We start from the raw sequence: 41,897 nt of genomic DNA on the forward strand, positions 1-41,897 counted from the left end.
ACCGCGACCGAGCTCCGCCGACTCCAGCCGCTCGCCGGTCCAGCGCAGGTTCGGGCTCCCGGGGCCCCGGCGGCACGTTTCTGCGACGACCCGGCAGGTCAGCTCGCGTCCTCGTGGGCGACCGCGCGGCGCGCGTCCGCGTCGAGCACGCCCCAGCTGATCAGCTGCTCGGTGAGGACCGAGGGGGACTGGTCGTAGATCACGGCGAGGGTGCGCAGGTCGTCCTGGCGGATCGACAGCACCTTGCCGTTGTAGTCACCGCGCTGCGACTGGATCGTCGCCGCGTAGCGCTGCAGCGGGCCGGCCTTCTCCGCGGGCACGTGGGCCAGCCGCTCCAGGTCCAGGACCAGCTTCGGCGGCGGCTCGGCGGCCCCGCCCGGCGTGGTGCCCGGCAGCAGCTCCTGCACCGGCACCCCGTAGAAGTCAGCGAGCTCGGCAAGCCGCTGCACGGTCACGGCGCGGTCGCCGCGCTCGTAGGACCCCACCACGACCGCCTTCCAGCGGCCCTGGGACTTCTCCTCCACGCCGTGGAGGGAAAGGCCCTGCTGGGTGCGGATCGCACGGAGTTTGGCCCCGAGCTGCTTTGCGTATTCGCTTGACATAACGCTCCCGCTCGCTGTGACGAAGTGCGGCTGCGCCGCGCGGCTGGTAACTCACTGTGAGGTTACGCAGCGTGACACTCTCCCGTCAAGCCGAATGGTCCATACCGCCCCCTCCCGAGGGACGGCGCCCGGAGTGGCGCACGGGTGGTGAACAGGCACGCCGTCCGCCCCTGGTAAGGTGGACGGCGCAATTCCGACGTCCTTTAAGGTCCGTCCCGTGAGGCGGAGAAGGAGGTCCGTTTTCACATGGACGCTCAAGCGCAGTACACCGATACGGCGAGGCCCGTTCTCGAGGCCCCCGACATCGCGCGGGTTCTGACCCGCATCGCCCACGAGATCGTCGAGCGCGCCAAGGGCGCCGACGACGTGGTCCTCCTCGGCATCCCGACCCGCGGTGTGTTCCTCGCCCGCCGGCTCGCCGAGAAGCTCGAATCGATCACCGGCACCGCCATCCCTGTCGGCTCCCTCGACATCACGATGTACCGGGACGACCTGCGGCTGAAGCCGGCCCGCGCCATCGGGCGCACGGAGATCCCCGGCGACGGCATCGACGGCCGTCTCGTCGTCCTCGTCGACGACGTCCTCTTCTCCGGCCGCACCATCCGCGCCGCGCTCGACGCCCTCGGCGACATCGGCCGCCCGCGCGCCGTCCAGCTCGCGGTCCTCGTCGACCGCGGCCACCGCGAACTTCCGATCCGCGCCGACTACGTCGGCAAGAACCTCCCCACGTCGCTGCGGGAGACGGTCAAGGTCCAGCTCGCCGAGGAGGACGGTCGCGACACCGTGCTGCTCGGCAGCAAGCCCGCCTCCTGACACCTTCACCGGCCCCTGACGGGAGCCGGGGCACACCCCTGCGCACCCGTCTGCCCTCATCCTCCCCACCACGGAGAAAAACCCCGATGATGCGTCACCTCATCTCGGCCGCCGACCTCACCCGCGACGACGCCGTCCTGATCCTCGACACCGCCGAGGAGATGGCACGGGTGGCCGACCGGCCCATCAAGAAGCTTCCGACCCTGCGCGGCCGGACCATCTGCAACCTCTTCTTCGAGGACTCCACCCGCACCCGGATCTCCTTCGAGGCGGCCGAGAAGCGCCTCTCCGCCGACGTGATCAACTTCGCGGCCAAGGGCTCCAGCGTCTCCAAGGGCGAGTCGCTCAAGGACACCGCGCAGACCCTGGAGGCGATGGGCGTCGACGCCGTCGTCATCCGGCACAGCGCCTCCGGCGCCCCGTACCGCCTGGCCACCTCCGGCTGGATCGACGCCCCCGTCATCAACGCCGGTGACGGCACCCACCAGCACCCCACCCAGGCCCTGCTCGACGCCTTCACCATGCGCCGCCGCCTGGTCGGCCGCGACGCCGGTCTCGGCAAGGACCTGGCCGGCAAGCGCATCACGCTCGTCGGCGACGTCCTGCACAGCCGGGTCGCCCGCTCCAACGTCGACCTGCTGCACACCCTCGGCGCCGAGGTCACCCTGGTGGCCCCGCCCACCCTGGTCCCGGTCGGCGTGGAGAGCTGGCCCTGCGAGGTCTCGTACGACCTCGACAGCGTGCTGCCGAAGTCCGACGCGGTGATGATGCTGCGTGTGCAGCGCGAGCGGATGAACGCCGCCTTCTTCCCGACCGAGCGCGAGTACTCGCGCCGCTACGGGCTCGACGGCGACCGGATGGCGAAGATGCCCGAGCACGCCATCGTCATGCACCCCGGCCCCATGGTCCGCGGCATGGAGATCACCGCCGAGGTCGCCGACTCCGACCGCTGCACGGTCGTCGAGCAGGTCGCCAACGGCGTCTCCATCCGGATGGCCGTCCTCTACCTGCTGCTCGGCGGCTCCGAGCCCGCCGCCCCCGTCACCACCGCCTGACCACCGAGGAGAACCGAACCCCATGAGCAAGATCCTGATCCGTGGTGCGAAGGTGCTCGGCGGCGAGGCGCAGGACGTCCTGATCGACGGCGAGGTCATCGAAGCCGTCGGTACGGGCCTGTCGGCCGAGGGCGCCCAGGTGATCGAGGCCGAGGGCCAGATCCTCCTCCCCGGCCTCGTCGACCTGCACACCCATCTGCGCGAGCCGGGCCGAGAGGACTCCGAGACCGTCCTCACCGGCACCCGCGCCGCCGCGTCCGGCGGCTACACGGCCGTCTTCGCCATGGCCAACACCCACCCGGTCGCCGACACCGCCGGCGTCGTCGAGCAGGTCTACCGCCTCGGCAAGGAAGCCGGCTACTGCGACGTGCAGCCCATCGGCGCCGTCACCGTCGGCCTGGAGGGCAAGAAGCTCGCCGAGCTCGGGGCCATGCACGACTCCGCCGCCGGCGTCACCGTCTTCTCCGACGACGGCAAGTGCGTCGACGACGCCGTGATCATGCGCCGCGCCCTGGAGTACGTGAAGGCGTTCGGCGGCGTCGTCGCCCAGCACGCCCAGGAGCCCCGGCTCACCGAGGGCGCCCAGATGAACGAGGGCGTCGTCTCCGCCGAGCTGGGCCTCGGCGGCTGGCCGGCGGTCGCCGAGGAGTCGATCATCGCCCGCGACGTCCTCCTCGCCGAGCACGTCGGCTCCCGCGTGCACATCTGCCACCTCTCCACGGCCGGCTCCGTCGAGATCGTCCGCTGGGCCAAGTCCCGCGGCATCGACGTCACCGCCGAGGTCACCCCGCACCACCTCCTCCTCACGGACGAGCTGGTCCGCTCGTACAACCCGGTCTACAAGGTCAACCCGCCGCTGCGCACCGAGCGTGACGTGATGGCGCTGCGCGAGGCCCTCGCCGACGGCACCATCGACATCGTCGCCACCGACCACGCCCCGCACCCGCACGAGGACAAGGACTGCGAGTGGGCCGCCGCCGCCATGGGCATGGTCGGCCTGGAGACCGCGCTCTCCGTGGTCCAGCAGACGATGGTCGAGACCGGACTGCTCGACTGGGCCGGCGTCGCCGACCGGATGTCCGTCAAGCCCGCGCAGATCGGCCGGGCCACGGGGCACGGACGCCCCGTCTCGGCAGGTGAGCCCGCCAACCTGACCCTGGTCGATCCGGCATACCGTGGTGTCGTGGACCCCGCCGACTTCGCCTCCCGCAGCCGCAACACCCCCTACGAGGGCCGCGAGCTGCCGGGACGCGTCACCCACACCTTCCTGCGGGGCCGGGCAACGCTCGTCGACGGGAAGCTGGCGTGACACCACTCGTACCACTCGCAACCCTGGCGCACCTCGCGGCGGAGCAGAAGTCCGCCGAGGTCACCGACTGGGCCGGACGGCTCGGCTGGGTCGCCGGACTGCTGCTCTTCATCACCCTCGTCTACTGGCTGATGCGCCAGGGATGGAAGTGGCGCGGCAGCCTCCAGTCCGACCTCCCGGAACTCCCCGAGGTGCCGCAGGCCCCGGGTGAGGCCAAGCTGAGGCTCAGCGGCCGCTATCACGGCTCCACCACCGCCGGACAGTGGCTCGACCGGATCGTCGCCCACGGCCTCGGGCTGCGCAGCCGCGCCGAGCTCACCCTGACGGACGCCGGGATCAGCGTCGTACGCCCTGGGGCGAACGACTTCCTCATCCCGGCCGCGGCCCTGCGCGAGGCCCGCCTCGACAAGGGCATCGCCGGCAAGGTCCTCACCGAGGGCGGCCTCCTGGTCGTCACCTGGGAGCACGGCGGCAAGCTGCTCGACTCCGGCTTCCGCGCCGACCGGGCGGACGACCATGCCGCCTGGGTCGAGACCCTGAACAACCTGAACACCGCAAGCACGACGGAAGGCATCGCACGATGACAACCTCCACCAGGGGAGCCAGCAAGGTTCCCGCCGTACTCGTCCTGGAGGACGGCCGCATCTTCCGCGGCCGCGCCTACGGGGCCGTGGGGGAGACCTTCGGCGAGGCCGTGTTCTCCACCGGCATGACCGGCTACCAGGAGACCCTCACCGACCCGTCGTACCACCGCCAGGTCGTCGTCATGACCGCCCCGCACGTCGGCAACACCGGCGTCAACGACGAGGACCCCGAGTCCGCCCGCATCTGGGTGGCCGGCTACGTCGTCCGCGACCCCGCCCGGGTGCCCTCCAACTGGCGCGCGCAGCGCTCCCTCGACGAGGAGCTGCGCCACCAGGGCGTCGTCGGCATCCAGGGCATCGACACCCGCGCCCTCACCCGCCACCTGCGCGAGCGCGGCGCCATGCGCGTCGGCATCTTCTCCGGCAGCGCACTCCCCGACGAGGGCACCATGCTCGCCGAGGTCCGCCAGGCGCCCGAGATGAGCGGCGCCGACCTCTCCGCCGAGGTCGCCACCAAGGAGACGTACGTCGTCCCCGCGATCGGTGAGAAGAAGTTCACCGTCGCCGCCGTCGACCTCGGCATCAAGGGCATGACCCCGCACCGGATGGCCGAGCGCGGCATCGAGGTCCACGTGCTGCCCGCCACCGCCACCGCCGAGGACGTCTACGCCGTCGCCCCCGACGGTGTGTTCTTCTCCAACGGCCCGGGCGACCCGGCCACCGCCGACGGCCCCGTCGCCGTCATGCAGGAGGTCCTGCGCCGCAAGACCCCGCTCTTCGGCATCTGCTTCGGCAACCAGATCCTCGGCCGCGCGCTCGGCTTCGGCACCTACAAGCTGAAGTACGGCCACCGGGGCATCAACCAGCCGGTCCAGGACCGCACCACGGGCAAGGTCGAGGTCACCGCGCACAACCACGGCTTCGCCGTCGACGCGCCGCTCGACAAGGTCTCCGAGACCCCCTTCGGGCGCGCCGAGGTCTCCCACGTGTGCCTGAACGACAACGTCGTGGAGGGCCTGCAGCTGCTCGACCAGCCGGCCTTCTCCGTCCAGTACCACCCCGAGGCGGCCGCGGGCCCGCACGACGCCGCGTACCTCTTCGACCGCTTCGTGACCCTCATGGAGGCCGAGCGTGCCTAAGCGCACCGATATCCAGTCCGTCCTGGTCATCGGCTCCGGCCCGATCGTCATCGGCCAGGCCGCCGAGTTCGACTACTCCGGCACCCAGGCCTGCCGGGTCCTCAAGTCCGAGGGCCTGCGCGTCATCCTGGTCAACTCCAACCCGGCCACGATCATGACCGACCCGGAGATCGCCGACGCCACCTACGTCGAGCCGATCACCCCGGAGTTCGTCGAGAAGATCATCGCCAAGGAGCGCCCCGACGCCCTCCTGCCGACGCTGGGCGGCCAGACGGCCCTCAACACGGCGATCTCCATGCACGAGCAGGGCGTCCTCGAGAAGTACGGCGTCGAGCTCATCGGCGCCAACGTCGAGGCGATCCACAAGGGCGAGGACCGCGACCTCTTCAAGGGCGTCGTCGAGGCCGTCAACGCCAAGATCGGCCACGGCGAGTCCGCCCGCTCGGTCATCTGCCACTCGATGGACGACGTCCTCAAGGGCGTCGAGACGCTCGGCGGCTACCCCGTCGTCGTCCGCCCCTCCTTCACCATGGGCGGCGCCGGCTCCGGCTTCGCCCACGACGAGGAGGAGCTGCGCCGCATCGCCGGCCAGGGCCTCACGCTCTCCCCGACCACCGAGGTGCTCCTGGAGGAGTCCATCCTCGGCTGGAAGGAGTACGAGCTGGAGCTCATGCGCGACAAGCACGACAACGTCGTGGTCGTCTGCTCCATCGAGAACTTCGACCCCATGGGCGTGCACACCGGTGACTCGATCACCGTCGCCCCGGCGATGACGCTCACCGACCGCGAGTACCAGGTGCTGCGCGACATCGGCATCGCGATCATCCGCGAGGTCGGCGTCGACACCGGCGGCTGCAACATCCAGTTCGCGGTCAACCCGGAAGACGGCCGCATCATCGTCATCGAGATGAACCCGCGCGTCTCCCGCTCCTCCGCGCTCGCCTCCAAGGCCACCGGCTTCCCGATCGCCAAGATCGCCGCCCGGCTCGCCGTCGGCTACACGCTGGACGAGATCCCGAACGACATCACCGAGAAGACCCCGGCCTCCTTCGAGCCGACCCTCGACTACGTCGTCGTCAAGGCCCCGCGCTTCGCCTTCGAGAAGTTCCCGTCCGCCGACTCCACGCTGACCACGACCATGAAGTCGGTCGGCGAGGCCATGGCGATCGGCCGCAACTTCACCGAGGCCCTGCAGAAGGCCCTGCGCTCCCTGGAGAAGAAGGGCTCGCAGTTCGCCTTCACCGGCGAGCCGGGCGACAAGGCCGAGCTGCTGCGCGAGGCGGTCCGCCCGACCGACGGCCGGATCAACACGGTGATGCAGGCCATCCGCGCGGGCGCCACGCCCGAGGAGGTCTTCGAGTTCACGAAGATCGACCCGTGGTTCGTCGACCAGCTCTTCCTCCTCAAGGAGATCGCCGACGAGCTCGCCGCCGCCGAGAAGCTCGACCCCGAGCTGCTCGCCGAGGCCAAGCGGCACGGCTTCTCCGACGCCCAGATCGCCGACATCCGCGGCCTGCGCGAGGACGTCGTCCGCGAGGTACGGCACGCCCTCGGCGTCCGCCCGGTCTACAAGACGGTCGACACCTGCGCCGCCGAGTTCGCCGCCAAGACCCCGTACTTCTACTCCTCGTACGACGAGGAGAGCGAGGTCGCGCCGCGCACCAAGCCCGCCGTGATCATCCTGGGCTCCGGCCCGAACCGCATCGGCCAGGGCATCGAGTTCGACTACTCCTGCGTCCACGCCTCCTTCGCGCTCAGCGACGCGGGCTACGAGACCGTGATGGTCAACTGCAACCCGGAGACCGTCTCCACGGACTACGACACCTCCGACCGGCTCTACTTCGAGCCGCTCACCCTGGAGGACGTCCTGGAGATCGTGCACGCCGAGTCGCTCGCCGGTCCCATCGCCGGTGTCGTCGTCCAGCTCGGCGGCCAGACCCCGCTGGGTCTCGCCCAGGCGCTCAAGGACAACGGCGTGCCGGTCGTCGGCACCTCCCCGGAGGCCATCCACGCCGCCGAGGACCGCGGCGCCTTCGGCCAGGTGCTCGCCGACGCGGGCCTCCCGGCCCCGAAGCACGGCACCGCGACCACCTTCGCCGGCGCCAAGGCCATCGCCGACGAGATCGGCTACCCCGTGCTCGTGCGCCCGTCGTACGTGCTCGGCGGCCGCGGCATGGAGATCGTCTACGACGAGGCGCGCCTGGAGGCGTACATCGCCGAGTCCACCGAGATCTCCCCGACCCGCCCGGTCCTCGTCGACCGCTTCCTCGACGACGCCATCGAGATCGACGTCGACGCGCTCTACGACGGCGAGGAGCTGTACCTCGGCGGCGTCATGGAGCACATCGAGGAGGCCGGCATCCACTCCGGCGACTCGGCCTGCGCCCTGCCCCCGATCACCCTCGGCGGCTTCGACATCAAGCGCCTGCGCGCCTCCACCGAGGCCATCGCCAAGGGCGTCGGCGTGCGCGGCCTGATCAACATCCAGTTCGCGATGGCCGGCGACATCCTGTACGTCCTGGAGGCCAACCCGCGCGCCTCCCGCACCGTCCCCTTCACCTCGAAGGCGACCGCGGTGCCGCTCGCGAAGGCCGCCGCCCGCATCTCGCTCGGCGCCACCATCGCCGAGCTGCGCGCCGAGGGCCTGCTGCCGAAGACCGGCGACGGCGGCACCCTGCCGCTCGACGCGCCGATCTCCGTCAAGGAGGCCGTGATGCCGTGGTCGCGCTTCCGCGACGTGCACGGCCGCGGTGTCGACACCGTCCTCGGCCCGGAGATGCGCTCCACCGGCGAGGTCATGGGCATCGACGCGGTCTTCGGCACGGCGTACGCCAAGTCGCAGGCCGGCGCCTACGGCCCGCTGCCCACCAAGGGCCGCGCGTTCATCTCGGTCGCCAACCGGGACAAGCGCTCGATGATCTTCCCGGCCCGTGAGCTGGTCGCCCACGGCTTCGAACTGCTCGCCACCTCCGGCACGGCCGAGGTGCTCAAGCGCAACGGCATCAACGCCACGATCGTGCGCAAGCAGTCCGAGGGCGAGGGCCCGAACGGCGAGAAGACCATCGTCCAGCTCATCCACGACGGCCAGGTCGACCTGATCGTCAACACCCCGTACGGCACCGGCGGCCGCCTCGACGGCTACGAGATCCGTACGGCGGCGGTGGCCCGCTCCGTCCCGTGCCTGACCACGGTCCAGGCCCTCGCGGCGGCCGTCCAGGGCATCGAGGCCCTCGGACGCGGCGAGGTGGGCGTCCGCTCGCTCCAGGAGCACGCGGAGCACCTGACCGCGGCCCGCGACTAAGCAGCCCGAACGACGAGGGGGGCACCGGCACGACCTGCCGGTGTCCCCCTCGTCACGAGCAGACCTGGACATCTGAGGCATATGTACAAGTTCTTCTTCAACCTGGTCTTCAAGCGGATGGACCCCGAGAAGGCCCACTACCTGGCCTTCCGCTGGATCCGGCTCGCGGCCCGCACCCCGGTCCTGCGCACCTTCGTCGCGGCCGTCCTCGCCCCGCGCCACAAGGAGCTGCGCACCGAGGCTCTGGGCCTGCGCATGCACGGCCCCTTCGGCCTCGCCGCCGGCTTCGACAAGAACGCCGTCGCCATCGACGGCATGTCCATGCTGGGCTTCGACCACGTCGAGATCGGCACCGTGACGGGCGAGGCCCAGCCGGGCAACCCCAAGAAGCGGCTCTTCCGGCTGGTCCAGGACCGCGCCCTGATCAACCGCATGGGCTTCAACAACGAGGGCTCGGCCGCCGTCGCCGCCCGCCTGGCCGCCCGCAACCCGGTCTTCAGGACCGTTGTCGGCGTCAACATCGGCAAGACCAAGGTCGTGCCCGAGGCCGAGGCCGCCGCCGACTACGTGAAGTCCACCGAGCGGCTCGCCCGGCACGCCGACTACCTGGTCGTCAACGTCTCCTCGCCGAACACTCCGGGCCTGCGCAACCTCCAGGCCACCGAGTCGCTGCGCCCGCTGCTCACCGCCGTACGCGAGGCCGCCGACCGCTCCGTGACCGGCCGCCGCGTCCCGCTCCTGGTCAAGATCGCCCCCGACCTCGCCGACGAGGACGTGGACGCCGTCGCCGACCTGGCCCTGGAGCTCGGCCTCGACGGCATCATCGCCACCAACACCACCATCGCCCGCGAGGGCCTCGGCCTGAAGTCCGACCCGGCCCTCGTCAAGGAGACCGGCGGCCTGTCCGGCGCCCCCGTCAAGCAGCGCTCCCTGGAGGTGCTGCGCCGCCTCTACGCGCGCGTGGGCGACCGGATGGTGCTCGTCGGCGTCGGCGGCATCGAGAACGCCGAGGACGCCTGGCAGCGGATCCTGGCCGGCGCCACCCTGATCCAGGGCTACAGCGCCTTCATCTACGAGGGCCCGTTCTACGCCCGCGCCATCCACAAGGGCCTCGCCGCGCGCCTCGCGGCCTCCCCGTACGCCACCCTCGCCGAGGCCGTCGGCGCCGACACCCGAAAGGCCGCGAAGTGACCCTGGAGAACAACCCGGCCCCCGCCCTGGCCCCCTTCGGCACCCGCCTGCGCGCCGCCATGGACGAGCGCGGCCCGCTGTGCGTCGGCATCGACCCGCACGCGGCGCTGCTCGACTCCTGGGGCCTGGCCGACGACATCGCGGGCCTGGAGCGCTTCACGTACACCGTTGTCGAGGCGCTGGCCGGCACCGTCGCCGTCTTCAAGCCGCAGGCCGCCTTCTTCGAGCGCTTCGGTTCGCGCGGCGTCGCCGTCCTGGAGCGCGCGACCGCCGATCTGCGGCAGGCCGGCGGCCTGGTCGTGATGGACGCCAAGCGCGGCGACATCGGCTCCACCATGGGCGCCTACGCGGAGGCGTTCCTGCGCCCCGACTCGCCGCTCTTCTCGGACGCGCTGACGGTCTCCCCGTACCTCGGTTACGGCTCCCTGAAGCCGGCCGTCGACCTCGCCCGCGCGTCCGGCGCCGGGCTCTTCGTCCTCGCCCTGACCTCCAACCCGGAGGGCGCGGAGGTGCAGCGCGCGGTCCGCGAGGACGGCCGGACCATCGGCGCGACGATGCTGGCGCACCTGGCCGAGGAGAACGCGGGGGAGACCCCGATGGGCTCCTTCGGCGCGGTCGTCGGCGCCACGCTCGGCGATCTGTCCGCCTTCGACCTGGACATCAACGGCCCGCTGCTCGCGCCCGGCATCGGCGCCCAGGGTGCGACCCCGGCCGACCTGCCGAAGGTGTTCGGCGCGGCCGTCCGCAACGTGGTCCCGAACGTCAGCCGTGGGGTCCTGAAGGCGGGTCCGGACGCCGGTGCGCTGCGCGCCGCGGCGGAACGCTACGCGAACGAGATCCGGGAGTCCGTGGCCGGCTGAGGCACCCCGGAGGCCTTCCGGGGCGCTTTCTCGCCAATCCGCAGGTCGGAGCGGCGTGTCTGAGCCGTCTCACTCCTTGACAAAAGTTGACCCAAAATCGGGTCGAAATGCCCGAAAAGTCCTGGTCGGTCGATGCTGACCAGGACTTTTCCTCTGTTCTCGCTGACTGGAGCGCCCGTGGCCGCTAGTCTCCGGGACAGAGTCGGCGTTCGGCGTACTCCACGCGGTTCGCTGCTCCACTGGTGTGGGCGCTCCACTCGTGTGGCGTGCCCGGCTTCCCACCGGTCCGTATCCGACAGTTCGACATCCGAGGTGACGTAGGCGTGGCTCTTCCGCCCCTTACCCCTGAACAGCGCGCAGCCGCGCTCGAAAAGGCCGCCGCGGCTCGCCGGGAGCGGGCCGAGGTCAAGAATCGACTCAAGCACTCCGGCGCCTCGCTCCACGAGGTCATCAAGCAGGGCCAGGAGAACGACGTCATCGGCAAGATGAAGGTCTCCGCGCTGCTGGAGTCCCTGCCGGGCGTGGGCAAGGTCCGCGCCAAGCAGATCATGGAGCGCCTCGGCATCTCCGAGAGCCGTCGTGTGCGCGGTCTCGGTTCCAACCAGATCGCCTCCCTGGAGCGCGAGTTCGGCGGCGCCGGCGCCTGAGTGCGCCCCGGCGGCACCGGCGGCCCGGGACCGCGCGTCCCGGGCACCCCGGTGAAGCTGGAATAATCGCTGCATGGCAGCAGAGGTACGTCCGCGGCTGACCGTGCTCTCCGGCCCCTCCGGGGTGGGGAAGAGCACGGTCGTCGCTCATATGCGCAAGGTCCACCCCGAGGTCTGGCTCTCGGTGTCGGCCACGACACGGAAGCCGAGGCCCGGCGAGAAGCACGGCGTCCAGTACTTCTTCGTCACGGACGACGAGTTCGACAAGCTGGTCGCCAACGGCGAGCTGCTGGAGTGGGCCGAGTTCGCGGGCAACCGCTACGGCACCCCGCGCCGCGCGGTCCTCGACCGCCTGGAGGCCGGCGAGCCCGTACTCCTGGAGATCGACCTCCAGGGCGCGCGCCAGGTGAAGGACTCCATGGCCGAGGCCCAGCTGGTCTTCCTGGCCCCGCCGAGCTGGGAGGAGCTGGTCCGCCGGCTCACCGGCCGCGGCACCGAGTCGCCCGAGGTCATCGAGCGCCGGCTGGACGCCGCGAAGATCGAACTCGCGGCCGAGTCGGAGTTCGACACCACGCTCGTCAACACCTCGGTCGAGGACGTCGCGCGCGAGCTGCTAACGTTGATGAACGTTGTCTGATCTTTTATCCGTCATGATCCGTGATCGGATATCCATCTTCGGAAGGTAGAGCGTGTCCTCTTCCATCACCGCGCCCGAGGGCATCATCAACCCGCCGATCGACGAGCTGCTCGAGGCGACGGACTCCAAGTACAGCCTCGTGATCTACGCCGCCAAGCGCGCGCGCCAGATCAACGCGTACTACTCGCAGCTGGGCGAGGGCCTGCTCGAGTACGTCGGTCCGCTCGTCGACACCCACGTCCACGAGAAGCCGCTCTCGATCGCGCTGCGCGAGATCAACGCGGGCCTGCTGACCTCCGAGGCCATCGAGGGCCCGGTCCAGTAAGCACCGCACCCGGCAGTATCGACCACAGGCCCGGCGGAACATCCGCCGGGCCTGTGGTGTCTCATGGAGTCGTACGCATCCGAGTGCGGGGAGTGGCAATCGTGACCAAGCCGAAGGTCGTCCTGGGCGTGAGCGGCGGCATCGCCGCCTACAAGGCGTGCGAGCTGCTGCGCCGGCTCACCGAGTCCGGGCACGACGTCCGTGTCGTCCCCACCGACTCCGCCCTGCACTTCGTCGGCGCGGCCACCTGGTCCGCCCTCTCCGGCAATCCCGTCTCCACCGAGGTCTGGGAGAGCGTCCACGAGGTCCCGCACGTCCGCATCGGCCAGGCCGCCGACCTCGTCGTCGTCGCCCCCACCACCGCCGACATGCTGGCCAAGGCCGCCCACGGCCTCGCCGACGACCTGCTCACCAACACCCTGCTCACCGCCCGCTGTCCGGTGGTCTTCGCCCCGGCCATGCACACCGAGATGTGGGAGCACCCGGCCACCCAGGAGAACGTGGCCACGCTGCGCCGCCGCGGCGCCGTCGTCATCGAGCCCGCCGTCGGCCGCCTCACCGGCGTCGACACCGGCAAGGGCCGGCTGCCCGACCCCGGCGAGATCTTCGAGATCTGCCGTCGCGTCCTCGCTCGGGGGGTCGCGGTGCCCGACCTGGCCGGCCGCCATGTCGTGGTCAGCGCCGGCGGCACCCGCGAGCCCCTCGACCCGGTCCGCTACCTGGGCAACCGCTCCTCCGGCAAGCAGGGCTACGCCCTCGCCAAGGCCGCCGCGGCCCGCGGCGCCCGGGTCACCCTGATCGAGGCCAACACCGGGCTGCCCGACCCGGCGGGCGTCGACGTGGTGCGGGTCGGCACCGCCGTCCAGCTCCGCGAGGCCGTCCTGAAGGCCGCCGCGGACGCGGACGCGGTCGTGATGGCGGCGGCGGTGGCCGATTTCCGCCCCGCCTCCTACGCGACCGGAAAGATCAAGAAGACCGACGACGGCGGCGCGCCCACCATCGAGCTGGTCCGCAACCCCGACATCCTCGCCGAGATCTCCGCCGAGCGCGCGCTGCCCGGCCAGGTCGTCGTCGGCTTCGCCGCCGAGACGGACGACGTGCTCGCCAACGGACGCACCAAGCTCCGCCGAAAGGGCTGTGACCTGCTGGTCGTCAACGAGGTGGGGGAGCGCAAGACCTTCGGCTCGGAGGAGAACGAGGCGGTGGTCCTCGCCGCCGACGGCGCCGAGACCCCCGTACCGCACGGGCCGAAGGAGGCCCTCGCGGAGACGGTCTGGGACCTCGTGCTGCCGCGTCTGCGTACCGTGTCGGAGTGAATTCCGCGTCAACGCGGCACGGCGTGCGCACGGCGCCGGGCCGGCGACGGGAAACCCCGCACTTTCGGACAAAGGGCCAGGTCTGGGGCCTGATCATCGCGCGGTTCAAGGTCGGATACCGCACAGATCACGCTATCCACGGCCGGGGACCTGGCCATCTGCCCGATCGTGCCCGATAGACTGTTCTCGGAACGTCGCGGGGCGCAGCCCCCTGCCGGTCCGCAATCGATAGCCAGCAGCCGCTGCAACCCCAGGGAGCGTTGTGTCCCGTCGACTGTTCACCTCGGAGTCCGTGACCGAGGGTCACCCCGACAAGATCGCTGACCAGATCAGCGACACCATCCTCGACGCGCTGCTCAAGGAGGACCCCACCTCCCGCGTCGCCGTCGAGACGCTGATCACCACCGGCCTCGTGCACGTCGCAGGTGAAGTCACCACCAAGGCGTGGGCGGACATCCCCACCCTCGTTCGCGGCAAGATCCTCGAGATCGGGTACGACTCCTCGAAGAAGGGCTTCGACGGCGCCTCCTGCGGCGTCTCGGTCTCCATCGGGTCGCAGTCCCCGGACATCGCGCAGGGCGTCGACAGCGCCTACGAGGCCCGCGTCGAGGGCGACGAGGACGAGCTCGACAAGCAGGGCGCCGGCGACCAGGGCCTGATGTTCGGCTACGCGTCGGACGAGACCCCGGAGCTCATGCCGCTCCCGATCTACCTCGCGCACCGCCTCTCGCGCCGCCTGACCGAGGTCCGCAAGAACGGGACCATCCCGTACCTGCGCCCCGACGGCAAGACCCAGGTCACCATCGAGTACGACGGCGACAAGGCCGTCCGCCTCGACACGGTCGTCGTCTCCTCGCAGCACGCCTCGGACATCGACCTCGAGTCGCTCCTCGCGCCGGACATCCGCGAGTTCGTCGTCGAGCACGTCCTCAAGCAGCTCGTCGAGGACGGCATCAAGCTCGACACCGACGGCTACCGCCTCCTGGTCAACCCGACCGGCCGCTTCGAGATCGGCGGCCCGATGGGCGACGCCGGCCTCACCGGCCGCAAGATCATCATCGACACCTACGGCGGCATGGCCCGCCACGGTGGCGGCGCCTTCTCCGGCAAGGACCCGTCCAAGGTCGACCGCTCGGCCGCCTACGCCATGCGCTGGGTCGCCAAGAACGTGGTCGCCGCGGGCCTCGCCTCCCGCTGCGAGGTCCAGGTCGCGTACGCGATCGGCAAGGCCGAGCCCGTCGGCCTCTTCGTCGAGACCTTCGGCACCAACACGGTCGACACGGACAAGATCGAGCAGGCCATCGCCGAGGTCTTCGACCTCCGCCCGGCCGCGATCATCCGCGACCTCGACCTGCTCCGCCCGATCTACGCCCAGACCGCCGCCTACGGCCACTTCGGCCGTGAGCTGCCGGACTTCACCTGGGAGCGCACGGACCGCGTGGACGCGCTGAAGAAGGCCGCCGGCCTGTAAGCGGCACTGTGGTCGACGAAGGCCCGGCACCCTGGGGGTGCCGGGCCTTCGTCGTGTCATAGGGCGCGGAAGTCGTCGCCACCCCCGTCCTCGTGGTCGTCCGGCTTCGCCGCTTCCCCGACTTCCCCGTCTTCCTCGTCGGAGGCGCGGTAGGGGCATTCCGCTTCGTCCGCGAGCTGCTCCAGAGTCTCCGCCCCGGGCATCTGGGCCGCTCGGGTGGCCTCGGCCATCCGTCGCAGGAGAAGCGTCCGACGCGGATCCTCCGCGCCCAGCCCGGCGTCGTCCATCATCTGTACGAACGCGTCGGCGAGAGTGCCGGCCCTCCGCTCGCCCTCCTCCTCGGCAGCCTCCTCACCGGATGACCACTCCGCCTGCGGACCGTCCACGTAGCGCCGCAGCTGCTCCGGCACCGGCCGGCCGTTGGCCACCGACGTGAGCTGGGCGAGCAGGCCGATGTCCGCCACCGCCTTGTCCACCTGGTCGTCGTTCCTGGCCAGCCACCACACGACCGCGCTGCCTGTCGACGTCAGCACGTCCTCGCCCAGATACGCCCGCTTGCTCTGCTCCCACTTGCGCTCGTGCTCCCAGACGGCCTCGTCCTTGCGTACGGTCGCCAGCTTGTCGAGCCGCTCGCGGTCGGCGTCGGAGAGCGTCACCTGGATGTTCTCGGCCATGGCGAGCACCCGGCCGGTCGGATCGGGCTGCATCGTGGCCAGCTCGCCGCTGAGCTGGTGCTGCACCAAGCTGCTCAGCTGTGCCTTGCTCTAGTGGACCCGCACCGCGAGGCCGTCCAGCGTCATTCCGATCGCCAGCCGTCTCCGGCGCAGCTCTGGACCGAACTTCGACAACGCTTCCACCTTCGCTCCCCTCATGCCGCGAAACAGCCTGGGTCGGGTGGCGACGCGGCAACAAGGCGGTCCAGGCTGTTTCACGTTTCCACCTGCACCGGCGGGGCCGACAGAGCGCCGATTCGGCCAGTACGTGGCCGATCCCGTGCGGCGGGCATTGTCCGAGGCGTCTGGTAGGTATGACGCTGTGAGCAGCGAGAACGAGAAGTCGGGCGTGGGGGAGCCGGGGCCGGCCGGGCAGCCGGAGCCCGAGCAGCTCGCGCTCATCCGGGAGACCGTGCGGCAGGCGAAGGTGCCGCGGGCCAAGCCGCGGACGTGGCGGGGGGCCGCGCTGGCGAAGGAGCTGCCGGTGGCCCGTGTCGTGGTGAACAAGGGCGTGCTCCACCTCGACCAGTTCTTCGACTACGCCGTGCCGGAGGAGCTGGACGCGGCGGCACAGCCCGGAGTGCGGGTGCGGGTGCGGTTCGGGGCCGGGGCGCACAAGGTGCGCGGCGGGCGGCGCGAGGGCGGGCGGCTGATCGACGGGTTCCTGGTGGAGCGGCGCGCCGAGTCGGACTACTCGGGGCCGCTGGCCGCGCTCGCCGACGTCGTGTCACCGGAGCCGGTGCTCGGGCCGGAGCTGCTCGGGCTCGCCCGGGCGGTCGCCGACCGGTACGCGGGGAGTCTCGCCGACGTGCTCCAGCTCGCCGTGCCGCCGCGCAACGCGAGCGCCGAGCGCAAGCCCTCGCCCGAGCCGCTGCCGCCGCCCGCCGCGCCCGCGCCGGGGAGCTGGGTGCGCTACGAGCGGGGGGCCGCGTTCCTGGAGTCGCTGGCGCGCGGCGGCGCGCCGCGGGCTGTGTGGAACGCGCTGCCCGGTCCGCACTGGGCCGAGGAGATCGCCCGGGCCGTCGCCGCGACCCTCGCCTCCGGGCGCGGCGCGCTCGTCGTCGTCCCCGACGGCAGGGTCGCCGCCCGCGTCGACGCGGCCCTCACCGGGCTGCTCGGCGAGGGCCGGCACGCCCTGCTCACCGCCGAGGCCGGCCCCGAGAAGCGGTACGCGCAGTGGCTCGCCGTCCGGCGCGGCGCCGTGCGGGCCGTCGTCGGCACCCGGGCGGCCATGTTCGCACCCGTACGGGAGCTGGGGCTCGCCGTCATCTGGGACGACGGCGACTCCAGCCACAGCGAGCCGCACGCCCCGCAGCCGCACGCCCGGGACGTGCTGCTGCTGCGCGCCGCCCACGACCGCTGCGCCTTCCTGCTCGGCTCCACCAGCTGCACCGTCGAGGCCGCCCAGCTCGTCGAGTCCGGCTGGGCCCAGCCCCTGCTGCCGGCCCGCGAGCGGGTGCGTACGGCAGCGCCGCTCGTCCGCACCGTCGGCGACACCGACCTCGCCCGCGACGAGGCCGCCCGCGCCGCCCGGCTGCCGACGCTCGCCTGGCAGGTGGTGCGCGAGGGACTGAAGACGGGCCCGGTGCTCGTCCAGGTCCCGCGCCGGGGTTACGTACCGAGGCTGGCGTGCGAGCGGTGCCGGACGCCCGCCCGCTGCCGGCACTGTTCCGGGCCCCTGGAGGCCCCCGAGCAGCGGGAGCTGCACTGCGGCTGGTGCGGCCGGGGCGCGCCCGACTGGCACTGCGTGGCCTGCGGCTCCGACCGGCTGCGCGCCCAGGTCGTCGGCGCCCGGCGCACGGCCGAGGAGCTGGGCCGGGCGTTTCCGGCCGTGCCCGTACGGACCTCCGGTCGCGACCACGTCCTCGACCGGGTCCCCGGGCGCCCCGCCCTGGTGGTGAGCACCCCCGGCGCCGAACCCGTCGCCGACGGCGGCTACGCGGCCGCGCTGCTCCTCGACGGCTGGGCCATGCTCGGCCGCCCCGACCTGCGGGCCGGCGAGGAGGCGCTGCGGCGCTGGATCGACGCGGCCTCGCTGGTCCGTGGCCAGGGGGACGGCGGCACCGTCGTGGTCGTCGCCGAGCCGACCCTGCGGCCCGTGCAGGCCCTCGTCCGCTGGGACCCGGTCGGCCACGCCCAGCGCGAGCTCGCCGAGCGGGCCGAGCTGGGCTTCCCGCCGGTCTCCCGGATGGCGGCCGCCTCCGGCCCGCCGGAGGCCCTCGCCGCGTTCCTGGCCGCCGCCGAACTGCCCCCGGACGCCGAGATCCTGGGCCCCGTGCCACTCCCCGTCACCCGCCCCGGCGGCCCGCGCCGCCCCGGCGACACCCCGCCGGGCGAACAGTGGGAGCGGGCCCTGATCCGCGTCCCGCCGGGCAGCGGCGCGGCCCTGGCCACCGCCCTGAAGCAGGCCCAGGCGGCCCGCCTGGCACGGGGCGGCGGAGAACCGGTACGGGTCCGGGTGGACCCGCCGGACATCGGCTGACAGCCGTCCGACTGCCCGAGGCCGCGCGCGGCTGAGCGGAGGCCGCCCGCCCGCGTGAACGCCCGACAGCGTGAAGGCCGCTCGCGGGGGCGGGCGGCCTTCGGGGGGCGGCTGGGCGCCGGTCAGCCGTCGCGCGGGGCGGGGAACACCGACGAGCGGGTCGGCGGCCGGGCGGTGTTCGACCGCTGCGCGGGCCGGGGGCGCATCGGCTGCGCCGCTGCCGGTCAGCCGTTGCGCGGGGCCGGGAACGCCGGCGGGCGCGGCTCCTCGCGCAGGGTCCGGCTGCCGGAGGTCGGCTGCGGGGGCATGCTGCGGGCCGGCGGGACGACCGGCAGCGTGCGCGTCGCGCCCGCCTCCTGCGTACGGTCCTGCTCCAGGGGGCCGCCGCCCGGCTGCGGGGCGCGGCGGGAACCGTAACGGCGGTGCACCGCCTGCTTGGTGACTCCGAGCGCGGAGCCCACCGCGTCCCACGAGAACCCGAGCGAGCGGTCGAAGTCGACGGCCGCGGTCACCAGGGTCTCGACGCTGTCCCGCAGTTCCTGCGCGAGACGGACGGTCGGGGCGGGGGCGCGCCCGTAGACGACGAAGCCCGTCGAAGGGGCGGAGCGGCGAGGGCGGTAGACATTGCCCAGCTGGGCCGTCAGCGTGCGCAGTGCGTCCACCTGCCGCCGGACCCGCTCGATGTCCCGCACGAGCAGGTGCAGACTTGCCCGGGCCTGGGCGTCGTGGGTTGCGTGGTCGGCCATGGATGAGCCTCTCGAACCGGCGTGAAAAGGGGCGGGTCGCTGGGGGAGGGCGACCCGTTTCGGTCAATCTCTCTTGACCAACGCGCCACGGGGAGTTGGGTCACGCTGCGGGGGCGTATACGCATATGCGCGGGGCGCTCGTCCTCGCGTACGCCCCCGGGGGTGTCGCGGGCGGACGCGGCCTAGACTGGTGCGCTGCCCTTCCTACGCCCCGAGATACGAGGTTTTCGCGCGTGAAGCTCGTCTTCGCCGGCACCCCCGAGGTCGCCGTACCCGCCCTGGACGCCCTGCTCGCCTCCGGGCGGCACGAGGTGGCCGCCGTCGTCACCCGGCCCGACGCCCCCGCGGGGCGCGGGCGGCGGCTCGTCGCGAGCCCCGTCGCCGAGCGGGCGGCGGAGGCCGGGATCGAGGTCCTGAAGCCGGAGCGGCCGCGCGACGAGGCGTTCCTGGCCCGGCTGCGGGAGATCGCGCCGGACTGCTGCCCGGTCGTCGCGTACGGCGCGCTGCTGCCCCGCGTCGCCCTCGACATCCCCACCCACGGCTGGGTCAACCTGCACTTCTCGCTGCTGCCCGCGTGGCGCGGCGCCGCGCCCGTGCAGCACTCGATCATGGCCGGTGACGAGGTGACCGGCGCGTCCACCTTCCAGATCGAGGAGGGCCTGGACTCCGGGCCGGTGTACGGCGTCGTCACCGAGGACGTCCGCCCCACCGACACCAGCGGCGACCTGCTCACCCGGCTCGCCTTCGCGGGCGCCGGGCTGCTCGCGGCGACCATGGACGGCATCGAGGACGGCACCCTGAAGGCGGTCCCGCAGCCCGCCGACGGCATCAGCCTCGCCCCGAAGATCCAGGTCGAGGACGCCCACGTCGACTTCACCGCCCCGGCCCTCCGCGTCGACCGCGTCGTTCGCGGCTGCACCCCGGCCCCCGGCGCCTGGACCCTCTTCCGCGGCGAACGCCTCAAGCTCATCCAGGTCGCCCTCCTCCCGGACCGCACCGACCTCGCCCCCGGCGAACTCGCCGTCGGCAAGAACAACGTGTACGTCGGCACCGGCTCCCACGCCGTCGAACTGCTCTGGGTCCAGCCCCAGGGCAAGAAGCCGATGAAGGCGGCGGACTGGGCCCGCGGCGTACGGATCGCGGCGGGCGAGCGCGTCGGGGCCTGACCGGGCCCCGCGGGCCCGTTTTCCCCGGTCGTGGCGCGCGGACGTAGGCTGAGGGGGTTCGACCCCTCATTTCGTCACGCGGAGCACCTTTGAGCGAGCAGGCACGTCGTCGTGCGCCCCAGCCCACCTCGGGCAAGGCCCCCAGGCCCCACCGCCGGCCCAAGAAGGATCCCGTCCGGATCCTCGCGTTCGAGGTGCTGCGGGCCGTCGACGAGCGGGACGCGTACGCCAACCTCGTGCTGCCGCCGCTGCTGAAGAAGGCGCGGGAGAAGAACGAGGGGTTCGACGGGCGGGACGCGGCGCTGGCGACCGAGCTGGTGTACGGGACGCTGCGGCGGCAGGGGACGTACGACGCGATCATCGCGGCGTGCGTGGACCGGCCGCTGCGGGAGGTCGACCCGCCGGTGCTCGACGTGCTGTCGCTCGGCGCCCACCAGTTGCTCGGGACGCGGATCCCGAGCCACGCCGCCGTGTCCGCGACCGTGGAGCTGGCGCGGGTGGTGCTCGGGGACGGGCGGGCCAAGTTCGTGAACGCCGTCCTCCGCAAGATCGCGCAGGACGACTTCGAGACCTGGGTGGCGCGGGTCGCGCCGCCGTACGACGAGGACGCCGAGGACTACCTCGCGGTCGTCCACTCGCACCCCCGCTGGGTGGTGTCCGCGCTCTGGGACGCGCTCGGCGGCGGCCGGGCCGGCATCGAGGCGCTGCTCGCGGCCGACAACGAGCGGCCCGAGGTCACTCTGGTCGCCCGCCCCGGCCGCGCCACCGTCGCGGAGCTGGCCGAGGCCACCGAGACCGAGCCCGGCCGCTGGTCCCCGTACGCGCTCCGCATGGCGGAGGGCGGCGATCCCGGCACCATCGAGGCCGTACGGGAGAGCCGGGCGGGCGTCCAGGACGAGGGCAGCCAGCTCGTGGCGATCGCGCTCGCCAACGCGCCGCTCGACGGCCCCGACGCCCGCTGGCTCGACGGCTGTGCCGGCCCCGGCGGCAAGGCGGCCCTGCTCGGCGCCCTCGCCGCCGAGCGCGGCGCCGCCCTGCTCGCCTCCGAGAAGCAGCCGCACCGCGCCCGCCTGGTCGAGCGCGCGCTGGCCGGCAACCCCGGCCCGTACCAGGTCATCGCCGCCGACGGCACCCGTCCGCCGTGGGGCGAGGGCGCCTTCGACCGGGTCCTGATGGACGTGCCCTGCTCCGGGCTCGGCGCGCTGCGCCGCCGCCCCGAGGCCCGCTGGCGCCGCCGCCCCGGCGACCTCGACGGCTTCGCCCCGCTGCAGCGCGGGCTGCTCACCGAGGCGCTGCGCGCGGTCCGGATCGGCGGCGTCGTCGGCTACGCGACCTGCTCCCCGCACCTGGCCGAGACCCGGGTCGTCGTCGACGACGTCCTGAAGAAGGTCGGCGGCGCCGAGCTGATCGACGCCCGCCCGCTGCTTCCCGGCGTACCGGACCTCGGCGACGGTCCCGACATCCAGCTGTGGCCGCATCTGCACGGTACGGACGCGATGTACCTCGCGCTCATCCGCCGCACGGGCTGACCGCCCCCCGCCCCCTCCCTCGCCAACGCCCCGCAGGCGCCCGGCCGTTCGTCGCTTCCGTGACGCGCCCCGGGCGCCTCGGACGTCCCCTCACATGAGTACGGGTACTCATGAGTTGCCTGTTGCAGATGCGATGTAGTGTTCCTGCCTGGCGATCCACAGTGGGAAACGGGGGCTACGCGTGGCGTGGGACGAGTGGGAAGAGATAAAGGCCCAGGCGGCCGGCCGGCAGTCGGCTGCGATGCAGCTCAATCATGTCCCGGTCGAGCCCGACAGCGGCCCCAGCGCCGTGACCGGCGGCCTGAAGTCCAGCCAGAAGGCGTGGAACACGGCCGGCGAGGGGGTGGGCTCCCTGCGCGGGACCATCGGGACCGCCCTGACCAAACTGACGGACGGCCAGGCCGGGATCGGCGCCACCACGGGCTGCCTGACCGCGGCCGCGCAGAAGGACGTCTACGACTCCTGGAAGAAGTACGCCGAGAACGTCAGCAAACGGTGCGGCTCGCTCCAGGGCATCCTGCAGCAGGTCGGCCGCGACGTGCTGACGACCGATGACGCGGTGAAGGGCGAGATGGACCGGCTGAGCCGGGAGTACGCGGACACCGACGCCGTCGGCGGCCAGTCGAAGGGCCGGTGACGGCGGCGATGGACTACGCCACCCTCAAGGCCTTCAAGCCCTCCGAGTTCGAGGAAGCCGCCGACGGATACCGCGCCCTGGGCAACGCGGCCCAGGCGGCCAAGGACCACATCGAGAACACCGTCGCCACCGGGATGCGCAAGTCGCTGTCGGGCGAGTCGGCGGACGCCTCGCAGAAGCAACTGCAGGCCCTGGCGAAGAACTTCCACTACACCCTGACCGAGTGCCATGTGATCAGCACGGCCCTCAACGGGTTCGCCTACGACATGGCGGCGGCCAAGCGGAAGCTGGACGCGGCGATCGCCGACGCCCAGGCGGACGGCTGCACCGTGAACGGCGACGGCTCCGTCTCCTTCCCCGCGGGCCGTAAGCCGGGTGAGGAGAAGGACGCCGAGGGCGGCACGGTCACCGGCAGCGCCGGCGGGAACGCGACCTCCGACGCCCTGGAGCGCCAGGCGGCGAACATCCACCCGAACCCGCACTACGGCAAGGCCATGGCGTACGCCGACCGGATAGCCGACGCGCTCAAGGAGGCCACGGACGCGGACGCGAAGTGGGAGCCGAAGATACGGGCCCTGAAGGCCGATGACGACCTCACCGTGTCCGACAAGGACTGGACGGACGTCACGTCGGACACGAAGGGCGTGAGCGACGCCGCCGACGCCTACCTCCACTCGATCAAGGCACCGCCCAAGAACGACTGGCCCCAGGACAACGCCAACTGGTGGAACGGCCTGACGGACGAGCAGCGCGAAGCCTATGTCGCCATGCACCCCGCGAGCATCGGAGCGCTCGACGGCCTCCCGTCGACCGTCCGCGACGAGGCGAACCGCACCGTGTTCGCGGAACAACGCGCCGCCAAGCAGCTGGAGTACGACGCCTGGCTCACGAAGGAACCGGAGCACTACAAGCCCTACATCAGCCCCGTCACGGGGCGCGAGGTGAAGGGTGCGATGGTCCCGACGGACGAGTGGAAGAAGTGGGAGGAGAAGCGGAAGCAGCTGGAGAACGGCTACAAGGGAATGGACGCCATCCAGACCCGGTTCGACAGCTTCACGAGCGAGAGCAACCGTCCCTATCTGCTCGGGTTCGACGGCAACAACATGGGGCGTGCCATCGTCTCCATCGGGAATCCCGACACCGCCGACAACGTGGTGACGTACGTGCCCGGGACGTTCGCCAAGCTGGAGTCGATCGATGGCGACCTCCGCAGGGCCGAGCTGCTCCAGGCGAAGGCGGAGCGCACGGATATGACCCACTCGACGGCCTCCATCGTGTGGCTGGGCTACGACGCCCCGCAGGGCATCATGACCGATGCCACGGAGACCAAGTGGGCCGACAACGCGAAGGAGCCGCTCGGCAACTTCATCCAGGGCATCGAGGAGGCCAACCACCGCCAAGGCGGTGTGAACCAGACGCTCCTGGGTCACAGCTACGGCTCCCTGGTGGTGGGCGAGACGATGAGCGAGCACATCGACCTGCCGGTCAACAACGCGATCATGGTGGGCAGTCCGGGTGTGGGAGTGGACCACGCCAAGGACCTGAACATCCCGCCGGACCACGTCTTCGCGGCCACGGCCCAGAACGACCTGATCAACGCGGCCCCGCCGATCGCCAAGGACCCGCTCAGCCCGAAGGCGTACTGGGATACCTTCTTCGACGGCGACGCGATCGTGCACGGAACCGACCCGACCTCCGAAGACTTCGGAGGCAAGGTCTTCGAGGTCCCGAACGGGAAGCTGCCGCTCGTGCACGGCGAGATGATGCCCGCGCACTCCCAGTACTGGGACGAGAAGCCCCTCGGCAGCCTGGCGAAGATCGTGACCGGAGGACATCTGTGAAGCTGCGCAGAGTAATCCCGGCTGCCGCATTGCTGGCCATGACGATCATGGTGAGCGCGTGCGGGGCGCAGGGAGACGAACAGGAAACCGGCGGAAACGCACCGAAGCAGGTCACGATGAACGAGCAGCAGGCCATCGACAGGGCAGAGGAAATCATCCACCAGGCGGTGGACGGCATGTCTCCCAAGCCGACACTGGAGCGCGTTGGTCCCGCGCCGGTCGGTGCCTGCATCGCCAGGGACGACCACGGTCCTGACGACCGGGTACAGGTCACCGTCGCCTACAAGCTGACCGGTGTTCCGGCATCCGAGGCCAAGAACCTCGTGCGGCAGGCACGGGACGCCTGGCTGAAGCGGGGCTACAAGTACAACACCTCGGGCGAGGTCGACTGGTCCGGCCCCTTCCCGTCGGTCTACATGCGTACGGAGCCCGACGATTTCTGGATGGACGCCATGGTCGGCGTCGTGGATCGTGCCAAGGGTGAAGGCATTGCCTCGCTCGGCGTGACCTCGCCCTGCTTCCTCCCGCCGGGCAAGGCCTCGGCGGCGGGCGCGGCCGATCCCGCGGCGTTCGAGATCCCGGCGGCCGACAGGCCCGCCGGGCGCCGGGCCCTCGGCCACTCCAGCCGCATCTTTGACGCACTGCAGGTCGGGTCCGCGCCCACCCAGCCCGGGGAAGGTCTCGAAACGGTCCGGGACGACTCCGGGGCCACGGCGGTCCACCACACCTGGTCGACCGTGCCGCTGTCGGAGGAGGAGAGGGTACGGGCCGTGGCGCGCGTGGAGGCGTACTTCCGCGGCGCGGGGTGGCGCGTACGCCGCATGCCGACGCCGGAGGGCTTCCCGGCCCTCGTCGCGGGTCACCCCGAGGAGCGCACGGTCGCACAGGTCGTGGCCTCGGACACCGGTGCGCTGCGGGTCGCGGTGACGACGCCCCTCGACGGTGCGGAGCCCGTGGAGGCGTGACCGCCGCCTTCGCCTGATGCCTCCGCGTGACGCCGGCGCGGGGGCGCGAGCGACGGGGCGTACCGCGGGACGCGTGCTCCGGAGGGAGCCCGCGCCCGCGGAATCTCATGGTCTGTACCATTACGTCCCTCGTGCGGAACGGCCCCCGCGCAATCCGAACCGCTCCGCGGCAAAGAAGTCCTCAAGAACATGGCAGGCTTGGCACATGGCGCAGATCAATCCCAGCATCCTGTCCGCGGACTTCGCCCGGCTCGCCGATGAGGCGAAGGCGGTCGACGGGGCCGACTGGCTGCACGTCGACGTGATGGACAACCACTTCGTGCCCAACCTGACGCTGGGCGTGCCCGTCGTCGAGTCGCTGGCCCGGGCCACCGACACCCCGCTCGACTGCCATCTCATGATCGAGGATCCGGACCGCTGGGCCCCGCAGTACGTGGAGGCCGGCGCCGGCTCCGTCACCTTCCACGTGGAGGCCGCGGCCGCGCCCGTACGCCTGGCCCGGGAGATCCGCGCCAAGGGGGCCCGGGCGTCGATGGCGCTGAAGCCGGCCACGCCCATCGAGCCGTTCGAGGACCTGCTCCCCGAGCTGGACATGCTGCTGATCATGACGGTCGAGCCCGGCTTCGGCGGTCAGGCCTTCCTCGACATCATGCTGCCGAAGATCCGCCGCACCCGTGAGCTGATCTCCAAGCACGGTCTCGAGCTCTGGCTCCAGGTCGACGGCGGCGTCTCCGAGTCCACCATCGAGCGGTGCGCCGAAGCCGGCGCGGACGTTTTCGTGGCCGGTTCCGCCGTCTACGGAGCCGCCGACCCGGCCGCCGCGGTCCGCTCGCTGCGGGACAGGGCGGAGGCCGCGAGCGCCTCCGCCGCGTGGGCGTGTGGCCACTGAGCCTCCACTGACCCACCGGTACGTGAACGCGGCCCGTCGGGCCGCCGACACGGCCGTTCAAGGCCCGCCGGATCTGACAGGATGAACAGTGGGTCCAGAGTGTGAACAGCACCAGGAACAGCAGTAGCACTGGCACCACCAGTGTCAACACCAGTGGCAGCACCAGCAGCAAATGAAGCGCGGCAGCGGCACGTGAACAGCAGTGAGGAGATCGCGGTGGCGGGTATGTCGGCGGGACGGTCAGCCCTGCGGATGGGACCCGCGGAGCTCGTGCAGGCGGCGGCCATGGCCCGTCGCTTCTACCTCGAGGGCAAGTCCAAGATCCAGATCGCCGAGGAGTTCGGCGTGAGCCGCTTCAAGGTGGCCCGGGTCCTGGAGACCGCCCTGGAGCGCGACCTCGTGCGCATCGAGATCCGCGTACCGGCCGAGCTGGACGCCGAGCGCTCCGACGCGCTCCGTGCCCGCTACGGCCTGCGTCATGCCGTCGTCGTCGAGTCCCCGGCGGACGGCGAGGAGGAGTCGCCCGACCCGGAGAACCTCGGCGAGGTCGCGGCCGACCTGCTCGGCGAGCTGGTCACCGAGGGCGACGTGCTCGGCCTCGCCTGGGGCCGCTCCACGATCCACATGGCCGCCGCCCTCGACCGGCTGCCGCCCTGCACCGTCGTGCAGCTCACCGGCGTGTACGACGCGGGCACGGCCGAGCGCGGCTCGGTCGAGGCGGTCCGGCGGGCCGCCCAGGTCTCCGGCGGCGAGGCGCACCCCATCTACGCGCCGATGCTGCTGCCCGACGCGGCGACCGCCAACGCGCTGCGCAGCCAGACCGGCATCGCCCGGGCCTTCGAGTACTTCGACAAGGTGACGGTCGCCTGCGTGTCCATCGGCTCCTGGGAGCCGGGCGTCTCCACCGTCCACGACATGCTGTCGGAGGAGGAGCGCGCCCACTACGCCTCGCTCGGCGTCGCCGCCGAGATGTCGGCGCACCTCTTCGACGCGGAGGGCCGCCGGGTCGGCCGCGACCTCGGCGAGCGGTGCATCACCGTCGAGGCGGACCGGCTGCGCCGGATCCCCGAGGTCGTCGCCATCGCGGGCGGCCACCGCAAGGCGGCGGCGATCGGCGCGGTGCTCCGCTCCGGCCTCGTCACCAGCCTGGTGACCGACCGCTCGGCCGCCGACTACCTGCTGACCGAGTTCAGCCCCGCCCCCCGCCCGGCCCTCGACCGCGCGGACCCGGACGGCATCTGATCCGAAGGCGGCCGGGCCCCGGGACGGCTGCCGCCCCGGGGCCCGGCCCCGTTGCGGGTCGGCCAAGCCCCCTGCGGGTCGGCCAAGCCGACGTGCGGGTCGGTCCGGCCCACCTCCCCGCGGCGCGTCCCCGGAGCGGGGCCGGCGTCGCGGTGGCAGCATCGGGGCATGTTTTCTCGATGCGCCCGGCTCGGGCTCGCCCTGCTCGCCGGGGTCTCGCTGTTCCTGACCGGGTGCTCCGGCGGCGCGGCGGGCAGCGATTCGGCGACCCCGTCCCGTACCACGGCGGCGGTTTCGACGGCTGCCCCGTCGGCCCGCTCCGGCCTCCCCACCGTCCGGGAGTCGCGGCTGCCGGCCGAGGCGCGGAAGACGCTGGTCCTCATCCGGGCCGGCGGGCCCTTCCCGTACGCCAAGGACGGCGCGGTCTTCTCGAACTTCGAGCGCGTCCTGCCGAAGGAAAAGCGCGGCTACTACCACGAGTACACGGTCAGGACCCCCGGCGAGCGCGACCGCGGGGCCCGGCGGCTCGTCACCGGCGGCGACGGCGAGGTCTACTACACGGACGACCACTACGCGAGCTTCCGGGAGGTGGTCGCGGGATGACCGGGATCGGGGCGAGACTCGAGGAGCTCGGGGACCTCACCGTCCTCGACCTCCACGGGGTCACCGACAAGACGACCTTCATGAACCGCTGCGTCCGCGCGCTCCCGCTGCCCATCTGGTTCGGCCGCAACTGGGACGCGCTCGCGGACTGCCTCGCGGATATGCGCCGACCCATGGCGATCGTGGTGACGGGCTGGCAGGCTTATGCCGAGGCCGAACCGGAGGAGTGGGCCGTCGCCCAGGAGGTGTTCTCGGCGGCTGCCCGGGCCAGCTCGGCCGGCCTCGCGGTCCTGCTCTGGCTCGGCGGCGAAGTCGCCGAATTGGAGGATCCGACAGACGCCCCGTCGTCAGGCTCGGATGATCCGCCCCCTCCGCCCGCACCACCCCCCGTGCAACACTGAACTACGTGCTTTTTCCCCTGGCTGAAATGCCTAGGGGCCGATCCGAACGACTGGGATGTCAGCACGTGCGTTTCCTCAATGACGTCAAGCCGCCGTACGACCTCACGTACGACGATGTGTTCATGGTGCCGAGCCGCTCGGCCGTCGGTTCCCGCCAGGCCGTGGATCTCTCCTCGCCCGACGGGACGGGTACGACGATTCCGCTGGTCGTCGCGAACATGACCGCCATCGCCGGCCGTCGCATGGCCGAGACCGTCGCCCGTCGTGGCGGCCTGGTCGTCATTCCGCAGGACATCCCGATCGACGTCGTCACCGACGTCATCGCCTGGGTGAAGTCCCGCCACCTGGTCCTGGACACCCCGATCGTCCTGGAGCCCCACCAGACCGTCGCCGACGCGCTCTCGCTGCTGCCCAAGCGCGCGCACGACGCCGGTGTCGTCGTCGACGAGGACCGGCGCCCGGTCGGCGTCGTCACCGACGCCGACCTGTCCGGCGTGGACCGCTTCACCCAGCTGTCCGAGGTCATGTCCAAGGACCTGCTGCTGCTCGACGCCGACATCGAGCCGCGCGAGGCGTTCAACACCCTCGACGCCGCCAACCGCCGCTACGCCCCAGCCGTCGACGCCGACGGCAAGCTGGTCGGCATCCTCACCCGCAAGGGCGCGCTGCGCGCGACCCTCTACAACCCGGCCGTGGACGGCGAGGGCAGGCTCCGCATCGCCGCCGCCGTCGGCATCAACGGCGACGTCGCGGGCAAGGCCAAGCTGCTGCTCGACGCGGGCGTGGACACGCTCGTCATCGACACCGCGCACGGCCACCAGGAGTCGATGATCAGCGCGATCAGGACCGTCCGGGCGCTCGACCCGCACGTCCCGATCGTGGCCGGCAACATCGTCGCCGCCGAGGGCGTCAAGGACCTCATCGAGGCCGGCGCGGACATCATCAAGGTCGGTGTGGGCCCCGGCGCCATGTGCACCACCCGCATGATGACCGGCGTGGGCCGCCCGCAGTTCTCGGCGGTCCTGGAGTGCGCCGCCGAGGCGAAGAAGTACGGCAAGCACGTGTGGGCCGACGGCGGTGTCCGGCACCCGCGCGACGTCGCCATGGCGCTGGCCGCCGGCGCGTCCAACGTGATGATCGGCTCCTGGTTCGCCGGCACCTACGAGTCCCCGGGCGACCTCCAGCACGACGCCAAGGGCCGTGCCTACAAGGAGTCCTTCGGCATGGCCTCGGCCCGCGCCGTCAAGAACCGGACCTCCGACGAGTCCTCGTACGACCGCGCCCGCAAGGCGCTGTTCGAGGAGGGCATCTCCACCTCCCGGATGTTCCTCGACCCGCAGCGCCCGGGCGTCGAGGACCTGATCGACTCGATCATCGCCGGTGTCCGCTCCTCCTGCACCTACGCCGGTGCGGCCTCGCTCGCCGAGTTCGAGGAGAAGGCCGTCGTCGGCATCCAGTCCGCCGCCGGTTACGCGGAGGGCAAGCCGCTGCACGCCAGCTGGAGCTAGTCGCCGAAACCGTATCGGCGGCATCGGCCGAAACCGTCCGCAGGGCCCCCGGGAATCCGTTCCCGGGGGCCCTACGGCGTTCCCGCCCGGCCGGTCCGGGCCGCTCGCCCCGTCCAGCCCGCCGCCCGCAGCGCCCCCGCCACCGCCGCCGCGATCCGCGCGTGGCCCCGGTCGTTCGGGTGCAGGCCGTCGGCGAGCTCCCCGGGGCCGAGCAGCGGGCGTCCGGGCAGCAGGGCGAGGCGGGTGTCGCCGGCCGCCACCAGGTCCCGTACGGCCTCCTCCATGGCCGTACGGAGCTCCGCGAGGGTGGCGCCGAGGGCGTTGCCGGTGTGTTCGGCCGCCGGGCGCAGCACGGGGGAGAGGAGCAGCAGCGGGGTGTCCGGGTGGCCGCGGCGGACCAGGGCGACGAAGGCCCGGGTGGTCTCGTACAGCAACGGGGCCGAACTGGGCACGGAGCCCCAGCAGTTGGTGCCGAAGGCGAGGGTGATCAGGGCGCCGGGGAGGCGGGCGAGCTGCTCGGCGAGCGGGAGTTCGCCGCGCGCCCCGCCCGCGTAGCCGAGGTTCACCGGGTCGAGGCCGAGCATCCGGCCGGCCACCGCGGGCCAGGCGTGCGCGGGCCGGGTCGCCCACCAGCCCTCGGTGATCGAGTCGCCGTGCACCAGCCAGCGCGGGCGGTACGGCGCGGGGGCGAGGGCGCCGCCGCGCGCGGCCCGCACTCCGAGGACGAGCGGCCGCTGCTGCTCCGGGAGGCGCACCGTGAACTCTCCGCCGTCGGGCGGGAGTTCGATGCGCACGGTGGCCTGCTCGGCGGGCTCCGCGAACACCTCCGCGAGGCAGCGCGCGCCCCGCCAGAGCGCGAAGCCGTGGCGCAGCGCGCGCAGGGGATCGCCCGGCCCGGGCACGGCCGCCCGGTAGCGCACCTCCACCGCCGTGGTGCCGGGCGCCGCCATGAACTCCAGGCGCACCCCGATGGGCAGTGCCGCCCGCTCGGCGACGTCCCAGGGCAGCCGCGCCAGGTCGGCCGGATCGGCCCGTACCGGCCGGCCGGCGCCGTCCCGCCAGGCGGCGCCGCGCAGGAAGGGTTCGGGCTCCAGCCAGGGTGCCGACGGACTCACGGGAACCTCCTTCGGGCGGGTGCAGAGTGGGCGATCCGGCCCGAGGAGTCAAGGCATGCGCGCCCCGTGCCCCATTGCCCCCGATGTGTCGATTCATGCGGCAGCGTGCAATGTTTCCCCGTCTGCGCCCGAAGCGCGCAATGATCATTCACCACTGCGCAACAACCCTGCATTACGAGTGCGAAGCTCCAGCGCTTAGGCTCATGCCCCGTACCAGGAGTGGCGGCGACCGCCTGCTCGGCGGTTCCCCCTTCCCCCGTGGGCTGTTTTCGGCATGCCCGCGTCACCGCCGCGGTCCCCGCACGTCTACAGGCAGCGATAAGGAGCCCCCGCAGTGCTTGACCACGGCGCAGCCCCACCCGTCGAGGACACGTCCGTCCCGGCCGCCCGCAGGACCCCCGGGCTCTCCGCCCTCATCCGTCGCAAGCCGGTGGAAAGCCTGGTCGCGGAGGGTGGGCAGGGCGAGGGCGGCTCGCTCCGCCGCTCGCTCGGCATGTGGCAGCTGACCATGATCAGCATCGGTGCGACGCTCGGCACCGGCATCTTCGTCGTGCTCGGCGACGCGGTCCCCAAGGCCGGCCCCGCCGTCACGCTGTCCTTCGTGATCGCCGGTCTCACGGCGCTCTTCTCGGCCCTCTCGTACGCGGAGCTGGCCGGCTCGATCCCGGTCGCGGGCTCCTCGTACTCGTACACGTACGCAACGATGGGCGAACTCGTCGCCTGGGTCTGCGGCTGGTGTCTGGTCCTCGAGTACGGCGTCTCCGTCGCCGCCGTGGCCGTCGGCTGGGGCCAGTACCTGAACGAGCTCCTCGACGGCACCATCGGCGTCACCATCCCCGACGTGCTGTCGTCGGCCCCCGGCGAGGGCGGCATCATCAACCTGCCGGGCCTGATCGTCGTGCTGCTCGCCATGGTGTTCCTGCTCGGCGGCGCCCGTGAGTCCGCCGTCGTCAACACGATCATGGTCGTCGTGAAGATCGTCTCGCTCGCGCTCTTCTGCGCCATCGGTTTCATGGGCTTCAAGTCCGGCAACTACAAGGACTTCATGCCGCTCGGCATGTCGGGCGTCGGCGCCGCCAGCGCCAGCCTGTTCTTCTCCTACATCGGCTTCGACGCCGCCTCCACGGCCGGCGAGGAGGCCAAGGACCCCAAGCGCGACCTGCCGCGGGCGATCATGCTCTCGCTGCTCATCGTGACCGTCCTCTACGTGCTCGTCGCCGCCGTCGCGGTCGGCGCCTGGCACTGGAAGGACTTCGCGGGCTCCGAGGCCACCCTGGCGGCGATCATGAACGACGTCACCGGCCAGACCTTCTGGGGCACCATGCTCGCCGCCGGCGCCGTCATCTCCATCGCGAGCGTCGTCCTCACCGTGCTCTACGGCCAGACCCGCGTCCTCTTCGCGATGTCCCGCGACGGCCTGGTGCCGAAGGTCTTCGGCAAGGTCAGCGCCAAGACCGGCACCCCGCGTGTCAACACGGTGATCGTCTCCCTCTTCTGCGCCGTCCTCGCCTCGGTCATCCCGCTCGGCAAGCTCGTCGACGCCACCAGCATCGGCACCCTCTTCGCCTTCGGCCTGGTCAACATCGCGGTGGTCGTGCTCCGCTACACCCGCCCCGACATGCCGCGCACCTTCAAGGTGGCGTTCGGCCCGGTCTTCCCGGTGCTCGGCTTCGCCTTCTGCGCGTACAACATGTTCAGCCTCGACACCGTGACCTGGGTGGTCTTCGGTTGCTGGATGGCCGCGGGACTCGTGTTCTACTTCCTGTACGGCATGCGCCGCTCCCGACTGGCCACGGCCACGGCCGACGCCCCGGTCCTGGCAGAGGCCCCTGCAGAGAAGTGATCCACCCGTAGTGCGACTCAACGACCTCGACGAACGCATCGTCCACGCCCTCGCGGAAGACGCCCGCCGCAGCTACGCCGACATCGGCTCGCTGGTCGGTCTCTCCGCGCCCGCCGTGAAACGGCGCGTGGACCGGCTCCGGGCCGAGGGCGCCATCACCGGCTTCACCGTACGGGTGGACCCGGCGGCGCTCGGCTGGGAGACGGAGGGGTTCGTGGAGATCTACTGCCGCCACAACACCTCGCCGGAGGACATCCGGCGCGGCCTGGAGCGGTATCCGGAGGTGGTGTCCGCGTCGACCGTGACCGGTGACGCGGACGCCGTCGTCCAGGTCTTCGCCTCCGACATGCGCCATTTCGAGCGCGTCCTGGAGCGGATCGCGGGCGAGCCCTTCGTGGAGCGCACCAAGTCCGTGCTCGTGCTGTCGCCGCTGCTGCGGCGGTTCTCCTCGGGCTCGCCCGCGTAGGGCCTTCGGATCGCCGGAAGGGCGGACCGCCCACCCCCGTGGGGCGGTCCGCCCTTCCGGCGTCTACTCGGTCGGGTAGTCGAGGATCCAGGGCAGCACGTGGAAGTCGCCGGTGCCTTCCTTGACCTTCTCGAACGGCGGCGCGGTCTGGCACTTCGGCACGTCGCCCTTCTCCGGGTCCTGGGTCAACCAGCTGTATCCCAGCCGGTCGTGCTTCCCCAGGTCGTTCACCGAGATCCCGACCCGCGCGCCCTCGAACTTCTTCACGTCGGTCTCGACGATCCGGCCCGTCACGACGGCCACCTTGCCGCCGGTGGCCAGGCAGTCCACCTTCGCCACGGCGTAGCCGCCCCAGTCGCCCTTGTAGTGGCTGAACCGGAAGGTGCCGGTCGCGTTCTCCGGATGCATGTTGTCCTTCGCCGACAGATGCGCGTCGAAGCTGAACGTGATGTCGTCCCCGGCCGGCCGGTACAGCTTCGCCGTGCCGGTCAGCGCGGCCGCCTCGCGCGGCCCCTTGCCCGACCAGTCGGCGTCGGCGGTGGCGGAACCGGCCGCGCCCGCGGTGACCAGCAGGGCGGCGGCGACTGCGGCGATCCTCGTGCGGCGGTTCATGCGGAGGTCCATCGGTGGCGGTCCTTTCGGCAGGTCGTCCGGTCCCTCGACCGGACGACCACCACTCTTCCGGCCCCGCCCCGCCCGTACATCGCGCCGGGGAACGGTCCCCGCCTCCGCCGCGCGGCGGGGGAGCCCTCCGTCCTGCGGACGATCATGCTCGGGAGGGGCGCGCAACGAATCACCGCCGCGACGGGAGATCGCGCAACGGTTCGACGGTCGGTCCGCAACGGTCTCGCCTTGTCCCGGCCGCGCCCGAAACCGTACCGTTTTTGACAGCTTCCCCTTGAATTCCTCCCTCAACTTCGACCTTCGAGGACGGCCCATGCCCGCGCTGCGCACCGCCCTGCTCCAGAGCTCCGGCGAGCTCGGTGACGTGGCCGCCAACCTCAAGGTCCTCGACGAGGCCGCGGGCCGCGCGGCCGCCGCCGGCGCCGACGTGCTGCTCGCCCCCGAGCTGTTCCTCACCGGCTACGCCATCGGCGACGCCATGGCCCGGCTGGCCGAGCCGGCCGACGGCCCCTCCGCCCAGGCGGTCGCCGCCATCGCCGCCCGCCACGGCCTCGCCGTCGGCTACGGCTACCCGGAGCGCGACACCGAGCGGCACGGCGTGATCTACAACTCCGCCCAGCTCTTCGGCCCCGACGGCGCCCGGCTGGTCCACTACCGCAAGACCCATCTCTTCGGCGACTTCGAGGCGAAGTGGTTCACGCCCGGCGACGAGTCCGTCGTCCAGGCGGAGCTCGGCGGCCTCACCGTCGGCCTGATGATCTGCTACGACGTCGAGTTCCCCGAGAACGTACGGGCGCACGCGCTGGCCGGCACCGACCTCCTCCTGGTGCCCACCGCGCTGATGCACCCGGCCGAGATCATCCCGCTCTCCGTCGTCCCGGTCCGCGCCTTCGAGAACCAGCTCTACATCGCGTACGCCAACCGGACCGGCCCCGAGGGCGACTTCGAGTTCGTCGGCCTGTCCGTCCTGGCCGGCCCCGACGGCACCGCCCGGGCCCGCGCCGGGCGCGGCGAGGACCTCGTCCTCGGCGACGCCGACACCGACTTCCTCGCGGCCTCCCGCGCGGAGAACCCCTATCTCCGCGACCGCCGCCCGGGCCTGTACGGCTCCCTCGTCTAGAGCCGTCCCCCGCCCGCCCCCCTGCGATCACCCTTTTTGTGCAAGGAGTCCGTACCCCATGACGTCCACGGTGCCCACTGCCGTCCAGCACACCGACGGCCAGCCGCCGATCACCATGTTCGGTCCGGACTTCCCGTACGCCTACGACGACTTCCTGGCCCACCCGGCCGGCCTGGGCCAGATCCCGGCCACCGAGCACGGCACCGAGGTCGCGATCATCGGTGGCGGCCTGTCCGGCATCATCGCGGCCTACGAGCTGATGAAGATGGGCATGAAGCCCGTCGTCTACGAGGCCGACCAGATCGGCGGCCGGCTGCGCACGGTCGGCTTCGAGGGCCCGGAGACCGAGGGGCTGACCGCCGAGATGGGCGCGATGCGCTTCCCGCCCTCCTCCACGGCGCTCCAGCACTACATCGACCTGGTCGGCCTGACCACCCGGCCGTTCCCGAACCCGCTGGCCGAGGCCACCCCGTCGACCGTCGTCGACCTCAAGGGCGAGTCGCACTACGCCGAGACCATCGCCGACCTGCCGCAGGTCTACCGCGACGTCGCCGAGGCCTGGAACAAGTGCCTCGACGAGGGCGCCGACTTCTCCGACATGAACCGCGCCATGCGCGAGCGCGACGTCCCGCGCATCCGCGAGATCTGGGCGAAGCTCGTCGAGAAGCTCGACAACCAGACCTTCTACGGCTTCCTCTGCGACTCCGAGGCCTTCAAGTCCTTCCGGCACCGTGAGATCTTCGGCCAGGTCGGCTTCGGCACCGGCGGCTGGGACACCGACTTCCCGAACTCCATCCTGGAGATCCTGCGGGTCGTCTACACGGAGGCCGACGACCACCACCGCGGCATCGTCGGCGGCTCGCAGCAGCTGCCGCTGCGCCTGTGGGAGCGCGAGCCGGAGAAGATCGTCCACTGGATGCAGGGCACCTCGCTGGCCTCGCTGCACGAGAACGGGCAGCCGAAGCCGGCCGTCACCCGCCTGACCCGCGCCGCCGGCAACCGGATCACGGTCACCGACGCGTCCGGCGACATCCGCACGTACCCGGCGGCGATCTTCACCGCCCAGTCCTGGATGCTGCTCTCCAAGATCGCCTGTGACGACTCGCTCTTCCCGATCGACCACTGGACCGCGATCGAGCGCACCCACTACATGGAGTCCTCGAAGCTCTTCGTGCCCGTGGACCGGCCGTTCTGGCTGGACAAGGACGAGGAGACCGGCCGGGACGTCATGTCGATGACGCTGACCGACCGGATGACCCGCGGGACGTACCTCCTGGACGACGGCCCGGACAAGCCGGCCGTCATCTGCCTCTCGTACACGTGGTGCGACGACAGCCTGAAGTGGCTGCCGCTCTCCGCGACCGAGCGGATGGAGGTCATGCTGAAGTCGCTCGGCGAGATCTACCCGAAGGTCGACATCCGGAAGCACATCATCGGCAACCCGGTGACGGTCTCCTGGGAGAACGAGCCCTACTTCATGGGCGCCTTCAAGGCCAACCTGCCGGGCCACTACCGCTACCAGCGCCGCCTGTTCACGCACTTCATGCAGGACCGGCTGCCGGAGGACAAGCGGGGCATCTTCCTCGCCGGCGACGACATCTCGTGGACGGCCGGCTGGGCCGAGGGCGCGGTGCAGACGGCGCTCAACGCGGTGTGGGGCGTCATGCACCACTTCGGCGGCGCGACCGACGCCACCAACCCCGGCCCGGGCGACGTGTACGACGAGATCGCCCCGGTCGAGCTGCCGGAGGACTGATCCCGCAGGTCCAGGGCAGGTCTAGGGCCTGGCGAGGGGCGTGAGCAGCATCCGCCCCACCAGGCCGACCGACCGGTCGAGGCGTTCGGTGAACTCCTCGGCCAGGTCGGGCAGCCGCCGCAGCTGCCACAGCGAGCGGGCGGCGAGCCAGGCCCCGTCGCGGGCCCGGTCCAGGCTCCAGCAGCCGAGCAGATGCGTCAGCGGGTCCGCGACCTCCAGGAGGTCCGGGCCCGGCATCAGTTCGTCCCGGATGCGCTCCTCCAGGAGGACGAGGACGTCGCCCACCCGGTCGAACTCGTCCTCCAGCTCCTTCGGCGCGCAGTCCAGGGTCCGGCAGGTGTCGACCACCGCGAGCGCCAGGTCGTGCCCGATGTGCGCGTTGATCCCGGCGAGGGCGAACTGGAGCGGCCGTACGCCGGGATGGCGGCGGTAGTGGAACAGCGGCCGCCAGCAGGCCGGGGCCGGGCGGCCGGTGGCGACGGTGTCGACCACCGCGAGATAGCGCTGGGCGAACCGCACGTCGAGCGTGGCGGCGGCCCGCCGGTCGGCGAAGGTGCCGGCCTCGATGGCCCGGCCGATCTCCTCGGTGACGGTCAGATAGACCCGGTTGAACACGGCGACCCCGTCGGCCGGATGCCAGGCCGCGCGGAGCGTCCGCATCCGGTCCACCACGGGGTCGACGGCCGTGAAGGGTCCGAGCTGGAGGTGCTGCGTCTGCGCCATGGGTGCAGGGTGGCAGCCGGAGAGCCGGACGGAGCGGTTCCGCCGCCCGGCTTCCCCAGAACGGGCGAATGGGTCAGGACTTCGCCGCGGACTCGTCGCCGGAGGTGCTCCCGGCGTCCCCGGCGGTGTCGCCCGTGGTCTCGTCGCCCGTCTCGTACGAGCTGGTGCCGGAGTCGAGCAGCGGCTCCTGCTCCTTCATGTGCGCCGGTGCGAAGGCGCGCAGCACGTGGTAGCCGGTGATGACCACGATCGTGCCGAGCGCGATGCCGCCGAGCTCGAAGGTGTCGGTGAAGGTGAGCTTGACGCCGCCGACGCCGATGATGATGCCGGCCGCGGCCGGGACCAGGTTCAGCGGGTTGCGCAGGTCGACCCTGGCGTTGATCCAGATCTGGGCGCCGAGCAGGCCGATCATGCCGTAGAGGATCACGGTGATGCCGCCGAGCACACCGCCGGGAATGGCGGCGACGACCGCGCCGAACTTCGGGCAGAGGCCGAAGAGCAGCGCGAAGCCGGCCGCGGCCCAGTACGCGGCGGTGGAGTAGACCCGGGTGGCGGCCATGACGCCGATGTTCTCGGAGTACGTGGTGTTGGGCGGGCCGCCCACGCCGGTGGAGAGCATGGACGCGACGCCGTCGGCCGCGATCGCGGTGCCGAGCCTGTCGTCGAGCGAGCTGCCGGTCATCTCGCCGACCGCCTTGACGTGACCGGCGTTCTCGGCGATCAGCGCGATGACGACGGGCAGCGCCACCAGGATCGCGGACCACTCGAAGCTCGGGCCGTGCAGCGACGGCAGACCGATCCAGTCGGCCTTGGCGACGCCGGAGAGGTCGAGCCGCCAGTGGTCGGTGACCTGACCGCTCGGCGACACCGAGTGGATCTTTCCGAAGGCCAGGTCGAAGACCCAGGAGATCGTGTAGCCGAAGATCAGGCCGAGGAAGATCGCGATCCGCGACCAGAAGCCGCGCAGACAGACCACGGCGAGGCCGGTGAAGAGCATCACGAGGAGCGCCGTCCACTGGTCCTGCGGCCAGTAGACGGAGGCGGTGACCGGCGCCAGGTTGAAGCCGATCAGCATGACCACGGCGCCGGTGACGACCGGCGGCATGGCCGCGTGGATGATGCGCGCGCCGAACCTCTTCACCGCGAGCCCCGCGAGGAAGAGCACCGCGCCGACCACGAACACCGCGCCGGTCACCGTGGCGCTGGTGCCGCCGGACGCCCGGATCGCGGCGGCGACGCCCACGAAGGAGAGCGAGCAGCCGAGGTACGAGGGGACCGTGCCGCGCGTCGCGAGCAGGAAGATCACGGTGGCGACACCGGACATCATGATCGCGAGGTTCGGATCGAGACCCATGAGCACCGGGGCCACGAACGAGGCCCCGAACATGGCCACCACGTGCTGGGCGCCGAGCCCGACCGTACGCGGCCAGGACAGGCGCTCGTCGGGCCGGACGACGGCCCCGGGAGCGGGTGTCCTCCCGTCGCCGTGCAGGGTCCAGCGCACGCCGAGGCTCATGTGCTCGCTCCAGTTCTCAGGGGGTGAATGCGGATTCGCAGGGGTGTGATTGCGGAGGTCGATCCACGGGTGAAGACCAGCCACATGGTAAGGGCCGCAGGTCAGCGCACCTCTTCCGCCGTACGGGCCGCGGCCGCGCCCGCTCCGGCGCGCGCCCCGGACCTGAGCACCCCCGCCCCGAGCACCAGGCCGAAGGTGAGCAGCGTGACCAGACCGAACGAGCCCACCAGCGAGGTCGCGTCCGCGATGCCGCCGATCGCGGACGGGGCGACCAGACCCGAGGTGTACGTGATGGTGGCGACGCCCGCGATCGCCTGGCTCGGGTTGGGGCCGCTGCGGGCCGCGGCGGCGAAGGCGAGCGGGACGACGACCGCGACCCCGAGGCCGATCAGCCCGAAACCGGCCATCGCCACGGCCGCGTGCGGCGTGAGGACCACGAGCAGCCCGCCGAGGGTGGCGGCCGCGCCCCCGACCCGTACGGTACGGACCGCGCCGAAGCGGTCCACCACGCGGTCGCCGACCAGCCGTGCCACGGCCATGGTGAGCGCGAAGGCGGTGGTCGAGGCGGCGGCGAGGCCGGCCGAGGTGCTCAGCTCCTGCTTGAGGTAGACGGCCGACCAGTCGAGGCTCGCGCCCTCCGCGAAGACTCCGCAGAACCCGATCGCGCCGATGACCAGGGCGGACTTCGGGGGCAGCGCGAAGCGCGGCGGGGCCTCCTCCTCGGGCGCGCTGCGCAGGTCGAGCACGCCCCGGCAGGCGACCAGGCCGAGGGCGGTGAGGACCAGGGCGGCGATCAGGTGGTGGACGCGGGCGTCGCCGCCGAGGTGAGCGGCGAGGGTGCCGGCGGCCGAGCCGAGCAGGGCGCCCGCGCTCCACATGCCGTGCAGGCCGGACATGATCGAGCGGCCGAGCCGGTTCTCGGTCTCGACCCCGAGCGCGTTCATGGCGACGTCGGACATGCCCGCGGTGGCGCCGTAGACGAAGAGCGCCGCGCACAGCCCGTACACGTTCGGCGCGAGCGAGGGCAGCGTCAGGGCCAGCGTCCACAGGGCGAGCAACCCGCGCAGCGCCGTGCGTGCGCCGAAGCGGTGGCTGATCGCGCCGGCCAGCGGCATCGCGAGCGAGGCGCCGATGGCCGGGAAGGCGAGGGCGAGCCCCAGCTGGCCCGCGCTGACGCCCGCGTGCTCCTGGATCCACGGGATCCGGGTCGCGAAGCTGCCGGTCACCGCGCCGTGGACGCAGAAGACGGCGGCGACGGCGAACCGGGCCCGTCGCAGCCGCTCGGTGGTGAAGACGGTCTCCGCCGCCATGGGCCCTCCCCTTGAGAGTGGTCGCCTGAGAGTGGTCGCTCTCGGTCGCCCGTAAACTATCAGGAACCCTGCCTGATAAATAGTGGGGAGACCGGCCCGTGCCCCGCCGGGCATCTGAGAGGATCACCGCATGGCCGCATCCCCGAGCACCGCCCGGGCCATCAACGACCGGCTCGCCCTGCGCCTCCTCCAGGACGAGGGCCCGTTGACGGCCACCCAGCTCAAGACGCTCACCGGACTCTCCCGTCCCACCGTCGCCGACCTCGTCGAGCGGCTCAGCGGCTCCGGACTCGTCCATGTCGTCGGCGAGGCCGGCGCCGAGCGCCGCGGCCCGAACGCCAAGCTGTACGGGATCGTCGCGGACCGCGCCCATCTCGCCGCGCTCGACGTGCGCACCCGGTCCGTGGCGGTCACCGTCACCGACCTCCTCGGCGTCACGCTGGCCGAGGCGGCCGCGCCCGTCGGCGACGACGTCGGCACCGGCCCCGCCGTGGAGAAGGCCGTCGCGCTCCTGGAGCGGACCGCACGGGAGGCCGGCGCCGAGCGGCTCCACACCGTGGCCGTCGGCGCGCCCGGCCTCATCGACCCGGCCACCGGCGAACTGCGCGACTCCAGCGGGCTGCCCGCCTGGCACCGCCGGCTCGTCGGCGCCCTCCAGGAGCGGCTCCCGGCGCACGTCCTGGTCGAGAACGAGACCAACCTCGCCGCCGTCGCCGAACTGCGCGAGGGCGCGGCCAGCGACCGGGACGACTTCGTCCTGCTCTGGCTCGGCCAGGGCGTCGGCGCGGCGGTCGTCCTCGACGGGCGGCTGCGCCGCGGGGCCTCCGGCGGCGCCGGCGAGATCGGCTTCCTGCCGGTGCCCGGCACCTCCGGGCTGCCCTCGGCCTTCGGCTGTGACGGCGGCTTCCACGAGCTGGCCTGCGTCGCCGCCGTCGAGGCCCTGGCCGTCGCCCACGGCCTCGACCCGGCGACCGCGCTCGGCTCCGGCCACGGCCCCTTCCTGGACGCCCTCGCCCACCGCCTGGCCGTCGGCGCGGCTGCCGTGGCCGCCGTCCTGGACCCGGGCTGTGTGGTCCTGGCCGGCGAGACCGGCCACCAGGGCGGCCCGGAACTCGCCGCCCGCGTCGAGACCGCGCTCGCCACGCTCTCGCCCCTGCGCACCGAGGTCCGCGCCACCGCCCTGGGCGACGCGGCGGTCCTGCGCGGCGCCCTCCTGCGGGCCCGCGACGCGGCCCAGGACGCCCTCTTCCCGTAGACCGCGCCCAACCGTGGACCGCGCAGACCGTAGACCGCGCGCAGACCGTAGACCGCGCGCAACCGTAGACCGCGCGAACGCGCCCGCGCCGCGCCCCGGACAAGGGGGTGAGGCTGCTGGTCACCACCGCCTGCTGTAACTGTCCGAACAAGGAGGCCGACGTGGCCGGTTACGTACAGCACAAGGAAGACATCATC

37 protein-coding genes are annotated in these 41,897 nt (G+C 72.1%); 29 read left to right on the forward strand and 8 right to left on the reverse strand.

Annotation, left to right across the window (positions count from 1 at the left end; all coding sequences use genetic code 11):
- Positions 1-98: 98 nt before the first annotated feature.
- The gene (bldD, locus tag ACWEJX_RS26775; RefSeq protein ID WP_403796741.1) at positions 99-602 is read right to left on the reverse strand and encodes a transcriptional regulator BldD; all 504 of its coding nucleotides are present in this window, start codon (positions 600-602) and stop codon (positions 99-101) included.
- A gap of 246 nt (positions 603-848) precedes the next feature.
- On the opposite strand from bldD, the gene pyrR reads away from it, so the two are divergent.
- From pyrR to metK, 13 genes are all read left to right on the forward strand, one after another.
- The gene (gene pyrR / locus ACWEJX_RS26780; protein ID WP_451609965.1) at positions 849-1,415 is read left to right on the forward strand and encodes a bifunctional pyr operon transcriptional regulator/uracil phosphoribosyltransferase PyrR; all 567 of its coding nucleotides are present in this window, start codon (positions 849-851) and stop codon (positions 1,413-1,415) included.
- 86 nt (positions 1,416-1,501) lie between these two features.
- Positions 1,502-2,470, forward strand: coding sequence for an aspartate carbamoyltransferase catalytic subunit (locus ACWEJX_RS26785; RefSeq protein WP_451609966.1), 969 nt, complete (start codon positions 1,502-1,504; stop codon positions 2,468-2,470).
- Positions 2,471-2,492: 22 nt separating this feature from the next.
- Positions 2,493-3,779, forward strand: a complete 1,287-nt coding sequence (locus ACWEJX_RS26790) for a dihydroorotase (RefSeq protein WP_451609967.1) — start codon at positions 2,493-2,495, stop codon at positions 3,777-3,779.
- Entirely contained in the window at positions 3,776-4,363 is a 588-nt protein-coding gene (locus ACWEJX_RS26795) for a PH-like domain-containing protein (protein ID WP_451609968.1), read from the forward strand. The genes ACWEJX_RS26790 and ACWEJX_RS26795 overlap by 4 nt, the downstream gene beginning before the upstream one ends.
- A complete protein-coding gene (carA, locus tag ACWEJX_RS26800) occupies positions 4,360-5,502 on the forward strand; it encodes a glutamine-hydrolyzing carbamoyl-phosphate synthase small subunit (protein WP_451609969.1) in 1,143 nt (380 codons plus the stop codon). The genes ACWEJX_RS26795 and carA overlap by 4 nt, the downstream gene beginning before the upstream one ends.
- A complete protein-coding gene (gene carB / locus ACWEJX_RS26805) occupies positions 5,495-8,803 on the forward strand; it encodes a carbamoyl-phosphate synthase large subunit (RefSeq protein WP_451609970.1) in 3,309 nt (1,102 codons plus the stop codon). The genes carA and carB overlap by 8 nt, the downstream gene beginning before the upstream one ends.
- A gap of 81 nt (positions 8,804-8,884) precedes the next feature.
- A complete protein-coding gene (locus ACWEJX_RS26810) occupies positions 8,885-9,994 on the forward strand; it encodes a quinone-dependent dihydroorotate dehydrogenase (RefSeq protein ID WP_403796722.1) in 1,110 nt (369 codons plus the stop codon).
- Positions 9,991-10,854, forward strand: coding sequence for an orotidine-5'-phosphate decarboxylase (gene pyrF / locus ACWEJX_RS26815; protein ID WP_451609971.1), 864 nt, complete (start codon positions 9,991-9,993; stop codon positions 10,852-10,854). The genes ACWEJX_RS26810 and pyrF overlap by 4 nt, the downstream gene beginning before the upstream one ends.
- Positions 10,855-11,177: 323 nt before the next feature.
- A complete protein-coding gene (locus ACWEJX_RS26820; protein WP_030493613.1) occupies positions 11,178-11,501 on the forward strand; it encodes an integration host factor in 324 nt (107 codons plus the stop codon).
- Positions 11,502-11,574: 73 nt separating this feature from the next.
- On the forward strand, positions 11,575-12,138 hold the full coding sequence (gmk, locus tag ACWEJX_RS26825; RefSeq protein WP_451609972.1) for a guanylate kinase: 564 nt from the start codon (positions 11,575-11,577) through the stop codon (positions 12,136-12,138).
- A 52-nt stretch (positions 12,139-12,190) separates the two neighbouring features.
- Positions 12,191-12,463 (forward strand): DNA-directed RNA polymerase subunit omega, encoded by a 273-nt coding sequence (gene rpoZ / locus ACWEJX_RS26830; protein ID WP_030810584.1) that lies wholly within the window; start codon positions 12,191-12,193, stop codon positions 12,461-12,463.
- A 101-nt stretch (positions 12,464-12,564) separates the two neighbouring features.
- Positions 12,565-13,779 (forward strand): bifunctional phosphopantothenoylcysteine decarboxylase/phosphopantothenate--cysteine ligase CoaBC, encoded by a 1,215-nt coding sequence (gene coaBC, locus ACWEJX_RS26835; protein ID WP_451609973.1) that lies wholly within the window; start codon positions 12,565-12,567, stop codon positions 13,777-13,779.
- 262 nt (positions 13,780-14,041) lie between these two features.
- A complete protein-coding gene (gene metK / locus ACWEJX_RS26840) occupies positions 14,042-15,250 on the forward strand; it encodes a methionine adenosyltransferase (RefSeq protein WP_451609974.1) in 1,209 nt (402 codons plus the stop codon).
- 56 nt (positions 15,251-15,306) lie between these two features.
- On the opposite strand, the gene ACWEJX_RS26845 is transcribed toward metK, so the two are convergent.
- Positions 15,307-15,990: a hypothetical protein gene (locus ACWEJX_RS26845; protein WP_451609975.1), complete on the reverse strand. Its 684-nt coding sequence runs from the start codon at positions 15,988-15,990 to the stop codon at positions 15,307-15,309.
- A 295-nt stretch (positions 15,991-16,285) separates the two neighbouring features.
- Between ACWEJX_RS26845 and ACWEJX_RS26850 the strand changes: the two genes are divergently transcribed.
- Positions 16,286-18,445, forward strand: coding sequence for a primosomal protein N' (locus ACWEJX_RS26850; RefSeq protein WP_451609976.1), 2,160 nt, complete (start codon positions 16,286-16,288; stop codon positions 18,443-18,445).
- 224 nt (positions 18,446-18,669) lie between these two features.
- Here ACWEJX_RS26850 and ACWEJX_RS26855 read toward each other — a convergent pair whose 3' ends face one another.
- Positions 18,670-19,191: a hypothetical protein gene (locus ACWEJX_RS26855; RefSeq protein WP_451609977.1), complete on the reverse strand. Its 522-nt coding sequence runs from the start codon at positions 19,189-19,191 to the stop codon at positions 18,670-18,672.
- A gap of 233 nt (positions 19,192-19,424) precedes the next feature.
- On the opposite strand from ACWEJX_RS26855, the gene fmt reads away from it, so the two are divergent.
- The 10 genes from fmt (at position 19,425) to ACWEJX_RS26905 (ending at position 29,972) form a co-directional block, all read left to right on the forward strand.
- Positions 19,425-20,357: a methionyl-tRNA formyltransferase gene (gene fmt, locus ACWEJX_RS26860; protein WP_451609978.1), complete on the forward strand. Its 933-nt coding sequence runs from the start codon at positions 19,425-19,427 to the stop codon at positions 20,355-20,357.
- Between the two features lie 89 nt (positions 20,358-20,446).
- Positions 20,447-21,886 carry an RsmB/NOP family class I SAM-dependent RNA methyltransferase gene (locus ACWEJX_RS26865; protein ID WP_451609979.1) on the forward strand — a complete coding sequence of 480 codons (1,440 nt, stop codon included), beginning with the start codon at positions 20,447-20,449 and terminating at the stop codon, positions 21,884-21,886.
- A gap of 241 nt (positions 21,887-22,127) precedes the next feature.
- Complete coding sequence (locus ACWEJX_RS26870) at positions 22,128-22,523, forward strand: hypothetical protein (RefSeq protein ID WP_451609980.1); 396 nt, start codon at positions 22,128-22,130, stop codon at positions 22,521-22,523.
- An 8-nt stretch (positions 22,524-22,531) separates the two neighbouring features.
- Positions 22,532-24,364 (forward strand): alpha/beta hydrolase, encoded by a 1,833-nt coding sequence (locus ACWEJX_RS26875; protein WP_451609981.1) that lies wholly within the window; start codon positions 22,532-22,534, stop codon positions 24,362-24,364.
- Entirely contained in the window at positions 24,361-25,329 is a 969-nt protein-coding gene (locus ACWEJX_RS26880; protein ID WP_451609982.1) for a hypothetical protein, read from the forward strand. Before ACWEJX_RS26875 ends, ACWEJX_RS26880 begins: the two co-directional genes overlap by 4 nt.
- Positions 25,330-25,534: 205 nt before the next feature.
- Positions 25,535-26,218: a ribulose-phosphate 3-epimerase gene (gene rpe, locus ACWEJX_RS26885; RefSeq protein ID WP_451609983.1), complete on the forward strand. Its 684-nt coding sequence runs from the start codon at positions 25,535-25,537 to the stop codon at positions 26,216-26,218.
- A 192-nt stretch (positions 26,219-26,410) separates the two neighbouring features.
- Positions 26,411-27,460, forward strand: coding sequence for a sugar-binding transcriptional regulator (locus ACWEJX_RS26890; RefSeq protein ID WP_451609984.1), 1,050 nt, complete (start codon positions 26,411-26,413; stop codon positions 27,458-27,460).
- Between the two features lie 168 nt (positions 27,461-27,628).
- Complete coding sequence (locus ACWEJX_RS26895; RefSeq protein WP_451609985.1) at positions 27,629-28,063, forward strand: ribonuclease domain-containing protein; 435 nt, start codon at positions 27,629-27,631, stop codon at positions 28,061-28,063.
- A complete protein-coding gene (locus ACWEJX_RS26900; protein WP_451609986.1) occupies positions 28,060-28,464 on the forward strand; it encodes a barstar family protein in 405 nt (134 codons plus the stop codon). Before ACWEJX_RS26895 ends, ACWEJX_RS26900 begins: the two co-directional genes overlap by 4 nt.
- Before the next feature lie 65 nt (positions 28,465-28,529).
- On the forward strand, positions 28,530-29,972 hold the full coding sequence (locus ACWEJX_RS26905; RefSeq protein WP_451609987.1) for a GuaB1 family IMP dehydrogenase-related protein: 1,443 nt from the start codon (positions 28,530-28,532) through the stop codon (positions 29,970-29,972).
- Positions 29,973-30,043: 71 nt separating this feature from the next.
- Here the strand turns inward: ACWEJX_RS26905 and ACWEJX_RS26910 are convergent, their stop codons facing one another.
- Positions 30,044-31,087 (reverse strand): GDSL-type esterase/lipase family protein, encoded by a 1,044-nt coding sequence (locus tag ACWEJX_RS26910; RefSeq protein WP_451609988.1) that lies wholly within the window; start codon positions 31,085-31,087, stop codon positions 30,044-30,046.
- A gap of 334 nt (positions 31,088-31,421) precedes the next feature.
- Here ACWEJX_RS26910 and ACWEJX_RS26915 point away from each other — a divergent pair, with 334 nt between their 5' ends.
- Positions 31,422-32,930: an amino acid permease gene (locus ACWEJX_RS26915; protein WP_451609989.1), complete on the forward strand. Its 1,509-nt coding sequence runs from the start codon at positions 31,422-31,424 to the stop codon at positions 32,928-32,930.
- Between the two features lie 10 nt (positions 32,931-32,940).
- Positions 32,941-33,396 carry an Lrp/AsnC family transcriptional regulator gene (locus ACWEJX_RS26920; protein ID WP_030691274.1) on the forward strand — a complete coding sequence of 152 codons (456 nt, stop codon included), beginning with the start codon at positions 32,941-32,943 and terminating at the stop codon, positions 33,394-33,396.
- A 63-nt stretch (positions 33,397-33,459) separates the two neighbouring features.
- On the opposite strand, the gene ACWEJX_RS26925 is transcribed toward ACWEJX_RS26920, so the two are convergent.
- The gene (locus ACWEJX_RS26925) at positions 33,460-34,008 is read right to left on the reverse strand and encodes a Repetin (protein ID WP_451609996.1); all 549 of its coding nucleotides are present in this window, start codon (positions 34,006-34,008) and stop codon (positions 33,460-33,462) included.
- 325 nt (positions 34,009-34,333) lie between these two features.
- On the opposite strand from ACWEJX_RS26925, the gene ACWEJX_RS26930 reads away from it, so the two are divergent.
- Positions 34,334-35,140, forward strand: a complete 807-nt coding sequence (locus ACWEJX_RS26930) for a carbon-nitrogen hydrolase family protein (RefSeq protein WP_451609990.1) — start codon at positions 34,334-34,336, stop codon at positions 35,138-35,140.
- A 58-nt stretch (positions 35,141-35,198) separates the two neighbouring features.
- The gene (locus ACWEJX_RS26935; protein ID WP_451609991.1) at positions 35,199-36,896 is read left to right on the forward strand and encodes a flavin monoamine oxidase family protein; all 1,698 of its coding nucleotides are present in this window, start codon (positions 35,199-35,201) and stop codon (positions 36,894-36,896) included.
- Between the two features lie 21 nt (positions 36,897-36,917).
- Here the strand turns inward: ACWEJX_RS26935 and ACWEJX_RS26940 are convergent, their stop codons facing one another.
- The 3 genes from ACWEJX_RS26940 to ACWEJX_RS26950 form a co-directional block, all read right to left on the reverse strand.
- Positions 36,918-37,619 carry a DUF5995 family protein gene (locus ACWEJX_RS26940; RefSeq protein WP_451609992.1) on the reverse strand — a complete coding sequence of 234 codons (702 nt, stop codon included), beginning with the start codon at positions 37,617-37,619 and terminating at the stop codon, positions 36,918-36,920.
- A gap of 73 nt (positions 37,620-37,692) precedes the next feature.
- Positions 37,693-39,135, reverse strand: a complete 1,443-nt coding sequence (locus ACWEJX_RS26945; RefSeq protein WP_451609993.1) for a uracil-xanthine permease family protein — start codon at positions 39,133-39,135, stop codon at positions 37,693-37,695.
- Between the two features lie 101 nt (positions 39,136-39,236).
- A complete protein-coding gene (locus ACWEJX_RS26950) occupies positions 39,237-40,445 on the reverse strand; it encodes an MFS transporter (protein ID WP_451609994.1) in 1,209 nt (402 codons plus the stop codon).
- Positions 40,446-40,575: 130 nt separating this feature from the next.
- Between ACWEJX_RS26950 and ACWEJX_RS26955 the strand changes: the two genes are divergently transcribed.
- Complete coding sequence (locus tag ACWEJX_RS26955) at positions 40,576-41,700, forward strand: ROK family transcriptional regulator (RefSeq protein ID WP_451609995.1); 1,125 nt, start codon at positions 40,576-40,578, stop codon at positions 41,698-41,700.
- Positions 41,701-41,897 lie beyond the last annotated feature (197 nt).

The sequence above is a fragment of the Streptomyces sp. NPDC004788 genome, assembly GCF_053601115.1.

Bases quoted from the DNA above. Each gene is read 5' to 3' on its own strand.
- bldD (WP_403796741.1), bottom strand. From the start codon at position 602: ATGTCAAGCGAATACGCAAAGCAGCTCGGGGCCAAACTCCGTGCGATC.
- pyrR (WP_451609965.1), top strand. From the start codon at position 849: ATGGACGCTCAAGCGCAGTACACCGATACGGCGAGGCCCGTTCTCGAG.
- ACWEJX_RS26785 (WP_451609966.1), top strand. From the start codon at position 1,502: ATGATGCGTCACCTCATCTCGGCCGCCGACCTCACCCGCGACGACGCC.
- ACWEJX_RS26790 (WP_451609967.1), top strand. From the start codon at position 2,493: ATGAGCAAGATCCTGATCCGTGGTGCGAAGGTGCTCGGCGGCGAGGCG.
- carA (WP_451609969.1), top strand. From the start codon at position 4,360: ATGACAACCTCCACCAGGGGAGCCAGCAAGGTTCCCGCCGTACTCGTC.
- ACWEJX_RS26810 (WP_403796722.1), top strand. From the start codon at position 8,885: ATGTACAAGTTCTTCTTCAACCTGGTCTTCAAGCGGATGGACCCCGAG.
- gmk (WP_451609972.1), top strand. From the start codon at position 11,575: ATGGCAGCAGAGGTACGTCCGCGGCTGACCGTGCTCTCCGGCCCCTCC.
- ACWEJX_RS26855 (WP_451609977.1), bottom strand. From the start codon at position 19,191: ATGGCCGACCACGCAACCCACGACGCCCAGGCCCGGGCAAGTCTGCAC.
- ACWEJX_RS26870 (WP_451609980.1), top strand. From the start codon at position 22,128: ATGCAGCTCAATCATGTCCCGGTCGAGCCCGACAGCGGCCCCAGCGCC.
- ACWEJX_RS26875 (WP_451609981.1), top strand. From the start codon at position 22,532: ATGGACTACGCCACCCTCAAGGCCTTCAAGCCCTCCGAGTTCGAGGAA.
- rpe (WP_451609983.1), top strand. From the start codon at position 25,535: ATGGCGCAGATCAATCCCAGCATCCTGTCCGCGGACTTCGCCCGGCTC.
- ACWEJX_RS26895 (WP_451609985.1), top strand. From the start codon at position 27,629: ATGTTTTCTCGATGCGCCCGGCTCGGGCTCGCCCTGCTCGCCGGGGTC.
- ACWEJX_RS26900 (WP_451609986.1), top strand. From the start codon at position 28,060: ATGACCGGGATCGGGGCGAGACTCGAGGAGCTCGGGGACCTCACCGTC.
- ACWEJX_RS26925 (WP_451609996.1), bottom strand. From the start codon at position 34,008: ATGAACCGCCGCACGAGGATCGCCGCAGTCGCCGCCGCCCTGCTGGTC.
- ACWEJX_RS26930 (WP_451609990.1), top strand. From the start codon at position 34,334: ATGCCCGCGCTGCGCACCGCCCTGCTCCAGAGCTCCGGCGAGCTCGGT.
- ACWEJX_RS26935 (WP_451609991.1), top strand. From the start codon at position 35,199: ATGACGTCCACGGTGCCCACTGCCGTCCAGCACACCGACGGCCAGCCG.
- ACWEJX_RS26940 (WP_451609992.1), bottom strand. From the start codon at position 37,619: ATGGCGCAGACGCAGCACCTCCAGCTCGGACCCTTCACGGCCGTCGAC.
- ACWEJX_RS26945 (WP_451609993.1), bottom strand. From the start codon at position 39,135: ATGAGCCTCGGCGTGCGCTGGACCCTGCACGGCGACGGGAGGACACCC.
- ACWEJX_RS26950 (WP_451609994.1), bottom strand. From the start codon at position 40,445: ATGGCGGCGGAGACCGTCTTCACCACCGAGCGGCTGCGACGGGCCCGG.
- ACWEJX_RS26955 (WP_451609995.1), top strand. From the start codon at position 40,576: ATGGCCGCATCCCCGAGCACCGCCCGGGCCATCAACGACCGGCTCGCC.